The following is a 57,671-nucleotide window of genomic DNA, read 5'->3' as shown; positions in this document are numbered from 1 at the left end:
CGGGCTCCAGTCCGTGGCCGACGGCGTGGACCTTCCGGAACAGGTCGTCGCCCTGCGCGCGATGGGCTGCACTCACGGACAGGGCATGGCGTTCTCGGGGCCGCTCGACGAGTACCGGCTGCGCCGGGCGCTGGCCTCCGGCTGCTATCCGGTGCCGCACGGACCGGCCGAGCCCGCGTTCGCGGGCATGAGGGAGCCGCAGGGGCTCGTGGGAGTCGAGAGTGCGAGCTCGCGGAGGCCCGAAGGGCTGAGCGCGGTCGCGGCGTCGACGCCGACTGGGGTGCCCCGGGGGTGAACGAACCATGGAAAGGGGCGGCGAGGGGGTGTACACCAGTGGTGTGCAGACGGTGTCCGCCGCCCCGACGGCGATCCGACGGTGGACGGGACGGCAGGTGCGACGGCCCTGCGCTCACATAATGAGACTCCCGTCCCACCCACTTGACAGTGAGTGCGTGCCGGGGAGAGGGTCAATGCCATGCGCACCCGAATTCTCGTACTTGGAAAGCGCGTCGGCTGACGCTGAGCCCTCGATCGCTCAGCGACTCCACCCGGCGCGCTCCCCTCGCTTGCCTTATGGCACGAGGGGTTTTTTGTTGCACAGGCACCTGTCGTACCGCAGCCGTACACCGCACGAACCTCGCGAAAACCCCAGCACAAAACCCTCAGCATCGAGAAGAGAATGACGATGACCGAGCAGGCCACCGGGGCCCATCCGCAGCCGCGGCCCCGATCCGGAGGACCGCAGTCCGCCCCCGAGCACGTCACGGGCGCGCAGTCCCTCATCCGCTCTCTCGAGGAGGTCGGCGCCGAGACGGTATTCGGTATTCCCGGCGGTGCGATCCTTCCGGCGTACGACCCGCTGATGGACTCCACCCGGGTGCGGCACGTCCTGGTCCGGCACGAGCAGGGCGCGGGGCACGCGGCCACCGGTTACGCGCAGGCCACCGGCAAGGTGGGTGTGTGCATGGCGACCTCGGGGCCCGGTGCCACCAACCTGGTCACCCCGATCGCGGACGCACACATGGACTCGGTGCCGCTCGTGGCGATCACCGGGCAGGTGGCGTCCAAGGCGATCGGGACGGACGCCTTCCAGGAGGCGGACATCGTCGGCATCACGATGCCGATCACCAAGCACAACTTCCTGGTCACCAAGGCCGAGGACATCCCGCGGGTCATCGCGCAGGCCTTCCACATCGCCTCCACGGGGCGTCCGGGACCGGTCCTGGTCGACATCGCCAAGGACGCCCTGCAGGCGAAGACGACGTTCTCCTGGCCGCCGGTCATGGACCTGCCCGGCTACCGTCCGGTGACCAAGCCGCACGCCAAGCAGATCCGCGAGGGCGCCAAGCTGATCACCCAGGCCAAGCGGCCCGTCCTGTACGTCGGCGGCGGTGTCATCAAGGCCGGGGCGACCGCCGAGCTGAAGGTCCTCGCGGAACTGACCGGAGCACCCGTCACCACCACCCTGATGGGGCTCGGCGCATTCCCCGACAGCCACCCGCTGCACGTGGGAATGCCGGGTATGCACGGTGCGGTCACCGCCGTCACCGCGCTGCAGAAGGCCGACCTGATCGTCGCCCTCGGAACCCGCTTCGACGACCGTGTCACCGGCAAGCTGGACAGCTTCGCCCCGCACGCCAAGATCGTCCACGCCGACATCGACCCAGCGGAGATCGGCAAGAACCGTGCCGCCGACGTGCCGATCGTCGGGGACGCCCGCGAGGTCATCGCCGACCTGGTCCAGGCCGTCCAGAAGGAGCACAGCGAAGGCCACAAGGGCGACTACAGCGCCTGGTGGAAGGACCTCTCGCGCTGGCGCGAGACCTACCCGCTGGGCTACGACCAGCCCGCCGACGGCTCGCTGTCACCGCAGCATGTCATCGAGCGGATCGGGCAGCTCGCCCCGGAGGGCACGATCTTCGCGGCGGGCGTGGGCCAGCACCAGATGTGGTCGGCGCACTTCATCCAGTACGAGAAGCCCGCCACCTGGCTGAACTCCGGCGGTGCCGGAACCATGGGCTACGCGGTCCCGGCCGCCATGGGCGCCAAGGCCGGCATGCCGCAGCACACGGTCTGGGCGATCGACGGTGACGGCTGCTTCCAGATGACCAACCAGGAACTGACCACCTGCGCCCTGAACAACATCCCGATCAAGGTCGCCATCATCAACAACGGCGCCCTCGGGATGGTCCGCCAGTGGCAGACCCTGTTCTACAACCAGCGCTACTCCAACACCGTGCTGCACTCCGGTCCCGAGGACGTCAACCCGGACGCGAAGGGCACGCGCGTGCCGGACTTCGTGAAGCTGTCCGAGGCGATGGGCTGCGTGGGTCTGCGCTGTGAGCGTCCGGAGGACCTCGACAAGGTCATCGCGGAGGCGAACTCCATCAACGACCGTCCCGTCGTCGTGGACTTCATCGTCCACGAGGACGCGATGGTGTGGCCGATGGTCGCCGCCGGCACCTCCAACGACGAGATCATGGCCGCCCGGGACGTCCGCCCCGACTTCGGCGACAACGAAGACGACTGAGCGAGAGAGACGTAAAAGATCATGTCCAAGCACACGCTCTCCGTCCTGGTGGAGAACACCCCCGGCATCCTGGCCCGGATCGCCGCCCTGTTCTCCCGCCGCGGCTTCAACATCGACTCGCTCGCCGTCGGTGTCACCGAGCACCCCGAGATCTCCCGGATCACCATCGTGGTGACCGTGGTCGACGAACTGCCGCTGGAGCAGGTGACGAAGCAGCTCAACAAGCTCGTCAACGTGCTCAAGATCGTCGAGCTGGAGTCCGGCTCCGCGGTTCAGCGCGAACTCGTTCTGGTGAAGGTGCGCGCCGACAACGAGACGCGCTCCCAGATCGTCGAGATCGTCCAGCTGTTCCGCGCCAAGACCGTCGACGTCTCCCCGGAGGCCGTCACGATCGAGGCCACCGGCAGCAGCGACAAGCTGTCCGCGATGCTGAAGATGCTGGAGCCCTTCGGCATCAAGGAACTCGTCCAGTCCGGCACCATCGCGATCGGCCGCGGTTCCCGTTCGATCACGGACCGCTCGCTGCGCGCGCTCGACCGCAGCGCGTAGAGCAACGCGCAGGACCGGTTACGGGCGGCTTCCGGCCGCCCGTATACCGAGACCCCGAAACTTCATCTCAGCCCGCCGTCATACGGTGGGACGCAACACCGCACACAAGGAGAGAACCCAAAGTGGCCGAGCTGTTCTACGACGCCGACGCCGACCTGTCCATCATCCAGGGCCGCAAGGTCGCGGTCATCGGCTACGGCAGCCAGGGCCACGCCCACGCGCTGTCGCTGCGCGACTCGGGTGTCGACGTGCGTGTCGGTCTGCACGAGGGCTCCAAGTCCAAGGCGAAGGCCGAGGAGCAGGGCCTGCGCGTGGTCACGCCCGCCGAGGCGAGCGCCGAGGCCGACGTCATCATGATCCTGGTGCCGGACCCGCTGCAGGCCCAGGTCTACGAGGAGTCCATCAAGGACAACCTCAACGACGGTGACGCGCTGTTCTTCGGTCACGGCCTGAACATCCGCTTCGACTTCATCAAGCCGCCGGCCGGCGTCGACGTGTGCATGGTCGCCCCCAAGGGCCCGGGCCACCTGGTGCGCCGCCAGTACGAGGAGGGCCGCGGCGTTCCGTGTATCGCGGCCGTCGAGCAGGACGCCACGGGCAACGCGTTCGCGCTCGCCCTGTCGTACGCCAAGGGCATCGGCGGCACCCGCGCCGGCGTCATCAAGACGACGTTCACCGAGGAGACCGAGACCGACCTGTTCGGTGAGCAGGCCGTTCTCTGCGGTGGTACGGCCGCGCTGGTCAAGGCCGGTTTCGAGACGCTGACCGAGGCCGGTTACCAGCCGGAGATCGCGTACTTCGAGTGCCTGCACGAGCTGAAGCTGATCGTGGACCTCATGTACGAGGGCGGCCTGGAGAAGATGCGCTGGTCGATCTCCGAGACCGCCGAGTGGGGCGACTACGTCACCGGCCCGCGGATCATCACGGACGCCACCAAGGCCGAGATGAAGAAGGTCCTCGCCGAGATCCAGGACGGCACCTTCGCCCGCGAGTGGATGGCCGAGTACCACGGTGGCCTGAAGAAGTACAACGAGTACAAGACGGCCGACTCCGAGCACCTGCTGGAGACCACCGGCAAGCAGCTCCGCAAGCTGATGAGCTGGGTCGACGAAGAGGCGTGAGCCGAGCGCTCCGCGACGGTGCCGCCCACTGCGGGGCGCCGTCGCGGGGCACCACCCCGGACTCGTGCACAACGGAGCTGCACGTCCGGGTGATCCTTCCGCAGAGGCGGAGGGCGACCTGCCCCGCGCCACTACACTGGCGCACAACATACGCGTCAGGCCCACAACGACGTGCGTCTTCCACGCGGCCAGTACCCTCCACCGCCTGCGGCCGTCGGGACGGCCGTCCGCAATGGACTTGTGAGGACTCACGTGAGCTCGAAACCTGTCGTACTCATCGCTGAAGAGCTGTCGCCCGCGACCGTGGACGCGCTTGGCCCGGACTTCGAGATCCGGCACTGCAACGGAGCGGACCGAGCCGAACTGCTCCCGGCCATCGCAGATGTCGACGCGATCCTGATCCGCTCCGCCACCAAGGTGGACGCCGAGGCGATCGCCGCCGCGAAGAAGCTGAAGGTCGTCGCACGAGCCGGCGTCGGCCTGGACAACGTCGACGTCTCCGCCTCCACCAAGGCCGGCGTGATGGTCGTCAACGCCCCCACCTCGAACATCGTGACCGCAGCCGAGCTCGCCTGCGGTCTCCTCGTCGCCACCGCCCGCCACATTCCGCAGGCCAACGCCGCGCTGAAGAACGGCGAGTGGAAGCGCAGCAAGTACACGGGTGTGGAGCTGGCGGAGAAGACCCTCGGTGTCGTGGGCCTGGGCCGGATCGGTGCGCTGGTCGCTCAGCGCATGTCCGGCTTCGGGATGAAGGTCGTCGCCTACGACCCCTACATCCAGCCCGCCCGCGCCGCCCAGATGGGCGTCAAGGTGCTGTCCCTGGACGAGCTCCTCGAGGTCTCCGACTTCATCACCGTCCACCTGCCGAAGACCCCCGAGACCGTCGGCCTCATCGGCGACGAGGCGCTGCGCAAGGTCAAGCCGAGCGTGCGCATCGTCAACGCCGCGCGCGGCGGGATCGTCGACGAGGAGGCGCTGTACTCGGCGCTGAAGGAGGGACGCGTCGCGGGCGCCGGTCTCGACGTGTACGCGAAGGAGCCCTGCACGGACTCCCCGCTCTTCGAGTTCGACCAGGTCGTCGCCACCCCGCACCTCGGTGCCTCCACCGACGAGGCCCAGGAGAAGGCCGGTATCGCCGTCGCCCGCTCGGTGCGCCTCGCCCTCGCCGGTGAGCTCGTCCCCGACGCGGTGAACGTCCAGGGCGGTGTCATCGCCGAGGACGTCAAGCCGGGCCTGCCGCTCGCCGAGCGCCTCGGCCGGATCTTCACCGCGCTCGCGGGTGAGGTCGCGGTCCGCCTCGACGTCGAGGTGTACGGCGAGATCACCCAGCACGATGTGAAGGTGCTGGAGCTCAGCGCCCTCAAGGGTGTCTTCGAGGACGTCGTCGCCGAGACCGTGTCGTACGTCAACGCCCCGCTGTTCGCCCAGGAGCGCGGCGTCGAGGTGCGGCTGACGACCAGCTCCGAGTCGGCCGACCACCGCAACGTCGTCACCGTGCGCGGCACGCTCGGCAGCGGCGAGGAGGTCTCGGTCTCCGGCACGCTGGCCGGTCCCAAGCACCTCCAGAAGATCGTCGCGGTCGGCGAGTACGACGTCGACCTCGCCCTCGCCGACCACATGATCGTCCTCAAGTACGAGGACCGTCCCGGTGTCGTCGGCACCGTCGGGCGGATCTTCGGCGAGGCCGGTATCAACATCGCCGGTATGCAGGTGTCGCGGGCCGTCGCCGGTGGCGAGGCGCTTGCCATTCTGACGGTGGACGACTCGGTTCCCGCCGGGGTGTTGGCCGAGGTGGCCGAGGAGATCGGCGCGACGTCTGCGCGTGCGGTGAACCTGGTCTGAGGCAGTCGTCGGGCTGCGGGTGCGTGGGGGCTGGTCGCGCAGTTCCCCGCGCCCCTACGGCCCTTGCGGGCCTCGTCCTCAAACGCCGGACGGGCTGACCAAGTCAGCCCGTCCGGCGTTTTGTGTGCGCCCTAGCAGGGGACCTTCTCCCGCTCCGGCGTCTCCTTCCGCACTTCGACTCCTCGCAGTGTCGCCGCCGCCAGTACCGCCGCTCCCGCGAGCAGTACCGCCCCCGCGATCGACGCTCCCTGCATCCCGTGCGTGAACGCCTCCCGGGCCGCCGTCGCCAGGCCAGGGAACCGGTCGGCGACCGCCAGCGCGCCGCCCAGGGTCTCGCGGGCCGCGTCCGGTGCCGAACCCGGCATGTCGTGGCGGTAGACCGCCGTACCGATGGAGCCGAGGACCGCCATGCCGAGGGCGCCGCCGAACTCGGTGCCGGTCTCCAGCAGGGAGGACGCCGAGCCGGCGCGTTCTACCGGGGCCGCGCCCAGGGCGAGGTCCGTCATCTGGGAGAGGACCATGACGATCCCGGAGGCGAGCACAGCGCAGGCGGTCAGCACCAGCCACATCGAGTCCGTACCGGCGAGGGCGAGGAGGCCGTAGCCGCAGGCGGCGATGACGAAGCCGGCGGTCACGACGTGGGCGCGGTTCGTGCCCCTCTGGACCAGCGAGGTCGTCACCGGGGCCACCATGCCGATCGGCACCGAGGGCAGCAGTGCCCACAGGGCCGCCTCCAGGGCGCTCTTGCCGAGCACCGACTGGAGGTACTGGGTGGTGAAGACGGCGGAGCCCATCATGCCGAACGCGGAGATCAGGTTGAGGACGACCGCGGGGGCGAAGCCGTGGCCGCGGAACAGGGCCGGGGAGATCATCGGGTTCGTGGTCGTGCGCTGGCGGTGGACGAAGAGGGCCGCGAAGAGCAGGCCGACGGTGATCGAGACGACGTAACGGACGTTCCAGCCCTCGGAGGGGATCTCCTTCAGGCCGTAGACGACGGGCAGGACGGCGGCCATCGACAGGGGGACGCTCAGCCAGTCGAAGCGGCCGGGCGCGGGGTCCTTCGACTCGGGCAGCAGGATCGGGGCGAGGACCAGCAGCAGCACCATCGCGGGCAGGTTGACCAGGAAGACCGAGCCCCACCAGAAGTACTCGACCAGGACGCCGCTCATCACCGAGCCGAGCGCGATCCCGGCCGTCATCATGCCGGACCAGATGCCGATCGCCTTCGCGCGCTGGCCGGAGTCGGTGAACATCGTGCGGATCAGCGCCATCGTCGACGGCATCAGGGTCGCGCCGCCGATACCGAGCACCGCGCGGGCGGCGATGAGCATCTCCGCGCTGTTCGCGTAGGCCGCCATCAGTGAGGCCGCGCTGAAGGCGACCGCGCCGATCAGCAGCAGTTTGCGGCGGCCGATGCGGTCGCCCAGGGAGCCCATCGTCATCAGCAGGCCGGCCAGGACGAAGGCGTAGATGTCGAAGATCCACAGCTGCTGGGTGCCGCTCGGCTCCAGGTCCGCGCTGATCGCCGGGATCGCGAAGTAGAGGACCGAGACGTCCATCGAGACCAGCAGCAGCGGAAGCATCAGGACGCCGAGGGCGGTCCATTCACGGCGGCCGGCCCGGGCGCCGACGGAAGTGCTCGTCGAGTTCGTCATGACAGCGACCGTACAGGCGTCTTACACGCTTGTCTATGACGCTTGTATAAATCGTTCGTCTAGGACGCTTGTATGGATTCTTCGGTAGGGTGATGGCATGGGACATCGCGAGGATCTGCTCGAAGGCGCCAAGCGCTGCCTGCTGGAGAAGGGGTTCCTGCGCACGACCGCACGGGACATCGTCAAGGAGTCGGGGACGAACCTGGCGTCGATCGGCTATCACTACGGTTCGAAGGACGCCCTGCTGGGGCAGGCGTACATCGCGCTGGTGGAAACCATGTCCTTCGAGGGGGGCGACGGGTTCACCGGTGCGCCCGGCTCGCTGGAACGCTTCCGGGAGGTGTGGGCCAACATCGTCGACACCATGCGCGAGCCCGGGTCGATGTGGCGGCTCAGCCTGGAGATCATGGGGATGGGTGACCAACTGCCCGAAGTGCGCGACCAGTTGGTCCGTGCCCAGCGCGAGGGCGGGCGTGGCCTGGTCTCCATGCTCATGGGCGTGCCGGAGGACGAGGTGACGGACGAGACCGCAGACACCCTCGGCCGGTTCTATCTGACGCTGATGACCGGGCTCATCGGCCAGTGGGCCTTCGACCCGAAGAGCGCGCCGGACGCGGGCACCCTCACCGAGGGCCTGCGGCAGGTCATCGAGGCGGCCGCACGCGCGTGACCTGCGCGTCGTCGTGTAGGGTCCGCAGCTTCGTGCGCACTGTGTCCTGCAGAAACGCTGTGATCCGGGTCTGATGCGCACTGGGTGCGGCGACCGGGGATGCGCAATCCGCTTCGGATGGCATGTGCGGTCGTTACGGTGTGTCGTCGTGGTGCCTCAGCTGGTGTGGTCCACGGCCGATGCTTTCGTGGGCTCGGTCGAACGTACGGCAAGTGATGGCGCAAGCTTCCGTAGTGGTTCAAGTAGGCATGCCTGCGTCGAGTGAAGGTTTGTCCTCGCTCCCGGAACCTCCGGCTGAGCTGCCGGGACACAAGCGCGGAGATCGACGGCACCGTCGTTGGCGAGGCCAGGAGCTTCACGCATGTCCTGGTGGCCGCTGCGGTGTACAGCATCCCGGTGCACGACGCGGACGACCCGGCAGTGGTTCGCCGGGTCGTCGGCGACAAGTTCACTTGGCGCCTGCGCCAGACGACGGGGCCTGGGGTTCCTGATGTATCCCCGGGGTTGACTGACCGTTCGCCGGGCGGTCAGGAGGGTGTCCGGTTCATCGGTCGTCACACGCCGACACCGGACACCCTCCTCTCATCCACCGCCGGACGTCACCACCTCTCGGCCGGCGCGTCGGGCGGTCAGCGCGTCAGGAGGTACGCGTCGATGATCGTCACCGTGTGCGTGTTCCCGCCCTTGTCCGTCAGACGGGCTCGGAAGGAGACGGACCCGGCGTCCGCGGGCTGGGCCAGAGTCACCTGCCGCGTGCTCCCGGAGGAACGGACGGTCGTCTTGCGCCAGGTGGTCCCCGCGTCGTACGAGACCTCGACCGAGAGCGCCTTCACGCCCCGCGTGGCCGCCGAGCCCTCGATGACGAGCGGCACCGTCAGACGGGTGCCCGCCTTCGCGGTGCCGGTGGACGTCAGTTCGGGAGCGAAGCGGACCGAGGACAGCGGCAGTACGGCTGCACGCGTGCCGGACACCCGGCCCGAGACGAACGACCAGGAGGCGCTGACCCGGCTGCTGAGCCCGGAGACCTCCGCCGGCCGGGAGTAGTCCGTGGTGAGGCGGTAGGACTGCCGTGCCGGGGGGAGCGTGGTGACGGACCGGCAGCGCAGGTACTTCCGCTCCAGCGCGGTCGCTGTGCTGTACACGTAGGGGACGCCGCCCGAGGTGAGTGTGACCTTGGCCGTCTCGGTCACGGAGTCGCCGAGGTGGCCGGAGCCGTCGGTGAACTGCGGCAGGCAGATCCTGATGTCGTCACCGAGACGCGACACGCCTCCGCCGCCCGGTCCCTCGCCGAGGCTGGGCCCGAAGACACCGGTGTTGAAGGTCTCCGAGTAGCTCCGTCCGGCCCGGTACGTCCGGCCCGCGCTGCTCTGGAACGTCTCGTGATCGCCGTCCGCGCCCTTCTGCAGGAAGTCGAAGCCCCAGGTGTAGCCCTTGGGCACGGTGACGTAGTGCCGCTGGCTGCCCGGGAGGGCGAAGTCGGCGGCGGCGACGCTGTAGCTCTCGCCGATCGGCGAGTACCAGGCGGCCGCGACGCTGCCCGTCTTGTCCGCCGCGGGAGCGCCCGCGGTGATGTCCGCGCGCGCGAGTTCGCTCGTACTCGTCGTGTGCGAGAAGCCGTCGAACAACGAGCCGGACCTGGTGTACAGCAGGTCGTACGCGGTGCCGGTGCCCTTGCTGAAGGTGGCGCCGACCTGGGCCTCGAAACCGTCGGCGGGTGAAGCCGGGGCGCCGGACTGGGCGATCCTGAGCCGCGAGAAGTCACTGCCGGTCAGAATGCCCACGGCGAGATCCGACCCGGCCGCATGCATCAGGTACGAGGCGTAGGCGCCGTTGGACGTGGCGTCGGGATCCGGTGGGGTGAGCGACACCGGCTTGGCCTCACGGGCGTCCAGGACCGTACGGGTGTCCGCGGTCAGTGACAGTCGCGGCTGCACCAGTTCCGCCGACCCCGCGGCCGTACCGCTGTAGGTGGTGACAAGGGCGAAGACGTTGTACGCCCCCTTCGGCGCACGGAACCGCATGGTGCCGTCGGTGGTCGGCTGGCTCCAGAGCAAGACCGGGCTGTCCAGGCCCCAGAGGAGGACGAACGGGAAGAACGCCGGGTCGCCGTTGCCGTCGAGAACGGTCATCGTCAGGTCGTACGACTCCACCTCGGCGTCGGCCGCAACGGCGGTGCGTACGCTCTGCCCGCCGCCGGTGGCGACCAGAGCACCCGAGAAGGCGCCCCCCGCCGGTACGGTGCGGGTGTCGGCGGTCACGTCCACGGAGGCGGTGCCGCCCGCGGGCACGGTGACGTGCTTCGCCGATACGGTGAACAGCCCCCGGGGAGCGGACTTTCCGCCGGCGTCGGTCGCCCGGACGGACAGGCCGAGGGTGACCGCCGAGGTGCCGGTGTTGCGGTAGGTGATCTGCTTGGCCAGCGGAGTGTCGTCGGTGTGCGGCCACTGCTGTGTGCCGAAACCGACCGACGACGCCTCACTGCTCACCGTCTGCCGGACGGCCTTCGCGACGTCCACCCGCCCGGTGCCCTGCTGCTGCACGGTCAGACCGGCCGTGGGTTTCGCTGAGGAGACGAGGGCCTGCTTGAGCTGCTGCCCGGTCCAGTCGGGGTGCCGCTGGGCCAGGATGGCCGCGGCGCCCGCGACATGCGGGGTGGCCATCGAGGTGCCGTTGAGGGAGACATATCCGTCGCCGGCGGGGACGCCTATCACGCCCTCGGCCGCCTTGGCGGCGACGATGAACCGGCCCGGCGCGGTGAGGTCGGGCTTCAGGGAGCCGTCCTGGGTGGGGCCCACGCTGGAGAAGGTGGCGATCCGGTCGTGCTTGTCCACCGCGCCGACGGTGAGCGCGGCGGCGGCGCTGCCGGGGGAGCCGACGGTACCGGCGAGGGGTCCCGCGTTGCCGGCGGCGATCACGAACAGCGTTCCGGACTTGGCGGACAGTGTGTTGACGGCCGCTTCGAGCGGGTCGGTGCCCGCGGTGTCGGTGCCGCCCAGGGAGAGGTTGACAACGTTGGCATGCTGGTCCACCGCCCACTGCATACCGGCGATGATGGCCGACTCGTAGCCCGCTCCGTTGTCGCCCAGGACCTTGGCGTCGAGGATCTTCGCCCCGGGGGCGACACCCTTGTAACGGCCGCCGGACTTGGCGCCCGAACCGGCCGCGGTGGAGGCGACATGGGTGCCGTGGCCCACCCGGTCCACGTTGTCCGGCGAGTCGGAGAAGTTCTTCTCGGCGATCTCCCGGTCGGCCAGATCCGGGTGGGTCTGGTCCACGCCCGTGTCCAGTACGGCGATGGTGACGCCCTTGCCGTCGTAGCCGGAGGCCCACGCCTCGGGCGCGCCGATCTGCGGCACGCTCTGGTCCAGGGTCGCCGTCCGGGCGGCGTCCAGCCATATCTTGTCGATGCCGGAGGCGACGCGCGTGGCGCCCGCCCTGGCACCCGTACCGGCGTCCGTCAGCGCGTTCCACACCTGCGCGGTGCCGGACCTGGGCGCCTCGACCGCAGAGCCGTTGATCACCGGCAGGTCCCGCCCGGGGTCCGCGTCGGCGGCGGCGAGTTCCCGTTTCGCCGACGCCTCACCGGCCCTGCGATAGGTCACGATCAGCGGCGTCGAATCCCGCTGCGCGTCGTCGTAACCCGAGGCGAGCAGCTCCGTCACGTCGAACAGCCGCCGGTCCACGGTGCCCTCGGCCAGCGGCCGCATCGCGTCCTCGGGGATCACGTAACTGCGGTCCTGGTAGCGGTGGACGGAGATCGCGACGTCCTCGCGTCCCGCACCCGCCCGGACCCCGGTGACCCGCCCGGCACCGTCGGTCGTCACTGTGTCCCCGGTGATCAGGGTGACGGTGCGACCGCCACTCTGCGCCGTACCTCCCGCCGGTGCGGCCTCAGCCGCGGCCGACAGGCCGGGTCTGATCCCGGGCGCCATGCCCAGGGCCAGCGCGACGGCAATCGCCGCAGCCTCCGAGCGCATCCATAAGCGCATGCAAACTCCTTTGTCGTCAGGTGAGTTGGGTGGTATTCAAGTGCCGCCGGAGTGTGCGGCGGCCCCATGATCCCCATCGCGCTACCTCCGCACAAGGTCGTCCCTGTCCGGCACCCCGGGCTCCCGTTCGCCCGAGCCGACCGCGTACTCCGTCTCGGTGGCCGTGGAACGGGTCAGGCTCGCGCCCTTCGGAGCGGTGGCGCGGTCCAGTACGGCGGTGACGCGGCCTCGGGCAGCGATCCCTTGATAGCCCAGTCCGGCGACGGCACGTCCGGGTGAATTGGCGCCGACTCCGTAAAGTCCGTCAACGGCAGGTGAGTGAGGGGAACTTCGGGTACTGATTCGTCCTCGTACCGGATCGACGCCGAAGGCGCCCCGCGTACATCGCCGGCCTTGCCCGTGCTCCGTATCGCCATGCTCTGAGCGGTACGGAGCACCCCGCGTGCTTCTCCTCGAAGGACAACAAGAGATCAACACCGACCGCTACATGCAGCGACTATTGCGCACCGAACCCCGGATTTGCGCAGCCATTGCGCATCCTCAGCCGACATTGCGCATTGGATCGTGGACCCTGCGACGTCGTCACAGCCGCGCCCCCTTGAGCGCCATGTGCAGCAACAGCCGGTCCTCGCCGTCGTCCAGGTCGAGGCCGGTGAGCTGTTCGACGCGGGAGAGGCGGTAGTAGAGGGTCTGGCGGTGGATGCCCAGTGCGGCGGCGGTGCGGCCGGCCTGGCCCGCGCAGTCCAGGTAGACCTCGGCGGTGCGGGCGAGTTCGCGGTGGGCGGGGGAGAGCAGCGGGCGTACGGCGGGGTCGTGGGCCGTCTGCGGGGGCAGCGCGGTCAGGAGGCGGTACGGGCCGATGCCTGCCCACTGCGCGACCGGCCCGAAGCCGGGTTCCGCGAGCGCGGCCCGAGCCGCCGCCGACGCCTCCTGCCAGGCGGACCCCAGCTCGGCGAGCCCCGGGCGCGCGGCGGCGACCCCGGCGACCACGGCGCCTGAGGCCGCCGCGCCCTGAGCCGTGCCCGAAGTGCCGTGCCCCGCCCCGCCCTCCACGCCCCGCGCCCGCTCCAGCAACCGAGCCGCCGCCGAGGTCGCCGGCGTCAGTGTGTCCGTGGCCCGCAGTCGCACCAGCACCGCGAGCGACTGGGCCGAGGCGCCCCACGGCAGCGAGCACAGCGCCGTCGCGTGCGGAACCGTACGGGCCGACGGGGCGTCGTCCGGGTCGGCCGACGGCCACGGGGCGACGCACACCACGGCGTAGGGGCCCTCGCCTCGGGAGCCCAGTGCCGTGCGCAGGGCCGCCACCGCCATGTCGCCCTGCCAGCCCGGCTCGGCGGTCAGCACGGCCCGCAGCTCCCGGCTGAGGTCGGCCCCGTGCTGCGCCTCGTCCGCGAGCAGCGCGCCGATACGGGCCGTCACCCGCATCGCGGCGGTCAGCTGCCGGTCGGTCGGGCCCGGGTCGGACTCAAGGAGCCACACGTAACCGAGGACCACCCCCCGATGACGTACGGGCAGACAGATCCGGCCGCGGTACACGCCCGCCTCCGGAGTGGGCGGAATCCGCACCGGGCCGCTCGCCCGGGTGATGCCGAAGCCCTCGAACCAGGTGCGGACCGCGGTCGTGGAGCGCCGGGTCAGGATCGAGCGGGTGCGGACGGGGTCCAGCGCCGACGGATCGAGGTCGCCCTCACTGTCGTACGCGCCGAAGGCGATCAGCTCGAAGTCGCGGTTCTCGAGGGTCGCCGGGACACCGAGGAGTTCGGAGATCTCGTCGACCAGCTCCTGGTAGTCACCCGCGTGACTGGAGGATGCGGCATCGGCCTTCACCCGGGCATTCTCCCCCATAAGTCCGCCGCCTTCATACATCTGTCTGAGATCTGCGGCACGGATGCGTGACAGCTGTCGATGGCCGACGATCGGAGAGATCCTTAGGTTTCACGGTGGTTCTGTCTGCTGGTCTGTGGAGGTGCCCCGTGCTGGGTCCCGTGATTCTTGCCGCGTCGCGCAGCGACCGGATCCGACGCCTGATCTCGGCGGCCCCCGTGACCAAGCAGGTCGTCGACCGCTTCATCCCCGGCGAGACGGTCGACGAGATCGTGCCGATCATCCAGGAGCTCACCGCCAAGGGCCTGCAGCTGACCATGGACGTGGTCGGTGAGGACATCACCACGCCCGAGCAGGCGGAAGCCGCCCGGGACGCCTACCTCGCGCTCGTCGACCGGCTCGCCTCCCTCGGCCTGGGCACCAGGGCCGAGATGTCCGTCAAGCTGTCGATGTTCGGCCAGGCCCTGGAGGGCGGGCACGCACTCGCCCTGGCCAACGTCCGCCCCGTCGTCGAGGCCGCCGCCGCCATCGGCACGACCGTCACCCTGGACGCCGAGGACCACACCACCCTCGACTCGATGTTCGCCGTCCACGAGGAGCTGCGGAAGGACTTCCCGCAGACTGGCTGCGTCATCCAGGCCTACCTCCACCGGACGGAGGACGACGCCCGCAGGCTCGCCGCGGCGGGCAGCCGGGTGCGGCTCGTGAAGGGCGCGTACAACGAGCCCGCCGAGGTCGCCCACCAGCAGAAACACGAGATCGACAAGGCGTACGTCCGGGTCCTGCGCATCCTCATGGAGGGCGACGGCTACCCGATGGTCGGCTCCCACGACCCGCGCCTGATCTCCATCGCCCAGGAACTCGCCCGCCGGGCCGGCCGCAAGCCCGACGAGTACGAGTTCCAGATGCTCTACGGCATCCGCGGCGACGAACACCTGCGGCTGGCCGCCGAAGGTCACCGCATGCGCGTCTACACCGCCTACGGCACCGACTGGTACGGCTACTTCATGCGCCGACTCGCGGAGAAGCCGGCGAACCTGCGCTTCTTCCTGCGGAGCATGATCGGCCACCGCTGAGGCGGCGCGGCTGTGCCCCGGAAATCCCGGCGCACCCCGCGGACCCGCTGGTCTGCGCCCCAAGCTTGATCACCAAGGGCTGATCCCGAACACCCGCTCACGTACAAGGAGTTACGGAACTCATGGACGCTGTGACCCAGGTCCCCACCCCCGTCAACGAGCCGGTGCACGGCTACGCCCCCGGCTCGCCCGAGCGGGCCCGGCTGGAGGCCAAGCTCAAGGAACTGGCCGAGAACCCGGTCGACCTGCCCATGACCATCGGCGGCGAGAAGCGCCTCGGCGGCGGCGAGGCCTTCCAGGTCGTGCAGCCGCACAACCACAAGGCGGTGCTGGGCACTTACCGCAACGCCACCCAGCAGGACGCCCAGGACGCCATCGACGCCGCCCTCGCCGCCGCCCCCGCCTGGCGCGCGATGGCCTTCGACGACCGTGCCGCGATCATCCTGCGCGCGGCCGAACTGCTCGCCGGCCCCTGGCGCGAGACGCTGGCCGCCTCCACCATGCTCGGCCAGTCCAAGACCGCCCAGCAGGCCGAGATCGACACGCCCTGCGAGCTGGTCGACTTCTGGCGCTTCAACGTCAAGTACGCCCGTGACCTGCTCGCCGAGCAGCCCCCGGCCAACGCCCCCGGCGTCTGGAACCGCCTCGACCACCGCCCGCTGGAGGGCTTCGTCTACGCGATCACGCCGTTCAACTTCACGGCCATCGCGGGCAACCTGCCGACCGCGCCCGCGCTCATGGGCAACGTGGTCGTGTGGAAGCCGTCCCCGACGCAGACCCACGCCGCCGTGCTGCTCATGCGGCTGCTGGAGGAGGCGGGCCTTCCCAAGGGCGTCATCAACCTCGTCACCGGCGACGGCATCGAGGTCTCCAAGGTCGCCCTGGAGCACCGGGACCTCGCCGGCATCCACTTCACCGGCTCGACGAAGACCTTCCAGCACCTGTGGAAGACGGTCGGCGCCAACATCGAGAAGTACCGCACCTACCCGCGGCTGGTCGGCGAGACCGGCGGCAAGGACTTCGTCGTCGCCCACCCGAGTGCCGACCGCGCGATCCTCAAGACGGCCCTGACCCGAGGTGCTTTTGAGTACCAGGGCCAGAAGTGCAGCGCCACCTCCCGGGCCTACATCCCGGCGTCGATCTGGAACAGCGGCTTCCGCGAGGAGTTCGCCGCCGAGGTCGACGGCATCACCATGGGCGACGTCACCGACTTCTCCCACTTCATCGGCGCGGTCATCGACGAGCGCGCCTTCGCCAAGAACAGGGCCGCCATCGACCGCGCCCACGCGGACCCCACCTGCACGGTCGTCGCGGGCGGCTCCTACGACGACTCGGTCGGCTATTTCGTCCGCCCGACCGTCGTCGAGTGCACGGACCCGGAGAACGAGGTCTTCACCACCGAGTACTTCGGCCCGTTCCTCGCGGTGTACGTCTACGAGGACGAGAAGTACGACGAGATGCTGACCCAGATGGAGTCGGCGTCCGACTACGCGCTGACGGGCTCGGTGATCTCCGCCGACCGTGCGGCGGCGGCGTACACGATGGACAAGCTCCGCTACGCGGCCGGCAACTTCTACATCAACGACAAGTCCACCGGTGCCGTGGTCGGCCAGCAGCCCTTCGGCGGCGGTCGCGCCTCCGGCACCAACGACAAGGCCGGCGCCCCGCAGAACCTCCAGCGCTGGACCCTGACCCGCGCCATCAAGGAGACCCTGGTCCCGCCGACCGACTACCCGTACCCGCACATGGGCTGATGGTCCGTCAACTGCCGTGAGGGGCCGGGCTGTTGTCCGGCCCCTCACCGTGCGCACACAATGCGGGCATGACGGTGATCACCGAGGACGGCGTACGGCTGTGGGCTTCGCGTTCGGGGGAGGGCGAGCCGTTGGTCCTGTGCCACGGGGGGGCCGGGGCTGTGGGACATGTTCGGGGACGTGGCCGCGATGCTGGCGGACCGGGCCACGGTGATCCGCTGGGACCAGCGGGGCGGTGGGCGTTCGCAGCGGTGCGCCGGACCGTGGACGACCGAGCGTTTCGTGGCCGATCTGGACGCCGTACGACGCCACTTCGGCCTCGACCGGATGGCCCTCCTCGGCCACTCCTGGGGCGCCCAACTGGCGTTGAGCTACACCCTCGCCCACCCGGAGCGGGTGAGCACGCTGGTCTACGTCAGCGGGACGGGCATCGGGCCGGTGTCCGACTGGCACGCCGCGTACGCGCAGAACCTCGCCGTACGGCTGGGCGCGCAACGGGAGTTGCCGGACGAGGATCCGCAGCGGGCCGTTCACCAGTGGTCGGCCGACTTCGTGGACCGGCAGGACGCCCTGGAGCACGCCCGGCGGATGGCGGACCCCTGGTTCGACATCAACCGTGAGTGCAACAAGGCCCTGAACGACGAGACCAGGAGCACCTGGGGAACTCCCGAACTCCACGCCGCCTGCCGGTCCCTGGACGTACCCGTGCTGATCATCGACGGCGCCGAGGACATCCGCCCCCGCTCGGCGGTCGACTCGCTGGAGCAGGCACTGCCGCGGGTACGACGGACCGTGCTGCCCCGGGCCGGCCATCTGCCGTGGGTGGAGTCCCCGCAGGCATTCAGGGACGCGGTCGTCGACGCCCTCTAGGCCGCCCGCACCAGGATCTTCCCCGTGTTCCCGCCCCGCAGCATCAGCACGAACGCCTCCACGATCCGGTCGAACCCGTTCACCACCGTCTCGTCGAGGGCGAGCGCCCCGCTCTGCAGGTGCGGTACGGCGAACTCGTACAACTCCTGCTGTACGTTCACGTAGTCGCGCACGAGGAAGCCCTCGACGCGCAGGCTCTTCTCCACCACATCGGCGTGGTTGAAAACCACCGGGGGCGCGGCCGGGGTGTTGTACTGGCCGACCGTGCCGACACGGACCACGCGCCCGCGCTCCCGCAACGCCCCGATCGCCGCGCCCAGATGGTCTCCACCGACGTTGTCCACGAACAGGTCGATGCCGTCGGGCGCGGCCTTCGCGAGGAGGTCGGCGACGGGTCCCTCGTGATAGTCGAAGGCCGCGTCGTAGCCGACCCGCCCGGTCAGATACCGCACCTTCTCCGGTGAGCCCGCGCTGCCGATCAGCCTTCCCGCGCCCAGCAGCCGTGCGAAACGGCCCGTCGCCGTGCCGACCCCGCCGGCCGCCGCGGACACGAACAGGTCGTCCCCCTCGCGGAGCCGGGCGATCCGGGTGAGACCGACGTACGCGGTCAGCCCGGTGCCGCCGAGCACGCTCAAGTACGCCGAGAGCGGCACGCCTTCGTATGACGGCAGGCGTCTCACCTCGGCCGGGGTCACCACCGCGTGCGTCCGCCAGCCCTTGCGGTGGAACACCAGCTCACCCTCCGGAAGCGTCGGTTCGCGGGAGGCGGCGATCCTGCCGAGCGTGCGGCCCTCCAGCGGGGCGTTCAACTCGAAGTCGCCGTCCATCATTTCGCGGTGGTAGGGATCGACCGACCAGTAGAGGTTCTCGACGAGTGCCGTGCCGGGGGAGGGCTCCGGGACCCGGGACTCCACGAAGCGGAAGTGGTCCCGGGTCGGGAAGCCGATCGGCCGGGCGGTCTGGTGCACGGTGAGCGCGGTCATGACCGGGACGGTAGGAGGAATGCGCGGCGGCGGGCAGAGGGTTGGGTTCATGGAACGGGCGGATCGATGAGCCGCCCTCATAGGGGCAGGTGGGGGACATGACGGGCACGGTCGTCGATCTTGCGCCGCAGGAGTTGCGGACTCTCGTGGCGGTGGCCGAGGAGGGCGGGTTCTCGGCGGCCGGGACCAGGCTCGGCACGACCCAGTCGGCCGTCTCGCACTCCGTACGTGGCATCGAGGGCAAGCTGGGGGTCGTGCTGTTCGAGCGGGGCCGGTTCGGGGCCCGGCCCACTGCCGCCGGTGCACGGGCGGTGGCCCATGCGCGCCGGGTCCTGAGGATGCTGGAGGCGCTGGTGAGGGAGACCCGGGACACCCCCCGGGCCGAGATCACCGGCCCCCTCCGGGTCGCCGCCTTCCGCTCAGCCGCCCTCCACCTGCTGCCGCCCGTCCTCGCGCGGCTGTCCGCACGGCACCCCGGCATCGAGGCGACCGTCACCGTCGTACGGGAGATCGGCCCCGGAACGGCAGGAGAGGTGGCCGAGGGGCGGGCCGACCTCGGGATCGCCACGCTCGGCACCGGCACGCCGGTCCCGTCGGGCCTTGTCGGGGACGTGCTCCTGGAGGAGCCGTACGCCCTCGTGCACCCGGCGGGGCACCCCGATCCGCGGTCGCTGCCGTTGGTCGACTGGAGGGAGAACTGCTCCTCCTACACCCGGCGTTGGTGGGCCGCGCAGGACTGGATCCCCGCCGCGACCGTCCGCGCGGAGGACGACGGGGCGGTGCTGTCGATGGTGGGCAGCGGGCTCGGCATGGCGATCATGCCCGCGCTCTCCCTCACCGCGGTGCCGGCCGGTACGGAGGTCACCGACCTCGGACCCGAGCGGCCCACCCGCCGGGTCGGATACGTCACCACCCCCGAACTCGCCGCGACCGCGGCCGTCCGCGCGCTCGTCCGGGAACTGAGGGAATCGGCGAAGCCGCAGGTCAGCACGGTGTGATCCACTCCGCCGTCTCAGATAGTAGGAAGTCCGAGTAACTGTGGAGACAGACCGGCCCCGCTCCCTTAACTTTGTAGGAGCCGAACGTCTCGCTCGATCAAGCGAATGGCGGTCGTGAGCCGGGCCCCGTGCAGGCAACCCCTGCGGGCCCATCGCTCCCCGCCCCTCCGGCGTCTCGTTTTCCCTTCCCTGTCTTCGAAGGAGTCGATTTCTCATGGCCGAGACGACCGCCCGCCGTCGAGTCCGTCACACCTCCCGTACGAGTGAGTCCGACCGCAAGAACGCCGCCGCCGCGCTCCAGCGAGCCCTCGACCGCCGTGACAACGGTGGCTCGACCGGCCACTGACGTTTCCCCCTCGAAGCCGGGAGCCGCGCCCGCACGGGGTGCGGCGCGGCCTCACACGCCGCGCCGCACCTCGAAACGGTCGATGCGCTCCCCGCTCTGCGCGAGCGCCGACACCGTCATCCGTGGCCGCGGCCCGCTCTCCACCTCCACCGAGAGCAGCGAGAACCCGCGGTAGCGCACCCGCGACCACTCCACCGTCTCCTTCCGGGCCTGCTTCGACTCCGCCCACTGGAAGGTCTCGACCGACTCGTGGTCGTGCACGCGCCCCTCGTAGCTCTCCCGCACACCCGGCGGGAAGCCGTACAGATCCCGGCCGCCCCCGCCGGCCGTGACGTACACGATCCCGTCCCGCGTGGGATCCGTGCTGCCGCCCACCGGCACCGTCCGGCCGACCTCACCGCCACGGATCGCGTCCGTGCGCTCATACACGTGGTTGTGCCCGTTGATCACCAGATCGACCTGGTGCTTCTCGAAAAGCGGCAGCCACTGCGCGCGCACCCCGCCGTCGGAGGCGTGCGAGGACGTCGAGTACGCGCAGTGGTGGAAGTAGACGACGACGAACTCGATGCCCTTCGCCGCCCGCAGCTCGCCGAGTCTCCGCTCCAGCCACTTGGTCTGCTTCCCGTCCGTGTAGCCCGAGTTGGCGGGAATCTCGTACGACACGTCGTTCGCGTCCAGCGCCACCACGCCGACGTTGCCGTACGTGAAGGAGTACACGCCCGGCGCCGCACGCGGGTCGAAGCCGCTGTCCGGCAGGGACCAGCGGGCCAGCTGGCCGCCGTAGCCGTCGGGCGAGTACCAGGCCTCCATGTCGTGGTTGCCGGTCGTCACCATCCACGGCACGCTCCGCGCGACCTCCTCGTTCTGCTTGAGGAACAGGTCCCAGAAGCCCGGGTCGTAGCCGTCGGAGGTGACGCCCTGGCCGTTGCTGTCGGCGTAGCAGATGTCTCCGGCGTGGAGGTGGAAGGCGGGCTTCTGACGCAGCAGCAGGTTGTCGTTGGCCGCGGCGGCGCTGCCGACACCCTGGTCGCCGAAGGCGGTGAAGACGAACTTCTCCGGGCTCGCCGGCGCCGTGCGGAAAGCGGTGATGGTCGCGCGGTGCTCCGGGTCCGCCGGGTCGAAGCCGTCGTGGCCGACGCCGTAGTAGTACGTCGTGCCGGGGCGCAGTCCGTCCAGGGCCGCGTGCAGGTAGTACTGGTCGAGCGCGAGGCGCACCCCGGTCTGCCCGGGGGTGTGCAGGTCGCGGATCTCGGCCTCGATCCTCCGGCTCAGGTCGTCGGGGGCGAGGCCGACGCGGACGTACGGCTTCCGTACCGCGAGCGGGACCTGCCAGGAGATCCGCATCTGCGTCCTCGGGTCGGCGCCGAAGGCGAGGTGACGGCCGAAGGGGGAGACGGCGGAGCCGTGCACCGTGACCGTGGGGGAGGGGGCGGAGCCGGACGTCCCTTCGCCAAAACCTTGGCTGGAACAACCGGTCAGCAGGCCGCCCGCGACCGCGCCCGCCGTCACCAGCGTGCGGCGCCGGGACAGCTTCGTCCGCAGGTACTCGTGCTGCTCGGCCATGCTCATCCGACGCGCGAGCCGGGGCGGAATGCCGAAGTCGGGGAGGTCCATGGCAGTGAAGTTCCCAGCGGATCCCAACGTCCGCCACACCTGCCGGTGAACGCCAGTCGAAGGACTGGCGCCCGGTCCCGCACCGCCGTCCGTATCGCGGACAGGCTGTGTCATCCCATGGGACGAGGAGTAGGGTTCCCGCATGTCTCGCAGCATCAATCTCGCAGTGATTCCCGGTGACGGCATCGGCCAGGAAGTCGTGGCCGAAGGCCTGAAGGTGCTCTCCGCCGTCCTTCCGCAGGATGTGAAGCTGGAGACCAAGGACTACGACTTCGGGGCCCAGCGCTACCACGCCACCGGTGAGACCCTCACCGAAGCGGACCTCGACGCGCTGAAGCAGCACGATGCGATCCTGCTCGGCGCCATCGGTGACCCGTCGGTCCCGTCCGGTGTCCTGGAGCGCGGTTTCCTGCTCAAGCTCCGCTTCGCCTTCGACCACCACGTCAACCTGCGTCCGTCGAAGCTCCTCCCCGGTGTCGAGACGCCCCTCAAGGGCGAGCCGGCGATCGACTTCGTGGTCGTCCGCGAGGGCACCGAGGGCCCGTACACCGGCAACGGCGGCACCATCCGCAAGGGCACCGAGCACGAGGTCGCCACCGAGGTCTCCGTGAACACGGCCTTCGGTGTCGAGCGCGTGGTCCGCGACGCCTTCGCCCGTGCCCAGGCCCGTCCGCGCAAGAAGCTCACGCTGGTCCACAAGAACAACGTGCTGACCTTCGCCGGACACCTGTGGACGAACACCTTCAACAAGGTGGCCGCGGAGTTCCCCGAGGTCACCACCGACTACATCCACGTGGACGCGGCGACCATCTACCTGGTCACCGATCCGGCCCGGTTCGACGTGATCGTCACCGACAACCTCTTCGGCGACATCATCACCGACCTCGCCGCTGCCGTCTCCGGCGGTATCGGCGTCGCCGCGAGCGGCAACATCAACCCCGCCGGCGAGTTCCCGTCCATGTTCGAGCCCGTCCACGGCTCGGCCCCGGACATCGCGGGCCAGGGCAAGGCCGACCCCACCGCCACGGTGCTGTCCGTCGCCCTGCTCCTGCGCCACCTCGGCTACGAAACCGAGGCCGCCCGTATCGACGAGGCCGTCTCCGTCGACCTCGCCGAGCGCACCGGCAAGCCCGCCCGCAGCACGTCGGAGATCGGCGACGCGCTGGCCGTACGAGTAGCCGGCTGACCGGGCAGGCCACTCGAAAAGCATTCGAAGCCGCCGGGTCACTCGCACCCGGCGGCTTTCGCATGTCCCCCGCCGGGTGTCACCATCATCCCCTGGGTCGCATTTCACGCCGTTTTCTTCCTCGGCCCCCGCTTGCGATAATCGAACGCGGAGCCGCGGAATGAGGGAATGCTCGGACGTCCTAACACTGGTCACGGACAGTAAAAGGGCGTGAGCGCGGCCCGTCACTACACAACCGGTGAAGGACAACCACTCATGACGACGCCCACGATCGAGCTCAAGCCCTCGGCCTCGCCACTTTCCGACGCGGAACGCGAGGCGATCCTGGCCAACCCCGGGTTCGGCCGCCACTTCACCGACCACATGGTCGTCATCAAGTGGACCGAGGGCCGCGGCTGGCACGACGGCCAGCTCGTCCCGTACGCGCCGATCTCCCTCGACCCCGCCACGATGGTCCTGCACTACGCGCAGGAGATCTTCGAGGGACTCAAGGCGTACCGCCAGCCCGACGGCACCGTCGCCACCTTCCGGCCCGAGAAGAACGCCGAGCGCTTCCAGCGGTCCGCGCACCGGCTGGGCATGCCCGAGCTGCCCGTCGAGACCTTCATCGAGGCCTGTGACGTCCTGGTGCAGCAGGACCAGGGCTGGGTCCCGGCGCACGGCGGCGAGGAGTCCCTGTACCTGCGCCCCTTCATGATCGCCACCGAGGTCGGCCTGGGCGTCAAGCCGGCCAACGAGTACCTCTTCATGGTCATCGCCTCCCCGGCCGGCGCCTACTTCCCCGGTGGCGTCAAGCCGGTCTCCATCTGGCTCTCCGAGGACCGCGTCCGGGCCGTCCCCGGCGGCATGGGCGACGCGAAGACCGGCGGCAACTACGCCGCGTCCCTCCTCGCCCAGGCCGAGGCCGCCGCCAAGGGCTGCGACCAGGTCTGCTACCTCGACGCGGTCGAGCACACCTGGGTCGAGGAGCTCGGCGGCATGAACCTGTACTTCGTGTACGGCGACCGGATCGTCACGCCCACTCTCACCGGCTCGATCCTGGAGGGCGTCACCCGCGACTCCTTGCTCGCCGTCGCCCGCGACCTCGGTTACGGGTCCGAGGAGAGCCGCGTCTCCGTCGACCAGTGGCAGCGCGACTCCGAGAACGGCACCCTCACCGAGGTCTTCGCCTGTGGGACGGCGGCCGTGATCACCCCGGTCGGCACGGTCAAGCGCGCGGGCGCCGAGTGGCGGCAGTCCGGCGGCGAGCCCGGCGAGGTCACGCTGAAGCTCCGCCAGGCCCTCCTGGACATCCAGCGCGGCACCGCCGAGGACAAGCACGGCTGGATGCACAAGCTGGGCTGAGCGGGCCGCTGTTCGGCCGGCCACCAGGCCGGCGCGTGGCCGCGGCGCTCCCGGCCGAAGGTCTGGCCGCGGCGCTCCTGACCGAGGGGCCTGGCGCGGCACTTCCGGCTGAAGGCCTGGCGACGCGGTCCGGTCGCCGTACTTCGGCCGGTGCGTTCTGGCCGCGGGGCTCCCGGCCGAAGGTCTTGGCGCGGCGCTCCTGACCGAGGGTCCTGGCGTGGCGCTTCCGGCTGAAGGCCTGGCGGCGCGGTCCGGTCGCCGTACTCCGGCCGGTGCGTTCTGGCCGCGGGGCTCCCGGCCGAAGGTCTTGGCGCGGCGCTCCTGACCGAAGGTCCTGGCGCGGCGCTTCCGGCTGAAGGCCTGGCGACGCGGTCCGGTCGCCGTACTCCGGCCGGTGCGTTCCAGCCGACGGCAGCACGCCGCACCGACCGTCCGTTCGACGCGTATCGCCTCCCCCGCGCGGGTATCCACTGATTCCGCGGGGGAGCGTGCTCTCCCCCGCGCACACATCCCAGGGGGGACACGGTTGAACGGACGCTCGCCGGTACCCCGGCTGCGCTGGCTGGCCCGCACGTTACGCACCCCGCGCCGCCCGCAGAGCCTCACCGTCCTGGTCCTGCTGGCGGCCTGCGCGGGCCTGCTGCTGTGGTTCGCCGCGCGCATGGACAACTACGGCGAGAACCTCACCCTCAACCTGGGCACCGACCTCGTCGGCGTCGTCATCACCGTCTTCGTGATCGGCCCCCTGATCTCACGCGCCCAGGAGGGCCGGGTCCGCGAGCACACCCGGCTGGACTACGAGTGGTTCAGCGCCCAGGTCTACGGCGCCACCTCCAACGTCAAGGTCCTCGACACCTTCTCCAACCTCTTCGGCCCGCAGTTCTCCGAGCGTCTCTTCCGCGGGATCAAGGCGGCCACCGGCCACGGCGCCCGGGTGCAGATCCTGCTCCTCGACCCGGACTCCCTCGCCGTGATGCTGCGCGGCCGGGAACTCGGCGAGCACAGCGCCGACATCCGCCGGGACATCCTGCGCAACCTGCGCACCCTCCACCGGTTCGCCCGGCGCCTCGACGACACCTCCCGCCAGCTGCTCGAAGTACGGCTGTGCTCCGCCTCGCCCGGAGTGACGCTGTACCGCTGGGACGAGCGGTGCCTGGTCTCCTTCCTCACCGTGGGCCGGCTCTCCGGGGAGGGTGTCCAGCTGGAGGTCGCGGTGCGCTCGCCGCTCGGCACCTTCGTCGAGCAGCGGTTCGACGAACTGTGGCAGCAGAGCAGACCGATGGAACGGTTCACCCATCTGCCGGTCACCCTCGTCGACTCGGCCGCCGCGCGGCGCCAGTTCACCTGCCGGTTCGTCTCGCTCGACGACTGCCTGTACGTCTCCGGCCCCGACCTCGTCACCTATCTGGCCCGCCATCGCCTCGACGAACTCTCCGCGTACAGCGAGTCCCTGACGATCACCGAGGCCCACCAGGTGTTCGTCGTCGACGACGAGAGCGAGCTGCACGCGCGGCTCATCCAGCACTTCGCGGAGAAGTACGATGCGTCGGCGACCGCCTTCGTCGAACTGCGGCCGCCGGTCCTGATCACGGAATAGAGGGCCCTCGCACCGATGAGCTCAACGCACCACCTCGCTCTCTCCCCGGAGAGCCCACGCTTCCGCGCCTTCACACCCCGTGACCTGGACGGACTGCTCCAGCGAGTCTCCCTGACAGCCGATCAGCGGCTCGCCCTGCGTGCGGTGTCGGCGGTCCTGCCGTTCCGGACGAACACCTATGTGCTCGACGAGCTCATCGACTGGACGGCGGCACCCGACGACCCGATCTTCAGGCTGACCTTCCCGCAGGAGGGGATGCTGCCCGCCCCCGAACTGCGCCGGATGAAGGACCTGCTGGCCGGGGAGGCGCCCAGGTCCGAGGTGCTCCGCGCGGCCCACGAGATCCGGATGAAGCTCAACCCGCACCCCTCCGGCCAGCTCGACGCCAACGTCCCCGTGCACGAGGGGGAGCGGCTGACCGGGCTCCAGCACAAGTACCCCGAGACGGTGCTGGTCTTCCCGCGCCAGGGCCAGACCTGCCACGCCTACTGCACGTACTGCTTCCGCTGGCCCCAGTTCGTCGGTGAGGCCGAACTGCGCATCGCCACCGACGACATCGGGACCACGTCCGCGTATCTGCGCGCCCACTCCGAGGTCACCAGCGCCCTGATCACCGGCGGCGACCCGCTGGTGATGAGCACCGACGTGCTGCGCCGCTACGTCGAGCCGCTGCTGGAGATCGACACGATCCGCTCGATCCGGATCGGCACCAAGTCCCTCGCGTTCTGGCCGTACCGCTTCACCCGCGACCGGGACGCCGACGACCTCCTGCGGCTCTTCGAGAAGGTGGTCGCGAGCGGCCGGCATCTCGCCTTGATGGCCCACTTCACGCATCCGCGGGAACTGCGCCCCGCCGTCGTACGGCAGGCGATGCGCCGGGTCCGTGACACCGGTGCCGTGATCCGCTGCCAGGGCCCGCTGGTGGCCGGCATCAACGACAGCGCCGAGGCCTGGGCCGAGCTGTGGGAGGAGACGACCACGCTGGGCGCGGTGCCGTACTACCAGTTCGTGGAGCGGGACACCGGCCCCCAGGGCTACTTCGGTGTCCCGCTGGTTCGCGGCCACGAGATCTTCCGCGACGCCTACTCCCGCGTCTCGGGCCTCGCCCGCACGGTCCGAGGCCCGGTGATGTCGGCGATGCCCGGCAAGGTGTGCGTGGACGGCGTCGCCGAGATCGCCGGCGAGAAGGTCTTCGTCCTGCACCTGATCCAGGCCCGCGACCCGTCCCTGGTCGACCGCCCGTTCTTCGCGGCCTACGACGAGGGCGCGACCTGGTTCACCGACCTGAAGCCGGCGTTCGGCGCGAGCGAGTTCCTGCCGGGGCTGGAGCCGGGGTGACGTGTGCGCGGGGATGATTCTCGGCCACGTACGGGAGTTGCTGGACGAGTGCCTCCTCGCGGACGCGTGATCTGTCGCCCGGGTTGTACGCAATAGGACCGATTGACCCTGTGGTCGATGGTGCGTTTGCCTCGTAAGAGCCCTCGGCGCGGGGCCGGGGGCAGTGCGTCAAACGGGGACCACAGGGGGGAACATGTCCAGAGCCACAGCATGTCTGTCAGGCAGAGTCCTGCTCGCAGCGCTCACCGGAACCAGCGCATCCGGCGGGCCCGTCACCACGCCGAACGGCCGCTTCGTCGCGTTCCGTTCGTCCGCGGCCCGTCTCGTGCCCGGTGACACCAGCAGGGTGAACGACGTCTTCCAGCGGAGGTCCCGCTGATGTCCCGCGTCTCAAGAGCCCTACTGGGAACGGCAGTTGTCCTCGCCCTGGCCGGTACCACCGCTCAAGCACAGGCCGCCGGACCCAAGGAGTCCCGCACGCAGCGCGTGAGCACCGCCGCCGACGGCAGCCAGGCCGACGGCGCGTCGGACTACGCCGGGATCAGCGCCGACGGCCGCACTGTCGCGTTCGTCTCCACCGCGCCGAGCTTCGGCTGCGAGCACTACACGCCGTGTCTGCTCGTGAAGGACGTGGCCGACGGCGGGGTCACCAGGATCGACCTCGGCGGCGGCTACCTGTACAGCTCGCTGACGCCGAGCGCGGACGGCAGCCGTATCGCCTTCTCCGCGGGCACCCGGTTCATGGCCCCCTACCTGTACGACCGTGCCACCGGCCGTGCGGAGAAGCTGTGGCCGCAGGACCCGCCCGGCTTCAACGAGTTGGGCCACATGGAGTCGATGAGCCCGGACGGCACACACGTCGCGTACACCGTCGGCAATCGCAACGCACCGGAGAACACCCGGCTCCTGTACGTCCGGGACACGGCCACTGGTGCCGACGAACTGGTCTCACCGGCCGAGGAGGGTCAGAAGGCAGGGGCCTCGGTGAGCGGCGACGGGAAGCGGGTCGCCTACGGCGTGCGCAGCGACAGCGCGGAGGACCCCGTCGACGTCTACGTCAAGGACCGGACCACGGGCAGGCGGACCCAGGTCGACGCGGACCTCGGTGTCGCCAGCCTGATCCGCATCACCGCGGACGGCCGCCGCGTCCTCCTCGATGCCGACAGCGGGGTGTATGTGCACGACCTGCGCACGGGTGTGTCGCGGCGCGTGGCCGACGGAACGGCGTCCGCGGTCACGGCGGACGGCCGGTACGCCGTCGTCTCGGGCGAGGACGGCCAGCGGGTGCGCGATCTGCGGACCGGGCTGCGAGGCGCCGCCCTTCCGCGGTCCGCCATGGTGCTGGACAGCGGGCTGGCCGACAAGGGGCGCACGGTGGCCTTCGGCGCGCGCGAGTCCCACCTGGTGCCGGGCGACACCAACGCGGAGACCGACGTGTTCGTCTTCTCCGGGGAACTGCGCAGGAACCCGGCCCCGATGCCGTCCGTCACCGAGCGGATCAGCATGACGCGGGACGGGCAGCAGCGGTCCACGGCATCCTCCGACCCGGTGATGGGACAGGACAAGGTCGTCTCCTTCACCTCGGACGGTGACGTGTTCGTCAACGTGCCGGGCTACATCTCCCAAGTCAACGACAGTACGCAGAAACCGTCGTCCGAGGGATCGCCCTGCTACAGCGGACGCATGGTCGGCTACGCGGCCCCACTCGCATCCGACGGCGGCCCGGGCATCCACGTCCGCAACCGTTCGGTCGGCAAACTCACCAGTCTCGGCTCCTACCAGGGCGTCCGCTTCACCTGGATGGGACAGCCCGTGGTGGACCCCACCTGCCAGTGGCTCACCTATGCGGCGACCCTGCCCGCCACCGCCGCCGACCCGGATCCGCAACCCCGGATCTACCGCTTCCGGTTCAACGGCGGCGGCACCGACGTGGTCAGCGCCCCCACGGGCGGGGCGGCGGCCAACCCGTCGGTCAACTACAACGCTCGGTACATCGCCTTCGAGCAGGGCGGCGACGTCTACGTCCGCGACCTGGACACCGGAGCCCTGGAGAAGGCCGGCGGGCACGCGAAGGCGCCCTCCCTCAGCGCGGACGGCCGCAAGGTCGCCTACCAGCAGGGGCGGTACGCCGTGGTCCGCGACCTCGACACCGGCGCCACGAAACGGGTCAGGGGCACCCAGCCCTCACTCGCCGGAACCGGCACGGCTCTCGCGTACACCTCGGGCCGTTCCGTGTATCTCCTCGAACTCGCCACCGGGAAGCGCCAGTTGGTCAGCGTGGACCGCCGGGGCGGCCGCAACGACCTCCCGGCCGGCCACCCTTCCGTCAACGCCGACGGCACGGTCGTCGCGTTCGAGTCGGCGTCACCCGATCTGGTGGAGGGGGACACCAACGGGGTGGCGGACGTGTTCCTGCGGACAGTGCAATGACAGGCAGTACCCATTACGGACATGCAGCACGCACAACGGACAAGCAGCACCCACAACGGGGAATCCAGTAGACACGGGGGAACAGCCATGCACGGCAAGAAAAGTCTGACGTTCGCCTTCCTGGCGGCCGTCGCCGCGGCGGCACTGACCGGCCCCGCGGCGAGCGCGGCTCCGAGAGGCCCGCACACCGAGAAGGTGACCGTGGCTCCGGACGGCACGGGCGGCAACGCGGGATCCAGCGGGCAGAGCATCAGCGCGGACGGCCGTCACGTTGCCTTCGTCTCCCGCGCCGACAACCTTGTCGCGGGCGACACCAACGGTCTGGAGGACGCCTTCGTCCGTGACCTGAAGACAGGCGTCACGCGACTGGTGAGCACCGGCGAGGACGGCAACCCGTGGCACGGCCACGTCACGGGCGTCTCGCTGAGCGCGAACGGCCGCTATCTGGCCTTCACCTCCAACGCCACCTACGACAGCGACGACAACGAGATCTGGATCAAGGACCTGAGGACCGGCACTCTCCAGCGGGTCGACGGCGCCGTCGACCCGGACGCCGGCTATGTGTCCGTCGCCGGCCCCGCCCTCAGCGCCGACGGGCGCTACCTCGCCTTCGTCGCCGTGCACTCGACCTCCGAAGGGCCGGCGGGCGACAGGTCCAGCCGGGTCTACCGTCTCGACCGCGTCACCGGCGAGCGGGTCCGCATCAGCCAGGTGCCGGGCGAGAACGTCTGGAAGTCCGCAGCCACCAGCCCGTCCATCAGCGCGGACGGCAACCGGGTCGGCTACCAGTTCTTCGTGCCGCATCCCACCTCGGGCGACTGGAGCGACGCCTACGTCCGTGACGTGCGAAGCGGCGAGCTGATCCAGGCCGACAAGGCGCCGGACGGCAAGGTATCCGACGCGCAGACCGAGTTCCCGCAGGTCAGCGCCGACGGCCGGTACATGGTCTTCAACTCGCTCGACTCACACCTGACGCCGGGCGACACCAACAACGGGCACAACGTCTTCGTCCGTGACCTGAGGACGGGCCAGGTACGCCGGATCGACGCCGCCGACCCGTCCGGATTCACCGCGTACCCACAGCTCGGCGCGGACAGCCGGCACCTCGTGTACGTCGAGGACGCCGACCCGGACCACCCGCGCCAGGCCTATGTGCGCGACCTGCGCACCGGGCGCACGGTACTCGCCAGCCCCACGGTGCAGGGCGGCCCGAGCGGCTCCTACGGTGTCGACTTCCCGGTGATCGACCGGGACGGACGTACGGTCGCCTTCAGCAGCTGGGCCAAGGACCTCGTGCCCGGTGACACCGGCGAACCCGACTACATCACCCACGTCTACGTCCGTCACCTGAAGTGATCGACCGCATCCTGAGACAACCGTGAGCGGGGCGCGGGGGTTGTGCCAGACTTCCCCCGTGCTCTCGTTCGCCACGATTATTGGCAGCAGGCGCGCCGGTCCGCAGTGACCGCCACGTACGACCAGGTACGGGCGGACACCGTCGTCTTCGACCCGCGCGCAGACCTCTCGCACCCGCGAGGGGTTTTTCGCTTTTCTGGCCCACCCACAGCCGGAAGCGAGAGCGCGAGGGAGTATGTGGAGGCGGTGGAGCCGGTCATTCCGGTACGACCGAGATCCAATCCCCAGGAGCCTTGAGACCATGACCGCACCCAGCGAGCTCGACGATCAGTTCCACGTCTTCGACACCACCCTGCGCGACGGCGCTCAGCGCGAGGGCATCAACCTCACCGTCGCGGACAAGCTGGCCATCGCACGGCACCTGGACGACTTCGGCGTGGGCTTCATCGAGGGCGGCTGGCCCGGCGCCAACCCGCGGGACACCGAGTTCTTCGCCCGCGCCCGCCAGGAGATCGACTTCAAGCACGCCCAGCTCGTGGCCTTCGGCGCGACCCGCCGCGCGGGCGGCAAGGCGTCCGAGGACCCACAGGTCAAGGCCCTTCTGGACTCGGGCGCCGAGGTGATCACCCTGGTCGCCAAGTCGCACGACCGGCACGTCGAGCTGGCGCTCAGGACGACGCTGGACGAGAACCTGGAGATGGTCCGCGACTCGGTGTCCTTCCTGACCTCGCAGGGCCGCCGCGTCTTCGTCGACTGCGAGCACTTCTTCGACGGCTACCGCGCCAACCCCGAGTACGCGAAGGCCGTCGTACGGGCCGCCTCCGAGGCCGGTGCCTCCGTCGTCATCCTCTGCGACACCAACGGCGGCATGCTCCCGGCGCAGATCCAGGCCGTGGTGTCCACCGTCCTCGCCGACACCGGCGCCCGGCTCGGCATCCACACCCAGGACGACACGGGCTGCGCGGTCGCCAACACCCTGGCCGCCGTCGACGCGGGCGCGACCCACGTCCAGTGCACGGCGAACGGCTACGGCGAGCGGGTCGGCAACGCCAACCTCTTCCCGGTGGTCGCTGCCCTGGAGCTCAAGTACGGCAAGAAGGTCCTGCCCGACGGCAAGCTGCGCGAGATGACCCGCATCTCCCACGCCATCGCCGAGGTCGTGAACCTGACGCCCTCCACGCACCAGCCGTACGTGGGCGTCTCGGCCTTCGCCCACAAGGCGGGCCTGCACGCCTCCGCGATCAAGGTCGACCCGGACCTCTACCAGCACATCGACCCCGAGCAGGTCGGCAACACCATGCGGATGCTGGTCTCCGACATGGCGGGCCGCGCCTCGATCGAGCTCAAGGGCAAGGAACTCGGCATCGACCTGGGCGGCGACCGCGAGCTGGTCGGCCGGGTCGTGGAGCGCGTGAAGGAACGCGAGCTCCGGGGCTACACCTACGAGGCCGCGGACGCCTCGTTCGAGCTGCTGCTGCGCGGCGAGGTCGAGGGCAAGCCCCTCACGTACTTCTCGGTCGAGTCCTGGCGCGCGATCGTCGAGGACCGCCCCGACGGCAGCCACGCCAACGAGGCCACCGTGAAGCTCTTCGCCAAGGGTGAGCGCATCGTCGCCACGGCGGAGGGCAACGGCCCGGTCAACGCCCTCGACCGCACCCTGCGCGTGGCCCTCGAAAAGATCTACCCCCAGCTCGCCAAGCTCGACCTCGTCGACTACAAGGTCCGCATCCTGGAGGGCGTCCACGGCACGCAGTCCACGACCCGCGTCCTCATCTCCACGTCGGACGGCACGGGGGAGTGGTCCACGGTGGGCGTCGCCGAGAACGTCATCGCCGCGTCCTGGCAGGCACTGGAGGACGCCTACACGTACGGTCTGCTGCGCGCGGGCGTCCAGCCGGCGGAGTAACTCCCCGACTCAGCAGGAGTCCTCGGCGAGCTCCTCGAACTCGCCGAGGCTCATCACACGGTCGTCGGCCCAGACGTGGCCGGGTGTCAGCCTCGCCAGGTCGGCCGTACGGAATGTCAGGGTGACGCTGTACTCGTAGTTGTACTCGCCCTTCATGAAGCCGAGTTGGTACGTGTAGTCGGCCACGGGTGTCTGGGTCCCGGACCGGTGCGGGTGCCAGTCGGTCAAGGGCGAGAAGAGCGGAAAGTCCGCGTCGCCGGGCTGCACCGTGTCGGGCACGCGCCAGCCGGACAGGTTCGGCCCCGAACCGTCCCTCGCCTTGGTGCCCGTGAGCGACAGCCCCTCAACGCGGTCGTCCCCGCAGGGCCGGATCAGCGCGTGCGGCGCCCCGTCCGCCCCGACCCGCACGGCGGCCAGCGGCAGATCGATCGCCCCACAGCCGCTCAACAGCCCCGCACCGACGGCCACACCAGCCATCGCGATGACGAACCGTCTCATCGCCGTCCCCCTCACCCCGGTGCACCCAGCACAGCATCGGTCCGGGGCGCGTGACGACCACCGTTGTGCACCGGTCCTATTGCGGTCCTACAACTGCGTCGAGGGGACTTGTCGCGAGCCCCAGGAACGCGGCCCAAGTGCCCGGCGCCACCGTGAAGTTGGGGCCGATGGACTTGGAGTCGCGGACGTGGACGGCGGACGGCTCGGTGGCGACCTCGATGCAGTTGCCGCCTTCGTTGCTGCTGTAGCTGGACTTGACCCAGTGAAGTGCGGTGCTCATCGGTCTCCTAGCAGTTCGTGCAAGTAGCGCACGCTCTCGTCGGGCGAGAGGGCCTGTGACCGCAGCATTCCATACTTGTGGTGATAGTCGCGGACCTCGTCGGGATCCTCAACGAGGAAGCTGGCGCGCTGCACTTCCAGGTAGATCAGACGCTCGTCCCTGGGCGTCTCCAGCAACGTCATGGGGCCGGCGAGACCCGCGTGGGGCATCCGGTCCATCGGCATGATCTGAAAGCTCATGTGGAGCGGTTCGGTGTACTCCAGGATCTGGCGGAACTGATCCTGCATCACCTGAGGGCTGCCCACCTGCCGCCGCAGAATGCTCTCCTCCAGGATGAAGTGCCCCACCGGTGGCTGGTCCCGCTGCCAGAGCAACTGCCGTTCCATGCGCGCGTTCACCCACTGTTCTGCTGTCTCGGTGCCCAGCGCGGGGTAGCGGGAGTCGAAGGTGGCGCGGCAGTACTCCTTGGTCTGGAGCAAGCCGGGCACCAGCTGGGTCTCGTAGGACAGGAAACTCACGGCCTCCTGCTCGTGATCCACCAACGACTGCGCGAACTGCACCACCTTCTCCCGCACCGGCATCCGCTCCACGAGCAACGCCAACGCGCCCTTCGTGCAGAGCAGTTCGTCGAACTGTTCCGCCCGGTCCGGCTGGAGTGCCAGCCGCCCCTGCTCGATCGACCCCACCGTGTCGACGTGAACGCTGGCCGCTTCGGCGAACTGTTCCTGTGTCAGACGGGCGTGTTTGCGATAGTGCGCCACGAGCGCGCCGACCACCTGCCAGGAACCGACCTTCTTCGACATGGTCAATTTCTTCCCCCGTCCGCACCCCGACCCCTCGTAGTGGACTCGTAGTAATCAGAACTACGACCTCACTCACTGCCTCACGATAGTCACCGCCTGTGACAGTCGCCCCGTGAACAGCCAACCCCAACTCCTCCACGCCCGAACCGCCCTGTATCCCCGCGACCGCAGGTCAGTAGCCGTGGCCAGAGATCTCACCCGCATCACCCTCGCCGATTGGGGGCTCACCCGGCGGAGCGACGACGTGCTGCTCTGCGTGAGCGAACTCGCCACCAACGCCCTCCTGCACGGTGTCCCGCCCAACCGCTGTTTTCAGCTCGCCCTGACCCTCGCCACCGACGGAGTCCTCCGCGTCGAGGTCCACGACAGCGGCCCCGGCGAGATCCACCCCGCGCACCCGTCCCCGTCCTGGGACACCGAACACGGTCGCGGTCTCCTTCTCGTCGCCGCGCTGGCCGACGACTGGGGCGTCCGTGAACGGGATCCGGGCAAAGTCGTCTGGTGTGAGTTCCGGGGCGGCGGGCCATCTTGACGGTCCCCTGGGTCGCCAGTTAACTCACGGCGTGAGGTAAGTCACGAGTGGATTACGAGAGCCAAGGGGGAAGCTCCATGCGTTCCGTACGAAGAACCGCCCTGCTCGCCTCGGCCACGCTCCTGGCGGCGTTGGTGCCGCTGGTGTCCGCCCAGGCGCAGGCCGCCGACGATCCGTCCCCGGTCCCCGTCGACCGCTTCGAGGGCGAGGTCCCCTTCGCCTCCCAGCCCGCCGAGGGCATCTTCACCTGGGGCAGCGACAACGACGATCCGCCAACTCTCGCGCTCACCACGAGAGATGACGCCCCCGAGGGCGCGAAGGTCCTCGCCGGCAGCTACGACATCAGCGGCTACGGCGGCTTCACCCACGACTACGCCGCCGCCGGGCCCGCCCACGACTGGTCCGCCCGCAAAGGCATCCGCTTCTGGTGGGAGGGGCGGAACAACGGCAAGAAGGTCGCCTTCGAGCTCAAGGACGGCGGCGCCAACGGCGAGGCCTCCGAGCTGTGGACGACCTCCTTCACCGATGACTGGACGGGCTGGAAACAGGTCGAGATCCCCTTCACCGACTTCGCGTACCGCACCGACTACCAGCCCGTCGGCGGCATCGACCACGTCCTGGGGCTGACGGAGATGTGGGGGTACGCCGTCACCCTCCCCGTCGGCACTCCCGGTCAGTTCGCCATGGACGGCGTCGAGTTGTACGGCAGGGCCGACCAGTCGCTGCGTGCGAACGTCACCACCGACGCCGCCGTCTACCCGGTCGCGCAGGGCAGGACCGCCACCGTCGAGGTCACCGTCGCCACCACCGGCTCCGCGCCGCTCGACGAGCCCGTGACCGTCGCCTACGGGACGGCGGCCACCGGTACCGCCGACCCCGGCAAGGACTACACCCCGGTCTCCGGCACCCTCACCTTCCCTGCCGGTACCGCCTCCGGCACCTCGCAGGCCATCCGGGTCACCACCCTGAAGGACAAGACGGCCTCCGAGACCGCCGAGACCGTCCCCCTCAAGCTCACCGTCACCGGCGCCAAGGCCCCGGCCGAGACCCCGCAGGTCGTCATCGACGCGCACGGGCTGCCGTATCTGAACAGCAAGCTCCCCGTGCAGCGGCGCGTCGCCGACCTCCTCTCCCGGATGAGCCTCGCGGAGAAGGCCGGCCAGATGACCCAGGCCGAACGCGGAGCCGTCGGCACCGGAGGCGACGTCGCCGCCTACGACCTCGGCTCGCTGCTCTCCGGCGGCGGTTCCACTCCCACGCCCAACACCGCCGAGGCCTGGGCGAAGATGATCGACTCCTTCCAACTCCGGGCGCAGGCAACGCGCTTCCAGATCCCCCTCATCTACGGTGTCGACGCCGTCCACGGCCACAACAACCTGGTCGGCGCCACCGTCATGCCGCACAACATCGGCATCGGTGCCACCCGGGACCCCCAACTCGCCGAGCGGACAGGCGCGGTGACCGCCGCCGAGGTCCGTGCCACCGGCGTCCCCTGGGACTTCGCGCCCTGCCTCTGCGTCACCCGTGACGAACGCTGGGGACGCTCCTACGAGTCCTTCGGTGAGGACCCCGCCCTCGTCGAGTCCATGGAGACGGTCATCCAGGGACTCCAAGGCGCCCGCAGCGGAAAGGACTTGAGCCGCGACGACAAGGTCCTCGCCACCGCCAAGCACTTCGTCGGCGACGGCGGCACCGCGTACGGCTCCTCCACCACCGGGACGTACACCATCGACCAGGGCGTCACCACCGTCACCCGGCAGCAGCTCGACGCCGTCCACCTGGCGCCGTACAAGAGCGCGGTCGACCGTGGCGTCGGCACGGTCATGCCGTCGTACTCCTCGCTGGACATCGTCGGCGACGGCCTCGGCCCGGTGAAGATGCACGCCCGCGGCGACATGATCAACGGGGTCCTCAAGAAGAAGCTCGGCTTCGCCGGGTTCGTCATCAGCGACTGGAACGGCATCGACCAGATCCCCGGCGACTACGCCAGCGACGTCCGGACCTCCGTCAACGCCGGGGTCGACATGGTCATGGCCCCGTACGCCTACAAGGACTTCCACACCGCGCTCGTCGCGGAGGTGCGGGCCGGGCGCGTCAGCGAGAAGCGGATCGACGACGCCGTATCCCGCATCCTCACGCAGAAGTTCAAACTGGGGCTCTTCGAGAAGCCGTACGCCGACACGAGCGGCGCCTCGAAGATCGGTTCCGCCGGACACCGGGCCGTGGCCCGCGAGGCGGCCGCCGAGTCGCAGGTGCTGCTGAAGAACAGCGCCGGGCTCCTGCCGCTGAAGAAGTCGCAGAAGGTGTACGTCGCCGGGTCCAACGCCGACGACATCGGCAACCAGAGTGGCGGCTGGACCGTCACCTGGCAGGGCTCGTCCGGCGACATCACCCCCGGTACGACGATCCTGGAGGCGATGCGCAGGAACTCCCCGGCGCTGACGTACTCCAAGGACGCCTCCGCCCCGACCACCGGCTACGACGTCGGCGTGGTCGTCGTCGGCGAGACACCGTACGCCGAGGGCGTCGGAGACGTCGGCAACGGCAACGACCTGGCGTTGTCCGCCGCCGACCAGGCCGCCGTCGACAAGGTGTGCGCGGCCATGAAGTGCGCGGTGCTGATCGTCTCCGGGCGGCCGCAGCTCATCGGCGACCGGCTCGGCGGGATCGACGCCCTGGTCGCGTCCTGGCTGCCGGGCACCGAGGGCGACGGCGTCGCGGACGTCCTGTACGGCAGGCGCGCCTTCACCGGCCAACTCCCCGTCACCTGGCCGAAGTCGGAGGCCCAGCTGCCGATCAACGTCGGCGATCCGACCTATGACCCGCAGTTCCCGTACGGCTGGGGCCTGACCACACTCACCAAGGTCCCCGACGGCGGGGAGAAGACACTCAAGGCGCTCGGCCTCGCCGCGAAGGCGGCCGAGCGGGCCGGGGCCGACCGGACGGGCCGCGCGCTCGTCGACAAGGCCCGGCTGATCGTCCAGAAGAAGACGGACGGGCGGATGACGGCCGATGTCGCGGCGCCCTTCGCCGACGCCGATCACCTCCTCCTGGCCGGACGCTACGCAGAGGCGGTGGCGAAGCTGACGCAGGCCTACCGGGCGACCTGAGAGGCCGGTTCCGGGAGGCGTCCGGTAGCGTCGAAGTATGAAGGCCAGCGTGCAGGCCGTAGTACCGACCCGGAGCCTCCCGGGGCTGCTTCTCGCCCTGGTGGTCGCGGCCCTGGCCGTCCTGTCGACGGGCACCCCGCCCGCCTCGGCGACGACGACCGCCACGAGCGTCTCGGCGATCGGCGAGGCGCTCCGCAAGAGCCCCGTCTACGTCGACCCGGCCGCCTCGGACCAGCTGTCCGCCACGGACGCCGACACCCTCGCGCAGCAGATCGAGAACGCCGGCAAGCCGCTCTTCCTCGTCGTGCTGCCGGCCGACTATCCGACCAAGGACCTCTTCACGAAGCTGCGCACCGTCACCGGCATCACCGGCCTGTACGCGGTCCGTCTCGGCGACGCCTTCGACGCCCGCGCCGACTCCGCGGTCCTGCCGCGCGCGGCCGTGCGCAACCTCGTCACCACCTACAAGGGCGAGGACACCAGGGCCCAGCTCAGCGACGTCACCAGCAGCGCCCTGACCAACATGGGCGGCTCGGCGCCCTCCACCTGGAGCTCCGGCGACGAGGACAACGGAGTGCCGACCGGCGCACTGATCACCGTCGGTGCCGTGCTGGTGGCGGGCGGCGCGGGGGCGTACACGCTCGTGCGGCGCAACCGGCGTCGGCACGCGGAGGAGCAGCGGGCCGCGCTGGAGAAGCTGCGGGTGGTGGTGGACGAGGACATCACCGCGTTCGGCGAGGAACTGGACCGCCTGGACTTCCACCCGGCCGAGGCGGGGGCCGACGACGCGATGCGCGCGGACTACGAGCGGGCGCTCGACGCCTACGAGCAGGCGAAGTCGTTCATGGCGGCCGCGACGAGGCCCGAGGACGTACGGGCGGTCTCCCAGTCCCTTGAGGACGGCCGCTTCTCGCTCGCCCAGCTCGCCGCCCGCCGCGAGCACCGGCCGCTGCCCGAACGCCGGGTGCCCTGCTTCTTCGACCCCCGCCACGGTCCCTCCGTCACCGACGCCACCTGGACGCCGCCCGGCGGAGCCCCGCGCGAGGTACCGGTCTGCGCGGCCGACGCGACCCGGCTGGCCGACGGCCGCGACCCCGTGATGCGCGAGGTCGACACGGTCGAGGGCCGCCGCCCGTATTGGGACGCGGGCCCGGCCTACGGTCCCTGGGCGGGCGGCTATTTCGGCGGCGGCATCCTCCCCGGGCTGCTGGTCGGCACCGTGCTCGGCAGCATGATGGCCGGCCCCGCGTACGCGGCCGACTACGGCTCCGGTTACGGCGACTTCGGCGGCGGCTACGAGGGCGGCGACGTGTCCGGCGCGGACTTCGACTCCGGGGACTTCGGTGACTTCGGGGGCGGGGGAGGGGACTTCGGTGGTGGGGGTGACTTCGGTGGCGGGGGGTTCTGAGGATCTTCTTTCGCCCCCGCCGCCCTTTCCCGTCCCGTCCTTCGGGGGCTCCGCCCCCGGGCCCCCGCTCCTCAAACGCCGGAGGGGCTGATTTCAGCCCGTCCGGCGTTTGAGGACGAGGCCCCTTCAGGGCCGACGGGGGGTCTGGGGGCGCAGCCCCCAGGGGCGGGACGGCCCCCTCACCTCACAGCGACGCGGCCGCCGAAGCGATCGCCGAGGCGAACGTGGACACCTCGCTGTAGACCCCGGGCGCGTTCGGCTGCGCGCACCCTATGCCCCAGCTCACGATGCCGACCTGGACCCAGGCGTTCGCGGAGTCCCGGCGGAACATCGGCCCACCCGAGTCCCCCTGACAGGTGTCGACCCCGCCCGACGCGTACCCGGCACAGATCTCGTCGCTCGCGACCAGCCCGCTGTACCCGCTGTAGGTACGGCAGGTCGCGTCACTCACGAACGGCACGGTCGCCTTGAGCAGATAGCGCTGCTGGGCGCCGCCCTCGGTGGCCGCGCCCCAGCCCGCGACGGTGAAGGTACCGGTGTTGTACTGCGTCGTCGTGGCGATCTTCAGGGTGGGCAGGTTGATCGGTGCGGCGAGCTTGATGAGCGCCCAGTCCTTGCCGTTGCCGTTGTAGCCGGGCGCCCGGTAGACGTACGTCGACTTGACCTGCACCCGCCCGGTGGTGGACTGGAGGTCGACGACCCCCGCGGTGGCGGTGATGCTGGTGTTCGCTCCGGTGCCGTTCACACAGTGCGCGGCGGTGAGGACGATCTGCTGGGTGTACAGCGCCCCGCCGCAGCCCATGGAGAGCCGCACCATGAACGGGAACTCGCCCTGCGCGGCACGGCTGCCGCCGATGACGGGCGAGGGCGCGGCCTGTGCGGCCGAGACGGGCTGGAGGCCGGCGATCGCGAGCGCGGCGGCTCCGACCGCCAGGCCTCTCTTGAGGGCCGTGAGGAGCTTCTTCAAGGTGATGCCTTCCGGGGGTGGGGGGTGGCTCTGACGAGTTCATGCCAAGTCGGGGCATCAAAGAAATGCCCAAGTTCTGACATGGGCTGGTCAAATCTGTTCAAGGATTATGGGAACCCTGTGAACTCCCGCACAAGGGGCGCGATTCAGCCAGGGCGCCCGCCTCCTCAGGACACGTGACGCGTCAGCGCGTACCGCTCACCGGCGGCGTGCCACCACCCGGGCGGCGAGGAGCCGTCGACGGCGGCGGACGGCTGGTCCGGGTGCAACCCGAGCCGCCACAGGGCCGTCGCGGCCACCTCGACCCGGAACCACCCCCGCCACCGCCCGTCCTCCCCGGGCCCGCACGCGAGATCGAACCGCACCTCGTCCTCCACGGCGAACGGCATCCAGTCGATCCCGCGGACCCGCAGTCAGGCCCGCACGGCGGCCAGGGGAGTCGGGCACCCGTGGACGTTCTCGTACGACGCGACGGTGATCCAGGCGGCAGCGGTCCTCATACGGCCCATGGTGCGGCAGTACACCCCCCGACGCGCGCGTTTTTCAGCCGGGGCCGGACACGCAGACAGCCTGTCCGGCCCCGGCCGGCGCTGTGACCGAGTGCGCGGGGGCCCGGCGGGCGGCCGGGGACCACGGGAGCCGGAACCAGGCCGCGAGGACCAGGGGAAGGACGAGGTAGCCGAACCGGGTGGCGGGCATCAGACAGATGGCGAGACCCAGCCCGACGGCCAGCCGGTCCGCCGCCGCGCGGACGGTACGGGGCGGCCGTACAAGGAGCGAGACCGCCATGCCGAGAGCGGCGGCCGCGAGCGCGACCGTGGCGAGGACCGAGCCGCCGGGCACATGTGCGGCCAGCAGATGTCCCGGCAGCGGACTGGTCGCCGGCGAACGGACCCCGCCCTCCCCGAGCGGGAACAGCACCACGTGCTCGACGAACGCGTGCCGGTCGGCCAGGGCGACCGGCAGCACGGCCGGCACCGCCACCGACAGGGCGGCGACGGCGGCCCGCAGAGCCGTCCGCCGGCCGGTGGTGACCGCGAGCAGCACCAGCCCCACCGGCAGCAGCGGCCACGCCGTCCACTTCAGCGCGGCGGCCGCGCCCATGGCCAGCCCGGCCGCCGTTCCCGAGCCGCGTCGACCCGCCAGCGCCAGCCCCAGACACATCAACCCGACCACCGGCAGATCGACCCCGCCGACCGCCAACGGCAGCGCGACCGCGGGAAACGCGGCGAGCGACGCCACCGCGGTGGCGGCACCCACCGACGACGGGCGTATGCGCGCGGCCCCGGCGGGCCGTCGCGCCGCGAAGAACATGCAGGCAAGGAACGCGGCACAGAACCAGACGCGGGCATCGGTCAGCGGGCCCGCGCCGAACAGGGCACGAGGCACACCGAAGAGCGCCATGCCGGGCAGATACGGGTCGAAGTCCACGGTCCGCGTCGGATCCGGCGGATAGGGGCTGCCGGAGTGCAGCAGCAGACCCCCGGAGCGCTCCACGACACCGACCTCGGACTGGGCCGCCCCCGAGACGACGAGCACCACCAGCGGCACGACGACCGCCCCGACGAGTGCGGCGACCGCACCGGCCCGCCGCCACGAGCGGTCGTCCCGCAGGGTGAGCACCGCGGCCGTCGCGTACCCCGCCGCCGCGCAGGCGCCCCACACCCGGTGCGGACCGAGCCCCGTCGTCACCGACAGCGTCAGCGCGAATCCCGCGCAGGCGAGCCAGTACGCCCATGCCCACCGCGTCACGGTGGCGCCGTAGGCGGAGGAGGCGGACGGCCCGAGGTGTCCCACCCCCGTGAGGACACCTCGGGCCGTGCGTGAGGGCGGCGCGACCGCCCCCTTCGTGATGGTCATGTCGCCTCTCGTGGCGTCCGTGTGCGGAGACCGCACGATGTGGTGCGACCCCCGGAGCGGGGCCCGTGACCACGAGTCCAGCGGCCCGCGCGTTGTTCAGCAGCCACCGCACGCCACTCTGAACAAAACGAAAGTGCCTGGTGGTCGGCCCTGGGGAGCCTTGCGGACGATCGGAACGGTTCCTTAGGGTGGCGTCGCCGAACAGGCGTCTGTGTCACGAGGAGGCAGGCCGGAAACCAGGCGGAGCGGAGCGGACATGGGCCGTCGGGAGACCCCTGTCGATCCCGCCGCCGGGCCGGTCCCGCGGTTCGCCCACGAACTCCGCAAGCTGCGCCGGGAGGCCGGCGGCACCCCCTACCGCGATCTCGCCCGCCGGACCCCCTACTCGGTCACCGCGCTCTCCCAGGCCGCCGCCGGTGAGCAGTTGCCCTCGCTCCAGGTGGCCCTGGCCTATGTCCGGGCCTGCGGCGGCGACGAGCGGGAGTGGGAGAAGCGCTGGCAGGAGGCGGACCGCGAGGTCCGTGACACCGCCACCGCCCGCGAGGACGACGACACCGCCCCGCCGTACCGGGGCCTGGCCCGCTTCGAACCCGACGACCACGACCTCTACTTCGGCCGCGACCGACTCGTCGACGCCCTGCGGCACCTCGTCGACGAGCGCAGGTTCACCGCCGTCTTCGGCCCCTCGGGCAGCGGCAAGTCCTCCCTCCTGCGCGCCGGCCTCATCCCCGCCCTGCGCGCCGAACACCGACTGGCCGCGATCCGCATCCTCACCCCGGGCGAGCATCCGCTCCGGACGCACGCCGGGGCGCTGGAGGCGGTGGGGGCGGGGGACGCCAGGTCGGCCGGGGCCGCCGGCGACACCCTCGTCGTCGTGGACCAGTTCGAGGAGGTCTTCACTCTCTGCCGGGACGCGGCCGAGCGCCGCGCGTTCATCGACCTGCTGCTCGCCGCGCGGCGGCCGGAGAACAGACTGCGGGTCGTCATCGCCGTACGCGCGGACTTCTACGGCCGTTGCGCCGAACACCGCGCTCTGGCTGACGCGTTGGGCGAGGCCGGTCTGCTGGTCGGCCCGATGGACCCGGCCGAGCTGCGCGAGGTGATCGTCAAACCGGCCCGGGCCGCGGGTCTCATCGTCGAACGCGCCCTGACCGCCCGCCTCGTCGAGGAGATCGCCGGTGAACCCGGCGGCCTCCCGCTGCTGTCGCACGTCCTGCGCGAGACCTGGCGGCGCCGTCGAGGCCGGGCACTGACGGAGGAGGCGTACGAGGCCGCGGGCGGCGTCCACGGGGCGATCGCCCAGACCGCCGAGGAGGTCTGGGCGGGACTCTCCACCACGCACGCGGAACTCGCCCGGCTCGTCCTGCTCCGGCTGATCACCCCCGGCGAGGGCTCCCAGGACACCCGCCGCCCGGTCGACCGTGCCGAACTCGACTTCACCCGTCCCGCGCCGACGGCCGCACCCTCCCCGGCCGCGCCCGGCCGACCGTCCGACATGTCCCTCGTCCTGGACCGCCTTGCCCGCGCACGGCTCATCACCCTCGATCACGACACCGTCGACCTCGCGCACGAGGCGCTGATCTCCTCGTGGCCGCGGCTGTCCGGCTGGATCGAGCAGGAACGCGAACAGCTGCGGACGCACCGGCGGTTGACGGAGGCGGCCCGCACCTGGGCCGAGCTCGGCCGTGACCCGGGCGCCCTGTACCGGGGCACCCGGCTGGCCGCGGCGCAGGAGCAGCTCGCCACGGCCTCGCTCACCGTGCCGGAGCGGTCGTTCCTGACGGCGAGCGGTGCCGCGCGCAGGGGCGAGCTCCGCAGACGACGCGGGCTCGGGGGCGTCCTCGTCACGCTGCTGGTGCTCGCCCTGGTCGCCGGAGCGGTGGCCTGGCAGCAGGGCCGTACCAGCGACCGGCGTCAGGTGGAGGCCGAGGCCCGCCGGGTCGCAGCGGTCGCCGACAGCATGCGGTTCTCCGACCCGCGTACCGCTATGCGGCTCAGCGTGGCCGCCGCGGGGCTCGCCGACACGACGGAGACCCGGTCGGCGCTGATCGGGGCGATGGCGCAGCGCGAGGACGACGTGTTCGCGGTGCCCGGGGCGGACGACGGCTTCGACGGTTCGGGCAACGACGTGCGACGGCTGACCGCGGACGGCAGGTCCGTGGTGTCCGTCACCGCCGACCGGGTCCGGATCCGGGACCTGCGGACGCGGCGGCTCACGCTCTCCGCGCCGGGCCCCGGGAAGCTGATGGACGGCGTTCCGGCCGCCGTCGGTCCGGACGGCCGGACGCTCGCGCTACTGGCGCAGGACGGGATCGAGCTGTGGGACGTGCCGAGCGCACGGGTGACGCGGACGCTGCCCGGGGTGGACGCGACGGAGCAGCCGGCCGTCCGTTTCGGCGCGCACACTCTCGCGGCCGCCGACTGGAACGGCGCCGTCGGCGCCTGGGACCTGCGCACCGGCCGCCGGCTGCTGCGGATCCCCGGCACCGACCGCAGCGTGGACGCCATGGCGCTCAGCCCCGACGGCAGCCGACTGGCGCTGTGCACGAGCACGCGGGAGCTGGAGATCTGGGACGTGCGGGAGCACCGGAAGTCCTCCGCGTCCTGGGTGACGAAGGTCCGTCCGGACGACTGCCGCGACGACGGACTGGCGTTCACCGCGGACGGCCGGACGCTCACCGTCGTCACCGGTGACGGAGTCCACGGGTGGGACCTGCGCACCGGTCGCAGGACGCTGACCCTCAAGGCGACCGGGCTGACCCAGGTCTGGTCCGGCGGCGACGGCAGGTTCCTCATGGCCACGGGACCCGGCCAACTCCTCGTGTGGCGGGTGGGGTACCCGTCCGGGCCCGTGCTGCGCAAGCGGCCGGCCGCCGACGAATGGCACGGTGTCACCCTCGACGGTGCGGCGGGGATCGTGCGCTACCTGGGCGGATCCGGGACCGTGGTGCACTCGCTGACGCTCGGTGAGGCGGCGACGGCCCGATGGCAGCAGCCGTCGGCCCGGACGGCGGAACTCTCCGCCGACGGCCGGATCCTGGCCCGTTCGTCCGGGGTGGCCGGAACACAGCGCATCCAGGTCACGGACACCCGCAGCGGACGGATGGTCTTCGCGCCCCCGCAGTCCGCATGTCCCGCCGAGGGCGGACGGACCTGCGGCGACCTGATGGCACTCAGCGGCGACGGCCGGTACCTCGCCGTCGGCCGGAACCGGTACGACCACGGGCAGGCGGAGCCGGACGCGACGCGGATCACGGTGTGGGACGTCGAGTCGCGTCGCGCGTACGCCACCGTGGACATCCCGTTCACCGGCAAGGACACCTTCGCCGTCAACGGGCTCGCCCTCGACACCCACGCCCGCACCCTCCTGGCGTACCGGCCGGCTTCCCGGCCGACCGTCGAGGTGTGGGACGTGCGCGAGGGCAAGCGGGTGAAGACCGTGCGCAGTGTCCGGCCCGGCGACGTCGTCGCCTTCGACTCCGAGGGCGTGGCCATGGCCCGCCGCCCCGACGGGGGGAGCCTGGTGACCGAGGAGGGGCTGGTCGCCGACCTCCGCGCGGGGCGCCTGGAGCCCAGGGTGCTCGGCGAGGACCTGATCAGCGGCCTGGCCTACAGCCCGGACAGCACCCGGCTGGCGGTGGGTGACGTCCTGGGAGGCGTCACGCTCTGGGACGGTGCGGCCCGCACCCGGCTCGGTGTGCTGGACGGATCCGCCTCCGACACCGGCGCGGACACGACCGGCGGGGTGACCGCACTGGCCTTCTCCCACGACAGCCGCACCCTGGCGGTCGCCGGTTCCCAGGGCACCGTGCAGCTCTGGGACGTCTCCTCCCAGCAGCTCCTCGGCACCGCCCTGCCGACCCCGGGCGACGAGGTGCTCGCGCTCGCCTTCGGCCCCGACGACACGCTGTACGTCTCCGGCACCCACGTTCCCGTCCAGAAGTACGACCTGGCGCCGGACCACCTCGTCACGCAGATCTGCGCCCGCGCGGGCTCCGGCCTCTCGAAGGCCGCCTGGCGGACCTACCTCCCGGACATTCCCTACCGCCGCACCTGCTGACGCCCTCTACGGTGTCCGGGTGCCCACCGAACCCGGCGAACCCGACGAACCCCGCGCCTTCCCCTCCGCCCCCGCCCTCGACGCCTGGCTGACCGGCCACCCCGCCCCGCACCCCGGGCTGTGGGTGAAGGTCGCCAAGAAGGGCTCGGGTCTGCCCTCCGTCACGGCCGCCGAGGTGAACGACGTGGCCCTGTGCCACGGCTGGATCACCGGACACCGCAAGGGGCTCGACGCCACGCACTACCTTCAGCGGATCACCCCGCGCCGCCCCGGCAGCCTCTGGTCCATGGTCAACGTGCGGCGGATCGCGGACCTGACCGCCGAGGGCCGGATGCGCCCCGGGGGTCTCGCGGAGGTCGCCGCGGCGAAGGCGGACGGGCGATGGGAGGGGGCGTACGAGTCGCAGAGCAACGCGACGGTCCCCGACGAGCTGGCCGCGGCACTGGAACGGCACCCGCGGGCCAGGGCGGTGTTCGAGGGGCTCGGCAAGACCGACCGCTATCTCGTCATGCTCGGACTACTGCGCGCCCGGACCCCGCAGAGCCGCGCCGCTCAAGTCGACGCGATCCTCGGGGAGTTGCGAAAGCGCCGGTGAGCCTCCGCGGGAGGGTTCACCGGCGCTGTCGCCGCAGGGTCACGCGTTCTTGATCGCGGAGATGTCGAAGTTCAGCTTGATCTTGTCGGAGACCAGCACGCCACCCGTCTCCAGGGCCGCGTTCCAGGTCAGGCCCCACTCGGAGCGCAGGATCTCGGCCTTGCCCTCGAAGCCCACGCGCTCGTTGCCGAACGGGTCCTTCGCGGAGCCGTTGAACTCGAGGTCGATGCTGAGCGGCTTGGTGGTGCCGAGGATCGTGAGGTCGCCGGTGATGCGGTAGTCATCGCCGCCGAGGGATTCGGCCTTGGTGGAGCGGAAGGTCATCGTCGGGAACTCCTCGATCTTGAAGAAGTCCGCGCTCTTGAGGTGCCCGTCACGGTCCGCCGACCCGGTGTCGATGCTGTCCATCTTGATGTCGATGGAGGCCGTCGACGCGGACGGGTCGCCGCCGTCCAGGTGCAGGGAGCCGCTGAAGTCGTTGAACTTGCCCTTGACGTTGGTGACCATCGCGTGCCGGACGGTGAAGCCGATCGTGGAGTGGGCAGCGTCGATCGTGTAGTCGCCGGTCAGTGCGGTGAGGTCGGTGTTCGCCATGACGTACTCCCAGAGGTGAGGATGTTGAACGTTGAACCAGTCAACGCGAATGACCGTAGACCTATTCCGTCCGCCTTTCAACGTCATCCGCGAAGTGTTGGCCTGATGACATCGCGGTGGTAGATGCCCCGGTATGAAGCCGCAGCGCAGCGCCTCCACGCGACCCAGCCGCAGAGCCGTCCTGCTCGCGGCGGCGCTCCTGGCCACGGCCGCCGCTCCGCCCACCCGAGCCGTCACCGCGGCCGACCCCTACGACACCCTCCGCCGACGCTGGCTCGACATCGCCCTCGGCACGGGCTACGACCCGGCCGCCGAACCCTACGCCTCCCGCCTAGCCGAGACCGGCGAACTGGCCAGAGGCTTCCGTGCCACCATGGCCCCCACCCCCACCTCCCTGTGGCCCGGCGCCCCCTACGACCCCCCGGCCGGCATCACCCGGAGCTACAGCCGCCTGTGGACCATGACCCAGGCCCACGTCCAGCCGGGCACCGGCTCGACCGGCGACGAGAACCTCCTCGCGGACATCCTGAGAGGCCTCGACCACCTCTGCGCCACCGTCTACAACCCCTCCACCACCCTGTACGGCAACTGGTGGGAATGGCAGATCGGCAGCCCCAGGCTCCTCATGGACATCACGGCCGCCCTGTACGACCACCTCACGGACGCCCGGAAGAGCGCGGCCTGCGCCGCCGTCGACCACTTCATCCCCGACACCATGCTCACCGACTACTCCGGCACCTCCACCGGCGCCAACCGCGTCGACCTGTGCCGGTCCGTCGCCCTGCGCGGCATCCTCGGCGGCGCCCCCGACCGGATCGCCCTCGCCCGCGACGCCCTCTCCCCGGTCTTCCCGTACGTCACCAAGGGCGACGGCCTCTACGCCGACGGCTCGTTCATCCAGCACACCTGGGTCGCCTACTCGGGCACCTACGGCCAGGTGATGCTCGACGGCCTCGGCCGCCTCTTCGCCCTCCTGGCCGGCTCGGCGTGGGAGGTGACCGACCCGAACCGGCAGATCGTCCTCGACAGCGTCGAGCGGGCCTACGCCCCGCTGATCCACGACGGCCTGGTGATGGACAGCGTCAACGGCCGCGCGATCAGCCGCGGTCACCTCAAGAGCGACGACCGGCACGTCCTGCGCGGCGACCACTTCCACGGCCAGGGCATCATCGCCGCCATCGCGCTGCTCGCTGGCGGAGCGGGCGCGGCGGAACGCGAGCGCTGGTACGGCCGTATCAAGGGCTGGATCGAACGGGACACCGTCACCCCGATCCTGACCGCCCCCCAGTTCGGCGTGGCCGACCTCGCCCGTCTGCACGCGGTGGCCGGGGCGCCGGTCCCGGCCGCCCCCGAACCCGTCGGCCACCACCTCTTCGCCGCCATGGACCGGGCCGTCCACCGCCGCCCGGGATTCGTCGTGAACATCGCCATGGCGAGCGACCGCGTCGCCGCCTACGAGTGCGGCAACGGGGAGAACCCGCGCGGCTGGCACACCGGCGCCGGAATGGTCTCCTGGTGGGCCGCCGACTCGGGCCAGTACACCGACTGGTACTGGCCCACCGTCGACTGGTACCGCCTCCCCGGCACGACCGTCTCCACCAGACGCCTCCCTGACAAGGCCGGCGGCGAGTGGGGCGAGCCCAAGCCGGACGTCCGCTGGGTCGGCGGCACCACCGACGGCGAGTACGCGGCGACCGGCCAGCACCTGAAGGGGCTGGAGTCGACGCTGGAGGCCCGCAAGTCGTGGTTCTGCGTCGCGGACGCGGTGATCTGCCTCGGCGCGGGCATCACCTGCACGGACGGCGTCCCCGTCGAGACGGTCGTGGACAGCCGCAACCTGGGGGAGGGCGGGACGCAGGCCTTCGTACGGGGGCGGGGCTGGGCGCATCTGGAAGGGCACGGCGGCTGGCTCGTCCCGGACGGCGTCCAGGCCCTTCGTGAGGACCGCACCGGCGCCTGGTCCGACATCAACACCGGCGGTACGACCGAACGGCGCACCCGCCGCCGGCAGACCCTCTGGATCGACCACGGCACCGACCCCGTGGACGCCACGTACACCTACGTCCTCATGCCCGGCGCCTCCCGGCCCGCCGTCGCCGCCCGGGCCGCCGACCACCACTGGCTGTCGGTCCTCGCCAACGACAGCGCCTGTCAGGCGGTCCGCGTCGACCGGCTCGGCCTGACCGCCGCGAACTTCTGGCGGGCCGGTACGGCGGGCCCCCTCACCGTGTCGGCGCCGGCGAGCGTGCTGGTCCGGCGCAGGGGCCGTACCGCTACCCTCTGCGTGAGCGAACCACCCCGGACGGGTGAACCGCTGGAGATCGTCTGGAACCGCCCGGTGCACTCGGTCGTGCGGGCCGACGACAGCGTGGAAGTACGGGCCACGGGCCGCCTGCTGCAGCTGCGTGTCACCCCGGGGACGGCATGCGCCACCCATCGGTGTGAGGTGGCTCTCACGCGCTGACTTTGTGCGACCTCTACAAGCCCCAGGCCCCCTGAGCAGTCAGAACGCCTGCATGGCTCTCTGGTTCTGTTCAGTCGCACCAGGAAAACGGGCCGGAGACTGTACGGAGTCGACGGCTCGCTTTCCGCGCCGGTGTTCGTAAGGTCGCTACATGACCGTTTTGGATGAGGCGCCGAGTGAGTCGACGGGTGAGCCGACGGACGCGCGCGGGCGAGTGGCCGAGCTGCACGAGATCCGTGCGACCGCCCTGGCCGGCCCCAGCGAGAAGGCGACCGAGGCGCAGCACGCCAAGGGCAAGCTGACCGCACGGGAGCGCATCGAGCTGCTCCTCGACCCGGGTTCCTTCCAGGAGGTCGAGCAGCTGCGCCGGCACCGGGCCACCGGATTCGGCCTGGAGGCCAAGAAGCCGTACACCGACGGTGTCATCACCGGCTGGGGCACGGTGGAGGGCCGCACGGTCTTCGTCTACGCCCACGACTTCCGCATCTTCGGCGGCGCGCTGGGCGAGGCCCACGCCACGAAGATCCACAAGATCATGGACATGGCCATCGCGGCCGGGGCGCCTCTCGTGTCGCTGAACGACGGCGCGGGCGCCCGCATCCAGGAGGGTGTGAGTGCCCTCGCCGGCTACGGCGGCATCTTCCAGCGCAACACCAAGGCCTCCGGCGTCATCCCGCAGATCTCGGTGATGCTCGGCCCGTGCGCAGGCGGCGCCGCCTACAGCCCCGCCCTGACGGACTTCGTGTTCATGGTCCGTGAGACGTCCCAGATGTTCATCACTGGACCGGACGTGGTCAAGGCGGTGACGGGCGAGGAGATCACCCAGAACGGCCTGGGCGGCGCGGACGTGCACGCCGAGACGTCGGGCGTCTGCCACTTCGCCTACGACGACGAGGAGACCTGCCTCGCCGAGGTGCGCTACCTCCTCGCGATGCTCCCGCAGAACAACCGGGAGAACCCGCCGCGGGTGGAGTCCACCGACGCGGCCGACCGGCGCGGCGACGTGCTGCTCGACCTGGTCCCGGCGGACGGCAACCGGCCGTACGACATGACCAAGGTGATCGAGGAGATCGTCGACGACGGCGACTACCTGGAGGTCCACGAGCGCTGGGCCCGCAACATCATCTGCGCGCTGGCCCGCCTCGACGGCCAGGTCGTGGGCATCGTGGCGAACCAGCCCTCCACGCTCGCCGGTGTCCTGGACATCGAGGCGTCGGAAAAAGCTGCGCGTTTCGTCCAGATGTGTGACGCTTTTAACATCCCGATCGTCACTCTGCTGGACGTCCCCGGGTTCCTTCCGGGTGTCGACCAGGAGCACGGCGGAATCATCCGCCACGGCGCGAAGCTGCTGTACGCGTACTGCAACGCCACCGTGCCGAGGATCTCCCTGATCCTGCGCAAGGCGTACGGCGGGGCCTACATCGTCATGGACAGCCAGTCCATCGGCGCGGACCTCACCTACGCCTGGCCGACGAACGAGATCGCCGTGATGGGCGCCGAAGGTGCCGCCAACGTCATCTTCCGGCGCCAGATCGCCGAGGCCGAGGACCCCGAGGCCATGCGGGCCCGCATGGTCAAGGAGTACAAGTCCGAGCTCATGCACCCGTACTACGCGGCCGAGCGCGGCCTGGTCGACGACGTCATCGACCCCACCGAGACCCGCGAGATCCTCATCAAGTCCCTCGCGATGCTCCAGTCCAAGCACGCCGACCTGCCCTCGCGCAAGCACGGCAACCCTCCGCAGTAACCCGGCGGACCCTCCGCACCACCCCCGCGGAAACCTCTCTCACGGAGACTGTGACCTATGAACACGCCTGACATCCGCGTCGAGAAGGGCCATGCCGAGCCCGAGGAAGTCGCCGCCATCACGGCGATCCTCCTGGCCCGCGCCGCCGCCCGGCCCTCCACCGCCCCCACCCACCGCGCCCACCCGAAGGCCGGCTGGCGCCGCCTGGAGCGCGAGGGCGGCTTCCGAGCCCCGCACAGCTGGCACTAGGCCCTCCGGGCTTTCGGCGGTCCCGTTCTCCCCACGGGGAGGGCGGGACCGCCGCTTTGTGGCGCCCGGTGGCCGGGGCCCCTGTCGCGCGGGCGGCTGCGGGCCCGTCGTGGCCGTTCGCGCAGTTCCCCGCACCCCTGAACAGCTGTGGGCGCCCTCCTCGCAGGAGGGCGCCCACAGCTGTCGTGCACGGAGTCTTACCGCAGTCGCGCCATCAGCGCGTGCTCCACGAGCGTGATGAGCGCCGACTTGGCGTCCGCCCGGTGCCGCGCGTCCGTCGTGATGATCGGGGTGTCCGGTCCGATCTGGAGGGCCTCGCGGACCTCGTCCGGGTTGTACGGCTGGTTGCCGTCGAACCCGTTCAGGGCGATCACGAAGGGAAGACCCGAGTTCTCGAAGTAGTCGACCGCGGGGAAGCAGTCGGCGAGACGGCGGGTGTCGACCAGGACGATGGCGCCGATGGCGCCGCGTACGAGGTCGTCCCACATGAACCAGAAGCGGTCCTGGCCGGGTGTACCGAAGAGGTACAGGATCAGGTCCTGGTCCAGGGTGATGCGGCCGAAGTCCATGGCGACCGTGGTGGTCGTCTTGTCCCCGGTGTGGGTGAGGTCGTCGATGCCCGCTGACGCGGACGTCATCACGGCCTCGGTACGCAGCGGGTTGATCTCCGAGACGGCCCCGACGAACGTGGTCTTGCCCACGCCGAAGCCACCCGCCACCACGATCTTCGCCGAGGTGGTGGAGCGGGAAGGACCGCCGCTAGAGCTTGCGAAGTCCACTGAGCACCCTTTCGAGCAGTGTCACGTCTGGCTGGCCGCCGGCGCTCTCGTCGCCGCCGGGCTGATGGATGGCGACCAGTCCAGCCTCCGCCAAGTCGGCGACGAGGATCCTGGCCACGCCGAGGGGGATGGTCAGCAACGCCGAGATCTCGGCTACCGACTTGATCTCTCGGCAGAGATTGCAGATGCGCTGATGCTCGGGCAACTGGCCCTGCATCTGGTGCGGCTGCGCGGTGGTGTGCACCAGCGCCTCGATGGCGAGCTGGTAGCGCGGGCGGGTCCGACCGCCGGTCATGGCGTACGGACGCACCAGGGGGTTGTTCGACGCCCCCGCGGGCGCCGGCTCATGGGAGCGTCGCTGCGGCTGCACGGGCTGGATGCGCGGGGCCGGCGGCTGGTCGTACGGCGAGGGCCCGGGACCCTGGGGCGCGTACGGCCGCTGGCTGGGTGCGGAGGGGAAGTTGTAGCGGTTCGGGTTCTGGGAACCATCGTTCTGACCCTGGCCAGGGCCGTACGACCAATTGCCAGATGAACCACCTGGGGGTGTTGCCACTTTCTCTCCTCCTCCGACTGTGCCGGGCACCCATCACGCTGTGTGGAGCCGCGTCCCGAAACCTTACGGCCCCGGGACGCCAAAACGCACCGTCTGTCTGTCAGTTGAGCAGGCTGCCCTGGAGCTCCGCACGCAGATCGGGTGTCAGGACCGAACCGGCACGGTCCACCAGAAGGGCCATCTCGTACCCAATGAGACCGATGTCCGCCTCGGGGTGCGCGAGGACCGCGAGCGAGGAACCGTCGGATACGGACATGAGGAACAGGAATCCCCGCTCCATCTCCACAACCGTCTGGTTCACCGCGCCGCCCTCGAAGATGCGCGAGGCACCCGCGGTCAGCGAGGTCAGCCCCGACGCGACGGCCGCCAACTGATCGGCTCGGTCGCGCGGGAAGCCGTCGGACATCGCCAGAAGGAGTCCGTCGGCGGAGACCACCACCGTGTGGGACACACCCGGGGTGTTGTCCACGAAGTTGGTGATCAACCAGTTCAGGTTCTGCGCCGCCTGGCTCATCGGGCTCACACTAACGCTCCTGGTTGTAGGTGCTGCCAGAGCCGAAGCCCTGACCGTTCGTTTCACTGCCTGCGTTGCGGCCCCGCTGCACACCGCGACGCAGATTGCTCAGCCTGCCCCGGACGTCCTCGGGAGCGCGGGAGACCGACGGGCCTCCCTGGGGGCTGGCTTCGGCGGCTCCCTCGACCAGGTTGGCCTTGGGCACCCGCCGCGGCAGACCGGAGGAGGTGACCCCGCCCGCCTTGGGCTTCTTCAGCTGGGAGGCCTGCTGCCACCGCTCGTCGTTGTTCGAGCGCCAGACGTCGCTGCCGCCGCCGTTGCTCTCCGGCGCGGAGGCCGGCTGCTCCTGGGTCGCGTGCCGCGTGCCGTTCGAGCCGTTCGCGCTGCTCCCGGGGGAGCCACGGCGGGGGAGCCCCGCCTCGGTCAGTTCGTGACTTACGGCAGCTGGGGCCGGTCCCGGACGATCGAAGCCTACGCGGTCACGCTCACTCACGTCAGCGGCCTGCGCAGATTCCGTTTCCGGAGCGTACTGGTCCTGGTAGCCGTTCCGGTAACCGTCCGGCTGCGGCCAGTCATCCTGGTAGCGGCGCTCCTCGAAGCCCGAGAAGGTCTCCGGGGCGGCCGCGTGCACCTCCGCGGGCTCCTCCTGGACCGGCTCCGGATAGGAGGGCTCCGGGTAACCGCCGCCGGGGGAGAAGGTGTCGTTCTGCGGCAGGCCGCCGTTCGGCGCGTAGTACGGCTCGTCGTACGCCGGGCGCTTCGGCTCCTGGTACGCCGTCTGCCGCTGCTCCTCGTACGGAGCCTGCTGAACCTCCTCGTACGACGTCTGCTGGTCGTAGGAGGCCGGCTGCTGCTCGGGGAAGCCGCCCAGGCCGTTGTCGTAACCGGTCTGCGGGGCGTTGCGGGGACCGTCGAACGCCTCGGTGTACGACGGGTCCGGCCCCTGGAGGGCGGGCGGCTCGCCGCCGCTCTGGGACTCCAGGGCCGCACGGCGTTCCTCGCGCATCAGGGAACGGCCGACCGGGTCCAGCTCACGTATGTCGTCCGGGACCTCGGAGTAGCGGCTGTCGTCGAAGCCGAGCTCCGCGGCCGTACGCATGGGCAGACCGGTGTTGAAGTCCTCGCCCTGGTAGTTCTGCTGCTCCGGCATGATCTGCGAGACGGTGAACTCGTCGGTGGCGGGCTGGTGCTCGCCGCCACCGCCGTGGGTGATCGCGTCGGGCAGCATGACCAGCGAGGTGGTGCCGGCCTGCTCGCCCGAGGGGCGCAGCTGGACGCGGATGCCGTGCCGGTCGGACAGCCGGCCGACCACGAACAGACCCATGCGCTGGGAGATCGCGGCGTCCACGGTCGGCGGGTTGGCCAGCTTGTGGTTGATGTCCGCGAAGTCCTCGGCGGTGAGGCCGATGCCCTTGTCGTGGATCTCGATCATGATGCGGCCGTCGGGCAGCCGGGTCGCGGTGACGCGGACCTTGGTCTGCGGCGAGGAGAACGTGGTGGCGTTCTCCAGCAGCTCGGCCAGCAGGTGCACGAGGTCGGTCACGGCGCGGCCGTGGATCTCGGCCTCCGGAACACCCGACAGCTCGACACGCTCGTACTGCTCGACCTCGGAGGAGGCGGCGCGCAGCACGTCGACCAGCGGGACCGGCTGGTCCCAGCGGCGGCCGGGCTCCTCGCCGGCGAGGACCAGGAGGTTCTCGCCGTTGCGGCGCATACGGGTCGCGAGGTGGTCCAGGCGGAAGAGGTTCTCCAGCTGGTCCGGGTCGGCCTCGTTGTTCTCCAGGTCGGTGATCAGGGTCAGCTGGCCCTCGATCAGAGACTGGTTGCGCCGGGACAGGTTGGTGAAGATCGCGTTGATGTTGCCCCGCAGCAGGGCCTGCTCGGAGGCGAGTCGTACGGCCTCGCGGTGGACCTGGTCGAAGGCGCGGGCGACCTCGCCGATCTCGTCCTTGGTGTTGATCGGGATCGGCTGGACGCGAGTGTCCACGCGGCCGGGGTCGGTGCGCGAGAGCTGGTCGACCAGCATCGGCAGGCGCTGCTCGGCGATACCGAAGGCGGCGTTGCGCAGCTGGCGCATCGAGCGGGACATCTGGCGGGCGACCGCGCCGGCCAGGATGAACGCCAGGAGCAGGGCGACCACGACGGCGGCACCCACGATGAACGCGTCGCGCTTGGCCTCGTCGGCGATGCTCGCGGCCTCGTTCACCGCGGTGTCGGCCAGGTCGGTCTCGATCTGCCGGTAGGCGTTGTACTTGAGGGTGGTGACCGCCCACCAGTTCTCGGCGGTGATGCCGTCCTTGCCGAGCGCCGCACGGGCGCTGTCGTCCATCGACGGCAGCGTGGCGATGGCGGAGACCATCTGGGTGGGGTTGGACGGCGGCGGGACGTAGGCCGGGTTCTTGGCCGCGGCCTCCTTGGCCAGCGCCGCGCCCTCGGCCTGGATCTGCTTCTTCGCGGTGTCGAGCTTCGCCGCGTCGGCCGCGGTGCCACCGCCGATGTACTCCTCGACGGCGATGCCCTCCAGGTACGCGTACGAGGAGAGGGCGACCTTCTGGCTGGCGAAGCTGCTCAGGCCCGGGCCCGGCTTGATCAGCAGGTGCATACCGATGGAGCGCTGCAGCGACAGGGACGCCTTGGTGAGCTCGATGGCGTAGACCGTGCGGCCGTAGCTGGTGATGTTTCCGGTGCCCAGGCCGAGCTCGTTGGCGAACTCCGTCAGCGGGTGCGCGACGAGGGTGTAGCCCTCTTCGGTCTTCACGCCGGTGAGCTTGGGGGAGGTGTAGGCGCCCGCGCGCAGCGTCTGGAGCGATCCCTCGCCGTCACGGAACAGCTTGAGGCGGCGTTCGAGGCCGGCCTTCTGCGGCATGTTCTGCGCGGCCTCGTCGAAGGCGTCGGCGGCCTGGTCGGTCTTCTTGCGCGCTGCGACGACCGTGGCGTTGTCCTGGCCCTCCCCGCTCAGCAGGGGGGCGGCGGTGCTGTCGCGCTCCTGGTAGAGGGCGTCGGCGTAGCTGAGGGAGGCCCGCACGAGGCGCGCGGTGTTCTCCGCGTCCTCGGCTTCCCGCCAGGTGTCGATCGAGCTCTTGACCTGGAAGCCGCCCATGACGAGGCCGACGATCACGGGTATGAGCAGGATCGCGTTCAGCCGGGTCGGCACCCGCCAGTTGCGCGGGGAGAAACGGCTACCGCTGGACGCCGGCGCGGCCGATGGCTCCGAACCGGGCACAGGGGCAGGCGCCGCTCCGCGCGGGGGCGGGGTGAAGTTGCCCCGGGCCGACGGCTCGGGACCGTTCTTGCTTCGCCTCACTCGACCAACAACCTCTCGGAGGGGTCGGCACCTTACGTTGTGCCGCAGTCTCTCAGAGCCCAGTACGCCTTCGACTAGTGAGTACGTCGTTGACTATTGGGCAGTTCAGGCATTCCAGCACGACGGCCTGCGCAGCTCCAAACAGTGGTACGCACGGGTTCCATGTGATGTAAGCCCTAGATAAAACGGTCATAAAGAGCGAGCCCCGTCAAATGACGGGGCCGTTGTGAGCACAGCGAGACCGGTTGGCAACCACGCGTGGCCGTACCACCCGATTCCACTGCCGAAACGTTATGAACGCCGGGGTCGACCGTGTCCAAGGCCACAGCCGACTCCGGGACATCTACGACAACTGCCGTATGACGATGTTGATTTG

At 70.5% G+C, this 57,671-nt stretch carries 43 protein-coding genes (1 of these 43 running past the window's edge); 27 read left to right on the top strand and 16 right to left on the bottom strand.

Annotated features, from left to right (window positions below; genetic code table 11):
* From ACZ48Z_RS19160 to serA, 5 genes are all read left to right on the top strand, one after another.
* A protein-coding gene (locus ACZ48Z_RS19160) for a putative bifunctional diguanylate cyclase/phosphodiesterase (protein WP_468737012.1) crosses the window boundary here: on the top strand, nt 1–295 show its 3' end. 2,702 nt of this gene lie to the left of the window's left edge; only the last 295 of its 2,997 coding nucleotides appear in the window; its start codon lies beyond the left edge, outside the window; its stop codon occupies nt 293–295.
* A 390-nt stretch (nt 296–685) separates the two neighbouring features.
* Entirely contained in the window at nt 686–2,530 is a 1,845-nt protein-coding gene (locus ACZ48Z_RS19155) for an acetolactate synthase large subunit (protein ID WP_468737011.1), read from the top strand.
* A gap of 21 nt (nt 2,531–2,551) precedes the next feature.
* The gene (gene ilvN, locus ACZ48Z_RS19150; protein ID WP_468737010.1) at nt 2,552–3,079 is read left to right on the top strand and encodes an acetolactate synthase small subunit; all 528 of its coding nucleotides are present in this window, start codon (nt 2,552–2,554) and stop codon (nt 3,077–3,079) included.
* Between the two features lie 122 nt (nt 3,080–3,201).
* Nucleotides 3,202–4,200: a ketol-acid reductoisomerase gene (gene ilvC, locus ACZ48Z_RS19145; RefSeq protein ID WP_468737009.1), complete on the top strand. Its 999-nt coding sequence runs from the start codon at nt 3,202–3,204 to the stop codon at nt 4,198–4,200.
* A 252-nt stretch (nt 4,201–4,452) separates the two neighbouring features.
* A complete protein-coding gene (gene serA, locus ACZ48Z_RS19140) occupies nt 4,453–6,042 on the top strand; it encodes a phosphoglycerate dehydrogenase (RefSeq protein WP_468737008.1) in 1,590 nt (529 codons plus the stop codon).
* 131 nt (nt 6,043–6,173) lie between these two features.
* On the opposite strand, the gene ACZ48Z_RS19135 is transcribed toward serA, so the two are convergent.
* The gene (locus tag ACZ48Z_RS19135; RefSeq protein WP_468737007.1) at nt 6,174–7,697 is read right to left on the bottom strand and encodes an MFS transporter; all 1,524 of its coding nucleotides are present in this window, start codon (nt 7,695–7,697) and stop codon (nt 6,174–6,176) included.
* Nucleotides 7,698–7,794: 97 nt separating this feature from the next.
* Between ACZ48Z_RS19135 and ACZ48Z_RS19130 the strand changes: the two genes are divergently transcribed.
* Nucleotides 7,795–8,367 (top strand): TetR/AcrR family transcriptional regulator, encoded by a 573-nt coding sequence (locus ACZ48Z_RS19130; protein WP_468737006.1) that lies wholly within the window; start codon nt 7,795–7,797, stop codon nt 8,365–8,367.
* A 629-nt stretch (nt 8,368–8,996) separates the two neighbouring features.
* On the opposite strand, the gene ACZ48Z_RS19125 is transcribed toward ACZ48Z_RS19130, so the two are convergent.
* Nucleotides 8,997–12,356 carry a S8 family peptidase gene (locus ACZ48Z_RS19125; RefSeq protein ID WP_468737005.1) on the bottom strand — a complete coding sequence of 1,120 codons (3,360 nt, stop codon included), beginning with the start codon at nt 12,354–12,356 and terminating at the stop codon, nt 8,997–8,999.
* A gap of 582 nt (nt 12,357–12,938) precedes the next feature.
* The gene (locus tag ACZ48Z_RS19120) at nt 12,939–14,201 is read right to left on the bottom strand and encodes a PucR family transcriptional regulator (protein ID WP_468737004.1); all 1,263 of its coding nucleotides are present in this window, start codon (nt 14,199–14,201) and stop codon (nt 12,939–12,941) included.
* 128 nt (nt 14,202–14,329) lie between these two features.
* On the opposite strand from ACZ48Z_RS19120, the gene ACZ48Z_RS19115 reads away from it, so the two are divergent.
* The 3 genes from ACZ48Z_RS19115 (at nt 14,330) to ACZ48Z_RS19105 (ending at nt 17,880) form a co-directional block, all read left to right on the top strand.
* A complete protein-coding gene (locus ACZ48Z_RS19115; protein ID WP_468737003.1) occupies nt 14,330–15,256 on the top strand; it encodes a proline dehydrogenase family protein in 927 nt (308 codons plus the stop codon).
* 122 nt (nt 15,257–15,378) lie between these two features.
* Nucleotides 15,379–17,010 (top strand): L-glutamate gamma-semialdehyde dehydrogenase, encoded by a 1,632-nt coding sequence (gene pruA, locus ACZ48Z_RS19110; protein WP_468737002.1) that lies wholly within the window; start codon nt 15,379–15,381, stop codon nt 17,008–17,010.
* Between the two features lie 168 nt (nt 17,011–17,178).
* Complete coding sequence (locus ACZ48Z_RS19105) at nt 17,179–17,880, top strand: alpha/beta fold hydrolase (RefSeq protein ID WP_468737001.1); 702 nt, start codon at nt 17,179–17,181, stop codon at nt 17,878–17,880.
* Here ACZ48Z_RS19105 and ACZ48Z_RS19100 read toward each other — a convergent pair.
* A complete protein-coding gene (locus ACZ48Z_RS19100) occupies nt 17,877–18,914 on the bottom strand; it encodes an NADP-dependent oxidoreductase (RefSeq protein WP_468737000.1) in 1,038 nt (345 codons plus the stop codon). The genes ACZ48Z_RS19105 and ACZ48Z_RS19100 overlap by 4 nt on opposite strands.
* 47 nt (nt 18,915–18,961) lie before the next feature.
* On the opposite strand from ACZ48Z_RS19100, the gene ACZ48Z_RS19095 reads away from it, so the two are divergent.
* A complete protein-coding gene (locus ACZ48Z_RS19095; protein ID WP_468736999.1) occupies nt 18,962–19,861 on the top strand; it encodes a LysR family transcriptional regulator in 900 nt (299 codons plus the stop codon).
* Nucleotides 19,862–20,075: 214 nt separating this feature from the next.
* Nucleotides 20,076–20,207 carry a hypothetical protein gene (locus tag ACZ48Z_RS19090; protein WP_020121043.1) on the top strand — a complete coding sequence of 44 codons (132 nt, stop codon included), beginning with the start codon at nt 20,076–20,078 and terminating at the stop codon, nt 20,205–20,207.
* A gap of 51 nt (nt 20,208–20,258) precedes the next feature.
* Here the strand turns inward: ACZ48Z_RS19090 and ACZ48Z_RS19085 are convergent, their stop codons facing one another.
* Complete coding sequence (locus tag ACZ48Z_RS19085) at nt 20,259–21,821, bottom strand: purple acid phosphatase family protein (RefSeq protein ID WP_468736998.1); 1,563 nt, start codon at nt 21,819–21,821, stop codon at nt 20,259–20,261.
* A gap of 142 nt (nt 21,822–21,963) precedes the next feature.
* Here ACZ48Z_RS19085 and ACZ48Z_RS19080 point away from each other — a divergent pair, with 142 nt between their 5' ends.
* From ACZ48Z_RS19080 to cimA, 8 genes are all read left to right on the top strand, one after another.
* On the top strand, nt 21,964–23,007 hold the full coding sequence (locus ACZ48Z_RS19080; RefSeq protein ID WP_468736997.1) for a 3-isopropylmalate dehydrogenase: 1,044 nt from the start codon (nt 21,964–21,966) through the stop codon (nt 23,005–23,007).
* A 255-nt stretch (nt 23,008–23,262) separates the two neighbouring features.
* Nucleotides 23,263–24,351: a branched-chain amino acid aminotransferase gene (locus ACZ48Z_RS19075; RefSeq protein ID WP_468736996.1), complete on the top strand. Its 1,089-nt coding sequence runs from the start codon at nt 23,263–23,265 to the stop codon at nt 24,349–24,351.
* A gap of 526 nt (nt 24,352–24,877) precedes the next feature.
* Complete coding sequence (locus ACZ48Z_RS19070; protein WP_468736995.1) at nt 24,878–25,948, top strand: hypothetical protein; 1,071 nt, start codon at nt 24,878–24,880, stop codon at nt 25,946–25,948.
* 15 nt (nt 25,949–25,963) lie between these two features.
* Nucleotides 25,964–27,286, top strand: coding sequence for a KamA family radical SAM protein (locus ACZ48Z_RS19065; RefSeq protein WP_468736994.1), 1,323 nt, complete (start codon nt 25,964–25,966; stop codon nt 27,284–27,286).
* 193 nt (nt 27,287–27,479) lie between these two features.
* Nucleotides 27,480–27,665, top strand: a complete 186-nt coding sequence (locus ACZ48Z_RS19060; RefSeq protein ID WP_468736993.1) for a hypothetical protein — start codon at nt 27,480–27,482, stop codon at nt 27,663–27,665.
* Entirely contained in the window at nt 27,665–29,716 is a 2,052-nt protein-coding gene (locus ACZ48Z_RS19055) for a hypothetical protein (RefSeq protein ID WP_468736992.1), read from the top strand. Before ACZ48Z_RS19060 ends, ACZ48Z_RS19055 begins: the two co-directional genes overlap by 1 nt.
* Nucleotides 29,717–29,803: 87 nt before the next feature.
* Nucleotides 29,804–31,072, top strand: coding sequence for a hypothetical protein (locus ACZ48Z_RS19050; protein ID WP_468736991.1), 1,269 nt, complete (start codon nt 29,804–29,806; stop codon nt 31,070–31,072).
* A 301-nt stretch (nt 31,073–31,373) separates the two neighbouring features.
* Nucleotides 31,374–32,978 (top strand): citramalate synthase, encoded by a 1,605-nt coding sequence (gene cimA, locus ACZ48Z_RS19045; protein ID WP_468736990.1) that lies wholly within the window; start codon nt 31,374–31,376, stop codon nt 32,976–32,978.
* Nucleotides 32,979–32,987: 9 nt separating this feature from the next.
* On the opposite strand, the gene ACZ48Z_RS19040 is transcribed toward cimA, so the two are convergent.
* The 3 genes from ACZ48Z_RS19040 to ACZ48Z_RS19030 all read right to left on the bottom strand — a co-directional run bounded on the left by ACZ48Z_RS19040 (nt 32,988) and on the right by ACZ48Z_RS19030 (nt 34,559).
* Nucleotides 32,988–33,476, bottom strand: a complete 489-nt coding sequence (locus ACZ48Z_RS19040) for a hypothetical protein (protein ID WP_468736989.1) — start codon at nt 33,474–33,476, stop codon at nt 32,988–32,990.
* Between the two features lie 76 nt (nt 33,477–33,552).
* Nucleotides 33,553–33,756: a DUF397 domain-containing protein gene (locus ACZ48Z_RS19035; RefSeq protein WP_468736988.1), complete on the bottom strand. Its 204-nt coding sequence runs from the start codon at nt 33,754–33,756 to the stop codon at nt 33,553–33,555.
* A complete protein-coding gene (locus ACZ48Z_RS19030; RefSeq protein WP_468736987.1) occupies nt 33,753–34,559 on the bottom strand; it encodes a helix-turn-helix domain-containing protein in 807 nt (268 codons plus the stop codon). The genes ACZ48Z_RS19035 and ACZ48Z_RS19030 overlap by 4 nt, the downstream gene beginning before the upstream one ends.
* Nucleotides 34,560–34,671: 112 nt before the next feature.
* On the opposite strand from ACZ48Z_RS19030, the gene ACZ48Z_RS19025 reads away from it, so the two are divergent.
* The 3 genes from ACZ48Z_RS19025 to ACZ48Z_RS19015 all read left to right on the top strand — a co-directional run bounded on the left by ACZ48Z_RS19025 (nt 34,672) and on the right by ACZ48Z_RS19015 (nt 39,609).
* Nucleotides 34,672–35,091 carry an ATP-binding protein gene (locus ACZ48Z_RS19025; RefSeq protein WP_468736986.1) on the top strand — a complete coding sequence of 140 codons (420 nt, stop codon included), beginning with the start codon at nt 34,672–34,674 and terminating at the stop codon, nt 35,089–35,091.
* 77 nt (nt 35,092–35,168) lie between these two features.
* Nucleotides 35,169–38,201, top strand: coding sequence for a glycoside hydrolase family 3 protein (locus ACZ48Z_RS19020; RefSeq protein WP_468736985.1), 3,033 nt, complete (start codon nt 35,169–35,171; stop codon nt 38,199–38,201).
* A gap of 37 nt (nt 38,202–38,238) precedes the next feature.
* Entirely contained in the window at nt 38,239–39,609 is a 1,371-nt protein-coding gene (locus ACZ48Z_RS19015; protein WP_468736984.1) for a hypothetical protein, read from the top strand.
* 184 nt (nt 39,610–39,793) lie between these two features.
* On the opposite strand, the gene ACZ48Z_RS19010 is transcribed toward ACZ48Z_RS19015, so the two are convergent.
* The 3 genes from ACZ48Z_RS19010 to ACZ48Z_RS19000 form a co-directional block, all read right to left on the bottom strand.
* Nucleotides 39,794–40,576, bottom strand: a complete 783-nt coding sequence (locus tag ACZ48Z_RS19010; RefSeq protein WP_468736983.1) for a serine protease — start codon at nt 40,574–40,576, stop codon at nt 39,794–39,796.
* 167 nt (nt 40,577–40,743) lie between these two features.
* The gene (locus ACZ48Z_RS19005) at nt 40,744–40,965 is read right to left on the bottom strand and encodes a hypothetical protein (RefSeq protein ID WP_468736982.1); all 222 of its coding nucleotides are present in this window, start codon (nt 40,963–40,965) and stop codon (nt 40,744–40,746) included.
* 154 nt (nt 40,966–41,119) lie between these two features.
* Nucleotides 41,120–42,436 (bottom strand): glycosyltransferase 87 family protein, encoded by a 1,317-nt coding sequence (locus ACZ48Z_RS19000; RefSeq protein ID WP_468736981.1) that lies wholly within the window; start codon nt 42,434–42,436, stop codon nt 41,120–41,122.
* 256 nt (nt 42,437–42,692) lie between these two features.
* Here ACZ48Z_RS19000 and ACZ48Z_RS18995 point away from each other — a divergent pair, with 256 nt between their 5' ends.
* Nucleotides 42,693–46,496 carry an nSTAND1 domain-containing NTPase gene (locus tag ACZ48Z_RS18995; RefSeq protein ID WP_468736980.1) on the top strand — a complete coding sequence of 1,268 codons (3,804 nt, stop codon included), beginning with the start codon at nt 42,693–42,695 and terminating at the stop codon, nt 46,494–46,496.
* A 19-nt stretch (nt 46,497–46,515) separates the two neighbouring features.
* Nucleotides 46,516–47,091 carry a YdeI/OmpD-associated family protein gene (locus tag ACZ48Z_RS18990; RefSeq protein ID WP_468736979.1) on the top strand — a complete coding sequence of 192 codons (576 nt, stop codon included), beginning with the start codon at nt 46,516–46,518 and terminating at the stop codon, nt 47,089–47,091.
* Nucleotides 47,092–47,130: 39 nt separating this feature from the next.
* Here ACZ48Z_RS18990 and ACZ48Z_RS18985 read toward each other — a convergent pair whose 3' ends face one another.
* Nucleotides 47,131–47,685 (bottom strand): YceI family protein, encoded by a 555-nt coding sequence (locus ACZ48Z_RS18985; RefSeq protein ID WP_468736978.1) that lies wholly within the window; start codon nt 47,683–47,685, stop codon nt 47,131–47,133.
* Between the two features lie 133 nt (nt 47,686–47,818).
* Between ACZ48Z_RS18985 and ACZ48Z_RS18980 the strand changes: the two genes are divergently transcribed.
* From ACZ48Z_RS18980 to ACZ48Z_RS18970, 3 genes are all read left to right on the top strand, one after another.
* On the top strand, nt 47,819–50,149 hold the full coding sequence (locus ACZ48Z_RS18980) for a polysaccharide lyase 8 family protein (protein ID WP_468736977.1): 2,331 nt from the start codon (nt 47,819–47,821) through the stop codon (nt 50,147–50,149).
* Between the two features lie 151 nt (nt 50,150–50,300).
* Complete coding sequence (locus ACZ48Z_RS18975; protein WP_468736976.1) at nt 50,301–51,896, top strand: acyl-CoA carboxylase subunit beta; 1,596 nt, start codon at nt 50,301–50,303, stop codon at nt 51,894–51,896.
* 57 nt (nt 51,897–51,953) lie between these two features.
* On the top strand, nt 51,954–52,145 hold the full coding sequence (locus tag ACZ48Z_RS18970; protein ID WP_468736975.1) for an acyl-CoA carboxylase subunit epsilon: 192 nt from the start codon (nt 51,954–51,956) through the stop codon (nt 52,143–52,145).
* A gap of 197 nt (nt 52,146–52,342) precedes the next feature.
* On the opposite strand, the gene ACZ48Z_RS18965 is transcribed toward ACZ48Z_RS18970, so the two are convergent.
* From ACZ48Z_RS18965 to ACZ48Z_RS18950, 4 genes are all read right to left on the bottom strand, one after another.
* Nucleotides 52,343–52,924, bottom strand: coding sequence for a GTP-binding protein (locus ACZ48Z_RS18965; protein WP_026248371.1), 582 nt, complete (start codon nt 52,922–52,924; stop codon nt 52,343–52,345).
* On the bottom strand, nt 52,905–53,477 hold the full coding sequence (locus ACZ48Z_RS18960) for a DUF742 domain-containing protein (RefSeq protein ID WP_468736974.1): 573 nt from the start codon (nt 53,475–53,477) through the stop codon (nt 52,905–52,907). Before ACZ48Z_RS18960 ends, ACZ48Z_RS18965 begins: the two co-directional genes overlap by 20 nt.
* 100 nt (nt 53,478–53,577) lie before the next feature.
* Entirely contained in the window at nt 53,578–53,991 is a 414-nt protein-coding gene (locus ACZ48Z_RS18955; protein WP_328753410.1) for a roadblock/LC7 domain-containing protein, read from the bottom strand.
* 10 nt (nt 53,992–54,001) lie between these two features.
* Nucleotides 54,002–57,295: a nitrate- and nitrite sensing domain-containing protein gene (locus ACZ48Z_RS18950; RefSeq protein ID WP_468736973.1), complete on the bottom strand. Its 3,294-nt coding sequence runs from the start codon at nt 57,293–57,295 to the stop codon at nt 54,002–54,004.
* Nucleotides 57,296–57,671 lie beyond the last annotated feature (376 nt).

The sequence above is a fragment of the Streptomyces sp. NPDC031225 genome (genome assembly GCF_055570355.1).
Note: the sequence above shows the minus strand (reverse complement) of the source record. Positions and strands in the feature narration are given on the sequence as shown.

Bases quoted from the DNA above. Each gene is read 5' to 3' on its own strand.
- ACZ48Z_RS19075 (WP_468736996.1), top strand. From the start codon at position 23,263: ATGACGACGCCCACGATCGAGCTCAAGCCCTCGGCCTCGCCACTTTCC.
- ACZ48Z_RS18980 (WP_468736977.1), top strand. From the start codon at position 47,819: ATGAAGCCGCAGCGCAGCGCCTCCACGCGACCCAGCCGCAGAGCCGTC.
- ACZ48Z_RS19125 (WP_468737005.1), bottom strand. From the start codon at position 12,356: ATGCGCTTATGGATGCGCTCGGAGGCTGCGGCGATTGCCGTCGCGCTG.
- ACZ48Z_RS18975 (WP_468736976.1), top strand. From the start codon at position 50,301: ATGACCGTTTTGGATGAGGCGCCGAGTGAGTCGACGGGTGAGCCGACG.
- ACZ48Z_RS19005 (WP_468736982.1), bottom strand. From the start codon at position 40,965: ATGCCGTTCGCCGTGGAGGACGAGGTGCGGTTCGATCTCGCGTGCGGG.
- ACZ48Z_RS19080 (WP_468736997.1), top strand. From the start codon at position 21,964: ATGTCTCGCAGCATCAATCTCGCAGTGATTCCCGGTGACGGCATCGGC.
- pruA (WP_468737002.1), top strand. From the start codon at position 15,379: ATGGACGCTGTGACCCAGGTCCCCACCCCCGTCAACGAGCCGGTGCAC.
- ACZ48Z_RS19030 (WP_468736987.1), bottom strand. From the start codon at position 34,559: ATGTCGAAGAAGGTCGGTTCCTGGCAGGTGGTCGGCGCGCTCGTGGCG.
- ACZ48Z_RS19020 (WP_468736985.1), top strand. From the start codon at position 35,169: ATGCGTTCCGTACGAAGAACCGCCCTGCTCGCCTCGGCCACGCTCCTG.
- ACZ48Z_RS19120 (WP_468737004.1), bottom strand. From the start codon at position 14,201: ATGGGGGAGAATGCCCGGGTGAAGGCCGATGCCGCATCCTCCAGTCAC.
- ACZ48Z_RS19065 (WP_468736994.1), top strand. From the start codon at position 25,964: ATGAGCTCAACGCACCACCTCGCTCTCTCCCCGGAGAGCCCACGCTTC.
- ACZ48Z_RS18955 (WP_328753410.1), bottom strand. From the start codon at position 53,991: ATGAGCCAGGCGGCGCAGAACCTGAACTGGTTGATCACCAACTTCGTG.
- ACZ48Z_RS19135 (WP_468737007.1), bottom strand. From the start codon at position 7,697: ATGACGAACTCGACGAGCACTTCCGTCGGCGCCCGGGCCGGCCGCCGT.
- ACZ48Z_RS19040 (WP_468736989.1), bottom strand. From the start codon at position 33,476: ATGAGACGGTTCGTCATCGCGATGGCTGGTGTGGCCGTCGGTGCGGGG.
- cimA (WP_468736990.1), top strand. From the start codon at position 31,374: ATGACCGCACCCAGCGAGCTCGACGATCAGTTCCACGTCTTCGACACC.
- ACZ48Z_RS19035 (WP_468736988.1), bottom strand. From the start codon at position 33,756: ATGAGCACCGCACTTCACTGGGTCAAGTCCAGCTACAGCAGCAACGAA.
- ACZ48Z_RS19060 (WP_468736993.1), top strand. From the start codon at position 27,480: ATGTCCAGAGCCACAGCATGTCTGTCAGGCAGAGTCCTGCTCGCAGCG.
- ACZ48Z_RS19085 (WP_468736998.1), bottom strand. From the start codon at position 21,821: ATGGACCTCCCCGACTTCGGCATTCCGCCCCGGCTCGCGCGTCGGATG.
- ACZ48Z_RS19105 (WP_468737001.1), top strand. From the start codon at position 17,179: ATGTTCGGGGACGTGGCCGCGATGCTGGCGGACCGGGCCACGGTGATC.
- ACZ48Z_RS19015 (WP_468736984.1), top strand. From the start codon at position 38,239: ATGAAGGCCAGCGTGCAGGCCGTAGTACCGACCCGGAGCCTCCCGGGG.
- ACZ48Z_RS19090 (WP_020121043.1), top strand. From the start codon at position 20,076: ATGGCCGAGACGACCGCCCGCCGTCGAGTCCGTCACACCTCCCGTACG.
- ACZ48Z_RS19100 (WP_468737000.1), bottom strand. From the start codon at position 18,914: ATGAACCCAACCCTCTGCCCGCCGCCGCGCATTCCTCCTACCGTCCCG.
- ACZ48Z_RS19130 (WP_468737006.1), top strand. From the start codon at position 7,795: ATGGGACATCGCGAGGATCTGCTCGAAGGCGCCAAGCGCTGCCTGCTG.
- ACZ48Z_RS19050 (WP_468736991.1), top strand. From the start codon at position 29,804: ATGCACGGCAAGAAAAGTCTGACGTTCGCCTTCCTGGCGGCCGTCGCC.
- ACZ48Z_RS18985 (WP_468736978.1), bottom strand. From the start codon at position 47,685: ATGGCGAACACCGACCTCACCGCACTGACCGGCGACTACACGATCGAC.
- ACZ48Z_RS19055 (WP_468736992.1), top strand. From the start codon at position 27,665: ATGTCCCGCGTCTCAAGAGCCCTACTGGGAACGGCAGTTGTCCTCGCC.
- ACZ48Z_RS18970 (WP_468736975.1), top strand. From the start codon at position 51,954: ATGAACACGCCTGACATCCGCGTCGAGAAGGGCCATGCCGAGCCCGAG.
- ACZ48Z_RS19095 (WP_468736999.1), top strand. From the start codon at position 18,962: ATGACGGGCACGGTCGTCGATCTTGCGCCGCAGGAGTTGCGGACTCTC.
- ilvN (WP_468737010.1), top strand. From the start codon at position 2,552: ATGTCCAAGCACACGCTCTCCGTCCTGGTGGAGAACACCCCCGGCATC.
- ACZ48Z_RS19155 (WP_468737011.1), top strand. From the start codon at position 686: ATGACCGAGCAGGCCACCGGGGCCCATCCGCAGCCGCGGCCCCGATCC.
- ACZ48Z_RS18995 (WP_468736980.1), top strand. From the start codon at position 42,693: ATGGGCCGTCGGGAGACCCCTGTCGATCCCGCCGCCGGGCCGGTCCCG.
- ACZ48Z_RS19000 (WP_468736981.1), bottom strand. From the start codon at position 42,436: ATGACCATCACGAAGGGGGCGGTCGCGCCGCCCTCACGCACGGCCCGA.